This window comes from Actinoplanes aureus, assembly GCF_015704865.1.
Classification (GTDB): domain Bacteria; phylum Actinomycetota; class Actinomycetes; order Mycobacteriales; family Micromonosporaceae; genus Actinoplanes; species Actinoplanes aureus.
On record NZ_JADQTO010000008.1, the window covers coordinates 84764 to 141739 of the forward strand.

General features: G+C 71.1%; 55 protein-coding genes and 1 pseudogene (2 of these 56 only partly in view). 45 read left to right on the forward strand and 11 right to left on the reverse strand.

Features of this window, described 5'->3' with window-relative positions; translation table 11 throughout:
* The 23 genes from I4J89_RS18675 to I4J89_RS18785 all read left to right on the forward strand — a co-directional run.
* Nucleotides 1–496, forward strand: the final stretch of a protein-coding gene (locus tag I4J89_RS18675; protein ID WP_196415268.1) for a peptidoglycan D,D-transpeptidase FtsI family protein. 1763 nt of this gene lie to the left of the window's left edge; 496 of the gene's 2259 nt are visible here — the last part of the coding sequence; its start codon lies off the left edge, out of view; it ends in the stop codon at nt 494–496.
* 57 nt (nt 497–553) lie between these two features.
* Nucleotides 554–2059: a UDP-N-acetylmuramoyl-L-alanyl-D-glutamate--2,6-diaminopimelate ligase gene (locus I4J89_RS18680; protein ID WP_196415269.1), complete on the forward strand. Its 1506-nt coding sequence runs from the start codon at nt 554–556 to the stop codon at nt 2057–2059.
* Complete coding sequence (locus I4J89_RS18685; RefSeq protein ID WP_196415270.1) at nt 2056–3447, forward strand: UDP-N-acetylmuramoyl-tripeptide--D-alanyl-D-alanine ligase; 1392 nt, start codon at nt 2056–2058, stop codon at nt 3445–3447. Before I4J89_RS18680 ends, I4J89_RS18685 begins: the two co-directional genes overlap by 4 nt.
* Nucleotides 3444–4562, forward strand: coding sequence for a phospho-N-acetylmuramoyl-pentapeptide-transferase (mraY, locus tag I4J89_RS18690; protein WP_196415271.1), 1119 nt, complete (start codon nt 3444–3446; stop codon nt 4560–4562). Before I4J89_RS18685 ends, mraY begins: the two co-directional genes overlap by 4 nt.
* A 63-nt stretch (nt 4563–4625) precedes the next feature.
* Complete coding sequence (locus I4J89_RS18695) at nt 4626–6029, forward strand: FtsW/RodA/SpoVE family cell cycle protein (protein ID WP_196415272.1); 1404 nt, start codon at nt 4626–4628, stop codon at nt 6027–6029.
* Nucleotides 6029–7132 carry an undecaprenyldiphospho-muramoylpentapeptide beta-N-acetylglucosaminyltransferase gene (murG, locus tag I4J89_RS18700; RefSeq protein WP_196415273.1) on the forward strand — a complete coding sequence of 368 codons (1104 nt, stop codon included), beginning with the start codon at nt 6029–6031 and terminating at the stop codon, nt 7130–7132. The genes I4J89_RS18695 and murG overlap by 1 nt, the downstream gene beginning before the upstream one ends.
* Nucleotides 7133–7190: 58 nt before the next feature.
* On the forward strand, nt 7191–8594 hold the full coding sequence (murC, locus tag I4J89_RS18705; RefSeq protein ID WP_196415476.1) for a UDP-N-acetylmuramate--L-alanine ligase: 1404 nt from the start codon (nt 7191–7193) through the stop codon (nt 8592–8594).
* 5 nt (nt 8595–8599) lie between these two features.
* Nucleotides 8600–9367, forward strand: a complete 768-nt coding sequence (locus I4J89_RS18710) for a cell division protein FtsQ/DivIB (RefSeq protein WP_196415274.1) — start codon at nt 8600–8602, stop codon at nt 9365–9367.
* A gap of 299 nt (nt 9368–9666) precedes the next feature.
* Nucleotides 9667–10806 (forward strand): cell division protein FtsZ, encoded by a 1140-nt coding sequence (gene ftsZ / locus I4J89_RS18715; protein ID WP_196415275.1) that lies wholly within the window; start codon nt 9667–9669, stop codon nt 10804–10806.
* Nucleotides 10807–10815: 9 nt separating this feature from the next.
* Entirely contained in the window at nt 10816–11526 is a 711-nt protein-coding gene (locus I4J89_RS18720; protein WP_196415276.1) for a YggS family pyridoxal phosphate-dependent enzyme, read from the forward strand.
* Between the two features lie 230 nt (nt 11527–11756).
* Nucleotides 11757–12488, forward strand: a complete 732-nt coding sequence (locus I4J89_RS18725) for a cell division protein SepF (RefSeq protein WP_196415277.1) — start codon at nt 11757–11759, stop codon at nt 12486–12488.
* Nucleotides 12489–12530: 42 nt separating this feature from the next.
* Nucleotides 12531–12836 (forward strand): YggT family protein, encoded by a 306-nt coding sequence (locus I4J89_RS18730; RefSeq protein WP_196415278.1) that lies wholly within the window; start codon nt 12531–12533, stop codon nt 12834–12836.
* 48 nt (nt 12837–12884) lie between these two features.
* Complete coding sequence (locus I4J89_RS18735) at nt 12885–13700, forward strand: DivIVA domain-containing protein (RefSeq protein ID WP_196415279.1); 816 nt, start codon at nt 12885–12887, stop codon at nt 13698–13700.
* A 33-nt stretch (nt 13701–13733) separates the two neighbouring features.
* The gene (locus I4J89_RS18740) at nt 13734–14639 is read left to right on the forward strand and encodes a hypothetical protein (RefSeq protein ID WP_196415280.1); all 906 of its coding nucleotides are present in this window, start codon (nt 13734–13736) and stop codon (nt 14637–14639) included.
* 2 nt (nt 14640–14641) lie between these two features.
* Nucleotides 14642–14950 carry a DUF167 domain-containing protein gene (locus I4J89_RS18745; RefSeq protein ID WP_196415281.1) on the forward strand — a complete coding sequence of 103 codons (309 nt, stop codon included), beginning with the start codon at nt 14642–14644 and terminating at the stop codon, nt 14948–14950.
* A 320-nt stretch (nt 14951–15270) separates the two neighbouring features.
* On the forward strand, nt 15271–15693 hold the full coding sequence (locus tag I4J89_RS18750; RefSeq protein ID WP_196415282.1) for a TraR/DksA family transcriptional regulator: 423 nt from the start codon (nt 15271–15273) through the stop codon (nt 15691–15693).
* Nucleotides 15690–16280 carry a signal peptidase II gene (lspA, locus tag I4J89_RS18755; protein WP_373688144.1) on the forward strand — a complete coding sequence of 197 codons (591 nt, stop codon included), beginning with the start codon at nt 15690–15692 and terminating at the stop codon, nt 16278–16280. The genes I4J89_RS18750 and lspA overlap by 4 nt, the downstream gene beginning before the upstream one ends.
* Entirely contained in the window at nt 16277–17206 is a 930-nt protein-coding gene (locus I4J89_RS18760) for an RluA family pseudouridine synthase (RefSeq protein WP_196415284.1), read from the forward strand. Before lspA ends, I4J89_RS18760 begins: the two co-directional genes overlap by 4 nt.
* Before the next feature lie 88 nt (nt 17207–17294).
* A complete protein-coding gene (locus I4J89_RS18765; RefSeq protein WP_230859182.1) occupies nt 17295–18242 on the forward strand; it encodes a hypothetical protein in 948 nt (315 codons plus the stop codon).
* A gap of 197 nt (nt 18243–18439) precedes the next feature.
* A complete protein-coding gene (locus I4J89_RS18770; protein WP_196415286.1) occupies nt 18440–19903 on the forward strand; it encodes an AAA family ATPase in 1464 nt (487 codons plus the stop codon).
* 43 nt (nt 19904–19946) lie between these two features.
* Nucleotides 19947–23480: a DNA polymerase III subunit alpha gene (gene dnaE / locus I4J89_RS18775; protein ID WP_196415287.1), complete on the forward strand. Its 3534-nt coding sequence runs from the start codon at nt 19947–19949 to the stop codon at nt 23478–23480.
* A 30-nt stretch (nt 23481–23510) separates the two neighbouring features.
* On the forward strand, nt 23511–24398 hold the full coding sequence (locus I4J89_RS18780) for a hypothetical protein (RefSeq protein WP_196415288.1): 888 nt from the start codon (nt 23511–23513) through the stop codon (nt 24396–24398).
* Nucleotides 24399–24615: 217 nt separating this feature from the next.
* Entirely contained in the window at nt 24616–25173 is a 558-nt protein-coding gene (locus tag I4J89_RS18785) for a hypothetical protein (RefSeq protein WP_196415289.1), read from the forward strand.
* Nucleotides 25174–25290: 117 nt separating this feature from the next.
* On the opposite strand, the gene I4J89_RS18790 is transcribed toward I4J89_RS18785, so the two are convergent.
* Entirely contained in the window at nt 25291–25998 is a 708-nt protein-coding gene (locus I4J89_RS18790; RefSeq protein WP_196415290.1) for an LON peptidase substrate-binding domain-containing protein, read from the reverse strand.
* Nucleotides 25999–26104: 106 nt separating this feature from the next.
* Here I4J89_RS18790 and I4J89_RS18795 point away from each other — a divergent pair, with 106 nt between their 5' ends.
* The 8 genes from I4J89_RS18795 (at nt 26105) to priA (ending at nt 31844) form a co-directional block, all read left to right on the forward strand.
* Nucleotides 26105–26923 carry a hypothetical protein gene (locus tag I4J89_RS18795; protein WP_196415291.1) on the forward strand — a complete coding sequence of 273 codons (819 nt, stop codon included), beginning with the start codon at nt 26105–26107 and terminating at the stop codon, nt 26921–26923.
* Nucleotides 26924–26991: 68 nt separating this feature from the next.
* Nucleotides 26992–28302, forward strand: a complete 1311-nt coding sequence (gene hisD / locus I4J89_RS18800) for a histidinol dehydrogenase (protein WP_196415292.1) — start codon at nt 26992–26994, stop codon at nt 28300–28302.
* Nucleotides 28299–29375, forward strand: coding sequence for a histidinol-phosphate transaminase (locus I4J89_RS18805; protein WP_196415293.1), 1077 nt, complete (start codon nt 28299–28301; stop codon nt 29373–29375). The genes hisD and I4J89_RS18805 overlap by 4 nt, the downstream gene beginning before the upstream one ends.
* Complete coding sequence (gene hisB / locus I4J89_RS18810; protein ID WP_196415294.1) at nt 29372–29983, forward strand: imidazoleglycerol-phosphate dehydratase HisB; 612 nt, start codon at nt 29372–29374, stop codon at nt 29981–29983. Before I4J89_RS18805 ends, hisB begins: the two co-directional genes overlap by 4 nt.
* Nucleotides 29980–30141 (forward strand): CG2302 family histidine operon protein, encoded by a 162-nt coding sequence (locus I4J89_RS18815; RefSeq protein WP_196415295.1) that lies wholly within the window; start codon nt 29980–29982, stop codon nt 30139–30141. Before hisB ends, I4J89_RS18815 begins: the two co-directional genes overlap by 4 nt.
* Nucleotides 30141–30800, forward strand: a complete 660-nt coding sequence (hisH, locus tag I4J89_RS18820; RefSeq protein WP_196415296.1) for an imidazole glycerol phosphate synthase subunit HisH — start codon at nt 30141–30143, stop codon at nt 30798–30800. Before I4J89_RS18815 ends, hisH begins: the two co-directional genes overlap by 1 nt.
* Entirely contained in the window at nt 30797–31117 is a 321-nt protein-coding gene (locus I4J89_RS18825; protein WP_196415297.1) for a hypothetical protein, read from the forward strand. Before hisH ends, I4J89_RS18825 begins: the two co-directional genes overlap by 4 nt.
* A gap of 7 nt (nt 31118–31124) precedes the next feature.
* Nucleotides 31125–31844: a bifunctional 1-(5-phosphoribosyl)-5-((5-phosphoribosylamino)methylideneamino)imidazole-4-carboxamide isomerase/phosphoribosylanthranilate isomerase PriA gene (gene priA, locus I4J89_RS18830; protein WP_196415298.1), complete on the forward strand. Its 720-nt coding sequence runs from the start codon at nt 31125–31127 to the stop codon at nt 31842–31844.
* Here priA and I4J89_RS18835 read toward each other — a convergent pair.
* Nucleotides 31810–32718: a LysR family transcriptional regulator gene (locus I4J89_RS18835; RefSeq protein ID WP_230859183.1), complete on the reverse strand. Its 909-nt coding sequence runs from the start codon at nt 32716–32718 to the stop codon at nt 31810–31812. The genes priA and I4J89_RS18835 overlap by 35 nt on opposite strands.
* Before the next feature lie 72 nt (nt 32719–32790).
* On the opposite strand from I4J89_RS18835, the gene I4J89_RS18840 reads away from it, so the two are divergent.
* Together I4J89_RS18840 and hisF are read left to right on the forward strand one after the other, a co-directional pair.
* A complete protein-coding gene (locus I4J89_RS18840) occupies nt 32791–33675 on the forward strand; it encodes an EamA family transporter (protein ID WP_196415299.1) in 885 nt (294 codons plus the stop codon).
* On the forward strand, nt 33672–34433 hold the full coding sequence (gene hisF, locus I4J89_RS18845; protein WP_196415300.1) for an imidazole glycerol phosphate synthase subunit HisF: 762 nt from the start codon (nt 33672–33674) through the stop codon (nt 34431–34433). Before I4J89_RS18840 ends, hisF begins: the two co-directional genes overlap by 4 nt.
* On the opposite strand, the gene I4J89_RS18850 is transcribed toward hisF, so the two are convergent.
* Nucleotides 34430–34858 (reverse strand): hypothetical protein, encoded by a 429-nt coding sequence (locus I4J89_RS18850; protein WP_196415301.1) that lies wholly within the window; start codon nt 34856–34858, stop codon nt 34430–34432. The genes hisF and I4J89_RS18850 overlap by 4 nt on opposite strands.
* A gap of 56 nt (nt 34859–34914) precedes the next feature.
* Nucleotides 34915–35535: a membrane protein YczE gene (gene yczE, locus I4J89_RS18855; protein ID WP_196415302.1), complete on the reverse strand. Its 621-nt coding sequence runs from the start codon at nt 35533–35535 to the stop codon at nt 34915–34917.
* 58 nt (nt 35536–35593) lie between these two features.
* Between yczE and yczR the strand changes: the two genes are divergently transcribed.
* Nucleotides 35594–37048 carry a MocR-like transcription factor YczR gene (yczR, locus tag I4J89_RS18860; RefSeq protein ID WP_196415303.1) on the forward strand — a complete coding sequence of 485 codons (1455 nt, stop codon included), beginning with the start codon at nt 35594–35596 and terminating at the stop codon, nt 37046–37048.
* Here the strand turns inward: yczR and I4J89_RS18865 are convergent.
* Together I4J89_RS18865 and I4J89_RS18870 are read right to left on the reverse strand one after the other, a co-directional pair.
* Complete coding sequence (locus tag I4J89_RS18865; protein WP_230859184.1) at nt 37041–37388, reverse strand: VOC family protein; 348 nt, start codon at nt 37386–37388, stop codon at nt 37041–37043. The genes yczR and I4J89_RS18865 overlap by 8 nt on opposite strands.
* 112 nt (nt 37389–37500) lie before the next feature.
* Nucleotides 37501–39324: an AMP-dependent synthetase/ligase gene (locus I4J89_RS18870; RefSeq protein WP_196415305.1), complete on the reverse strand. Its 1824-nt coding sequence runs from the start codon at nt 39322–39324 to the stop codon at nt 37501–37503.
* A 166-nt stretch (nt 39325–39490) separates the two neighbouring features.
* On the opposite strand from I4J89_RS18870, the gene pdxR reads away from it, so the two are divergent.
* Nucleotides 39491–41032 carry a MocR-like pyridoxine biosynthesis transcription factor PdxR gene (pdxR, locus tag I4J89_RS18875; RefSeq protein ID WP_373688140.1) on the forward strand — a complete coding sequence of 514 codons (1542 nt, stop codon included), beginning with the start codon at nt 39491–39493 and terminating at the stop codon, nt 41030–41032.
* Here pdxR and I4J89_RS18880 read toward each other — a convergent pair.
* Together I4J89_RS18880 and I4J89_RS18885 are read right to left on the reverse strand one after the other, a co-directional pair.
* Nucleotides 41015–42088, reverse strand: a pseudogene (locus I4J89_RS18880) (APC family permease); the annotation flags it as partial. The gene pdxR and the pseudogene I4J89_RS18880 sit on opposite strands and share 18 nt — an antisense overlap.
* A 68-nt stretch (nt 42089–42156) precedes the next feature.
* Entirely contained in the window at nt 42157–42783 is a 627-nt protein-coding gene (locus I4J89_RS18885) for a TIGR03085 family metal-binding protein (protein ID WP_196415307.1), read from the reverse strand.
* 148 nt (nt 42784–42931) lie between these two features.
* Between I4J89_RS18885 and I4J89_RS18890 the strand changes: the two genes are divergently transcribed.
* Together I4J89_RS18890 and I4J89_RS18895 are read left to right on the forward strand one after the other, a co-directional pair.
* Nucleotides 42932–44671, forward strand: a complete 1740-nt coding sequence (locus I4J89_RS18890) for an ABC transporter ATP-binding protein (RefSeq protein WP_196415477.1) — start codon at nt 42932–42934, stop codon at nt 44669–44671.
* 35 nt (nt 44672–44706) lie between these two features.
* A complete protein-coding gene (locus I4J89_RS18895; protein WP_196415308.1) occupies nt 44707–46467 on the forward strand; it encodes an ABC transporter ATP-binding protein in 1761 nt (586 codons plus the stop codon).
* 29 nt (nt 46468–46496) lie between these two features.
* Here I4J89_RS18895 and rpsD read toward each other — a convergent pair whose 3' ends face one another.
* The gene (gene rpsD / locus I4J89_RS18900; RefSeq protein ID WP_196415309.1) at nt 46497–47105 is read right to left on the reverse strand and encodes a 30S ribosomal protein S4; all 609 of its coding nucleotides are present in this window, start codon (nt 47103–47105) and stop codon (nt 46497–46499) included.
* Between the two features lie 70 nt (nt 47106–47175).
* Between rpsD and I4J89_RS18905 the strand changes: the two genes are divergently transcribed.
* Nucleotides 47176–47919, forward strand: coding sequence for a DUF2470 domain-containing protein (locus tag I4J89_RS18905; protein ID WP_196415310.1), 744 nt, complete (start codon nt 47176–47178; stop codon nt 47917–47919).
* Between the two features lie 113 nt (nt 47920–48032).
* On the opposite strand, the gene I4J89_RS18910 is transcribed toward I4J89_RS18905, so the two are convergent.
* On the reverse strand, nt 48033–49931 hold the full coding sequence (locus I4J89_RS18910) for a hypothetical protein (RefSeq protein WP_196415311.1): 1899 nt from the start codon (nt 49929–49931) through the stop codon (nt 48033–48035).
* 203 nt (nt 49932–50134) lie between these two features.
* Here I4J89_RS18910 and hisI point away from each other — a divergent pair, with 203 nt between their 5' ends.
* The 3 genes from hisI to I4J89_RS18925 are packed head-to-tail and all read left to right on the forward strand — an operon-like array spanning nt 50135 to nt 52613.
* Nucleotides 50135–50503: a phosphoribosyl-AMP cyclohydrolase gene (gene hisI, locus I4J89_RS18915; RefSeq protein ID WP_373688145.1), complete on the forward strand. Its 369-nt coding sequence runs from the start codon at nt 50135–50137 to the stop codon at nt 50501–50503.
* A complete protein-coding gene (locus I4J89_RS18920) occupies nt 50500–52008 on the forward strand; it encodes an anthranilate synthase component I (RefSeq protein WP_196415313.1) in 1509 nt (502 codons plus the stop codon). Before hisI ends, I4J89_RS18920 begins: the two co-directional genes overlap by 4 nt.
* On the forward strand, nt 52005–52613 hold the full coding sequence (locus tag I4J89_RS18925) for a Trp biosynthesis-associated membrane protein (protein WP_196415314.1): 609 nt from the start codon (nt 52005–52007) through the stop codon (nt 52611–52613). The genes I4J89_RS18920 and I4J89_RS18925 overlap by 4 nt, the downstream gene beginning before the upstream one ends.
* Nucleotides 52614–52655: 42 nt before the next feature.
* Here the strand turns inward: I4J89_RS18925 and I4J89_RS18930 are convergent, their stop codons facing one another.
* Complete coding sequence (locus tag I4J89_RS18930) at nt 52656–52928, reverse strand: hypothetical protein (RefSeq protein WP_196415315.1); 273 nt, start codon at nt 52926–52928, stop codon at nt 52656–52658.
* Between the two features lie 321 nt (nt 52929–53249).
* Here I4J89_RS18930 and trpC point away from each other — a divergent pair, with 321 nt between their 5' ends.
* The 4 genes from trpC to lgt form a co-directional block, all read left to right on the forward strand.
* A complete protein-coding gene (gene trpC, locus I4J89_RS18935; RefSeq protein WP_196415316.1) occupies nt 53250–54119 on the forward strand; it encodes an indole-3-glycerol phosphate synthase TrpC in 870 nt (289 codons plus the stop codon).
* The gene (trpB, locus tag I4J89_RS18940) at nt 54116–55357 is read left to right on the forward strand and encodes a tryptophan synthase subunit beta (RefSeq protein WP_196415317.1); all 1242 of its coding nucleotides are present in this window, start codon (nt 54116–54118) and stop codon (nt 55355–55357) included. Before trpC ends, trpB begins: the two co-directional genes overlap by 4 nt.
* On the forward strand, nt 55354–56154 hold the full coding sequence (gene trpA / locus I4J89_RS18945; RefSeq protein ID WP_196415318.1) for a tryptophan synthase subunit alpha: 801 nt from the start codon (nt 55354–55356) through the stop codon (nt 56152–56154). Before trpB ends, trpA begins: the two co-directional genes overlap by 4 nt.
* 63 nt (nt 56155–56217) lie before the next feature.
* A protein-coding gene (lgt, locus tag I4J89_RS18950; protein ID WP_196415319.1) for a prolipoprotein diacylglyceryl transferase crosses the window boundary here: on the forward strand, nt 56218–56976 show its 5' portion. Its footprint extends 324 nt past the window's final position; 759 of the gene's 1083 nt are visible here — the first part of the coding sequence; its start codon is at nt 56218–56220; the stop codon falls past the right edge of the window.

A 56976-nucleotide genomic window follows, 5' to 3' on the forward strand; every position in this document is an offset into this window, starting at 1 on the left:
CTCGGCCACGCTGATGCAGATGGCGGCCGGCTACGGCGCGATCGCCAACAACGGCACCTGGATCCAGCCGCACCTGGTCAAGGCGACCATCTCCGGTGAGGACGGCAAGGTCTCCGCGGCCCCGCCGCCGCAGACTCGCAAGGTGCTCGACCCGGGGGTCGCCGCCGAACTGCGGACGATGATGGAGGCCGTGGTGGATGTGAAGGGCGGCACGGGTAAGGCGGCGGCGGTGACCGACTACCGGGTGGCGGGCAAGACCGGTACCGGCAACATGCTCATCGACGGGCAGTACACCAGCCACAACGCCAGCTCGTTCGTCGGCATGGCACCGGCCGACGACCCGCGGTACGTGATCGCGGTGTCGATGGACGTCTCCTCGGGCGGCGGCGGTGACGTGGCCGCGCCGGCGTTCAGCCAGATGATGTCCTACGCCTTGCTCCACTACCGTGTGCCACCGTCCGGGACCAAGCCACCCAAGTTCAAGATCCATCCATGAGGTCCGGCCGCATGGCGTTGACAGGAACCTGTGCGGCACGGGGTAGGGTCTGACGCCGTGTCCGGCATTCCACGACCCGAGACCGTCGCGCCGTACCGGTTGCAGCAGCTTGCCGAGCTGCTCCCGGCGGCGCTGGCGGGCGGTGACGCTGAGGTCACCGGGGTCACTCACAGTAGTGGATCGGTTCGTCCCGGCGATCTTTACGCCGCCCTGCCCGGTGCGAACCGGCACGGTGCGGAGTTCATCGCCGATGCCGCCCGGTCGGGCGCGGTGGCCGTGTTGACCAACCCGGCCGGCCGGGACGCCGCGCTCGCCGCCGGGCTGCCGGTGCTGGTCGCCGACGATCCGCGGGCGGTGCTCGGCGCCGCCGCCGCGGCGATCTACGGCGACCCGTCGCGGCGGCTCACGATGATCGGCGTGACCGGCACGGCCGGCAAGACGTCGACGTCGTACCTGGTGGAGGCCGGGTTGCGGGCCGCCGGCCTGGTGACCGGCCTGGTCGGCACGGTGGAGACCCGGATCGGCGACCTGGTGGTGAAGAGCGTCCGGACCACCCCGGAGGCCACCGACCTGCAGGCGATCCTGGCCGCCGGCCTGCAGCGCGGAGTGCGGGCCGTGGTCATGGAGGTCTCCAGCCACGCGCTGGTGATGGGGCGCGCCGACGGGATCCGCTTCGCGGCCGGCGGCTACACCAACTTCGGCCAGGACCACCTGGACTTCCACCCCACGTCGGAGGAGTACTTCGCCGCCAAGGCGCGGCTCTTCGACGGCCGGTCCGCGGTCGAGGTGCTCAACTACGACGATCCAGCGGTGATGCGCCTTTGCCGCGATAAAACGGTTACGTTCTCGGCGGCCGGTGATCCGTCGGCCACCTGGCGAGCCTCCGACATCTCGCCGTCCGCGTTCGGTCAGCGGTTCCTCGCACACGGCCCGGACGGTCTCGTGGTGGAGACCGGTGTGGCACTGCCCGGTCTGCACAACGTGGCGAACGCGCTGCTCGCGCTCGCGCTGCTGGTCGCGGTGGGCGTCGACCCGGCGGTCGCCGGCCGGGGCATCGCCGACTGCCGCGGCGTGCCCGGCCGGCTGGAGCAGGTGCTGGTCCCGGGTGACGTCCTCGGCGTGGTCGACTACGCCCACAAGCCCAACGCGATCGTGGCCGCGCTGGCCGCGCTCCGCGAGCTCGCGAACGCGCGCGGCGGGCGGCTGATCTGCGTCATCGGCGCCGGCGGCGACCGGGACAAGGGCAAGAGGCCGCTGATGGGCGCGGCCGCCGCGCAGGGCGCCGACTTGGTGATCATCACGGATGACAACCCCAGGACCGAAGACCCGGCGATCGTACGCGCTGCCGTGCGCTCCGGAGCGGAAGAGGCGGCCACGGCCTCCAAGATCGCGGAAGTGGCCGGGCGGCGGGCCGCGATCGACGAAGCGGTCCGGATGGCCGTGGCCGGCGACGTGATCGCGGTGCTGGGCAAGGGCAACGAACAGGGCCAGGAGGTGAACGGCGAGGTGCTGCCGTTCGACGACCGGATCGAGCTGGCCGCCGCGTTGGAGGGCCGACCGTGATTCCCATGACTTTGGCCGAGATCGCCGAGATCACCGGTGGCCGCCTGGTCAACGCCACCTCGTCGGTGACCGTGACCGGGACCGTCGAGTACGACTCCCGCAAGATCGGCCCGGGTGGGCTGTTCGTGGCCTTCGCCGGCGAGAAGGTGGACGGCCACGACTTCGCCGGCACCGCGATCGCGGCCGGCGCGGCGGGCATCCTCGGCTCCCGGGACACCGGCGTGCCCGGCGTGCTGGTCGACGACCCCCTCGCCGCGCTGGCCGCCCTGGCCCGGGTGGTGGTGTCCCGGCTCGACAAGCTGACCGTGGTCGGGCTGACCGGCTCCTCCGGCAAGACCACGACCAAGGACTACATCGGGCAGCTGCTCGCGCGGCTCGGGCCCACCGTGGCGCCGGCCGGGTCGCTCAACAACGAGCTGGGTTTTCCGTACACGGTGCTCCAGGCGACCACCGACACCCGGTTCCTGGTGCTGGAGATGGGTGCCCGGGGGATCGGGCACATCCGGTACCTGACCGAGATCGCCCGTCCGCGGATCGGCGTGGTGCTGAACGTCGGCGCGGCACACATCGGCGAGTTCGGCTCGGTCGAGGGGACCGCCCTCGCGAAGGGTGAGCTGGTCGAGGCACTGCCGTCGTCCGGTGTGGCGATCCTGAACGCGGACGATCCGCTGGTGTCGGCGATGGCTTCCCGCACCTCGGCCCAGGTCGTCCCGGTCGGTGAGGCCGCGTCAGCCGTGGTCCGTGCCGTCGACGTGACGGTGGACTCGGCGGGCCGCGCCGGCTACACGATCGTCTTCGACGGTGAGAGCGGCAAGGTTCAGCTCTCCGTCGCCGGGCGGCACCAGGTGGGGAACACCCTGGCCGCCGCGGCCGTCGCGATGGCCGCCGGCATGGACCTGGACGAGCTGGCCGCCGCGCTCGGCGAGGTCGGGATCGTGTCCGGCCGCCGGATGGACGTCTTCGACCGGCCGGACGGGGTGACGGTCATCGACGACTCGTACAACGCCAACCCGTCGTCCACCGCGGCCGCGTTGCGCGCGCTGGCCGCCATGGGTGAGGGACGGCGTACCACCGCCGTGCTCGGCTACATGGCCGAGCTCGGCGAGCACGAGATTTCCGGGCACGCCGAGGTGGGGCGGCTCGCCGCCGAGCTCGGTGTGGACCGGCTGATCGTGGTGGCCGGCAACGCCCGGCCGATCCTGGACGGTGCCGCCGGCCTCACGGGGTGGCCGGGTACGGCGTACTTCGCCACCGACCAGGCGGCCGCGATCGAGATCTTGCAGCAGGACCTGCGCGCCGACGACGTCGTGCTGGTGAAGGGTTCCCGGTACCGCACATGGGACGTCGCTGACTGGCTGCGGCGCTCCGAGGAGGTTCAGCCCACGTGAGGGCAGTAATCGTCGCGGCCGCGGTCGCCTTTCTCATCTCGCTGTTCGGCACCCCGCTCGCCATCCGGGTCTTCTCGGCCCTGAAGGCGGGACAGCCGATCCGCACCATCGGCCCGGCCACCCACATGGGCAAGAAGGGCACCCCGACGATGGGCGGCGTGGCGTTCATCATCGCCACCGTCTTCGCGTACGTCGCCGGTCACCTGGCGCTGACCACCCTGCCGGACCGGCAGATCGCCCAGGAGAAGCCGACCATGACCGCCCTGGTCCTGCTCGGCATCTTCGTCTTCTGCGGCGCGGTCGGCTTCCTCGACGACTTCCTGAAGGTCCGCAAGCGCAACTCGGACGGCCTCAGCGCCAAGGGCAAACTGCTCGGTCAGCTGATCATCGGCACCGGGTTCGGCATCGCCGCGCTCTACTTCCCGAGCACCAACGGCCAGACCGTGGCCAGCGAGCGGATCTCGTTCATCCGGGACGTGAGCTGGCTGGACGTCGGCAAGGTCGGCTCGGTCATGGTCTTCGTCTTCGTCATCATGGCGATGTCCAACGGCGTGAACCTCACCGACGGCCTGGACGGCCTCGCCACCGGCGCCTCGATCCTGGTGCTGGGGGCGTACTCGCTCATCGGCTTCTGGCAGTACCGGCACTGGTGTGGTGACGACGACTACGTGGGCGAGGCGGGCTCGCTCACGGCGCAGCACTGTTACGAGGTCCGAGATCCACTTGAGATCGCGATGATCGCGGCGGCAGCGGCCGCGGCCTGTGTCGGCTTCCTCTGGTGGAACACCAATCCGGCCCGGATCTTCATGGGTGACACCGGCGCGCTGGCACTGGGCGGTCTGATCGGCGGTCTGGCGGTGGCCACCCGGACCACCCTGCTCTCGGTCATCATCGGCGGCCTCTTCGTGATCATCACGATGTCCGTGGTCATCCAGATCATCTCGTTCAAGACCACCGGTAAACGGGTGTTCCGGATGTCCCCGCTCCAGCACCACTTCGAGCTGGCCGGCTGGAGTGAGGTCAACATCGTGGTCCGGTTCTGGATCATCGCGGGCATCTGCGCCGCCATCGGTCTGGGCCTGTTCTACAGCGAACACCTGGCGGTCATGGGATAGATCTCGCGCGACACGCCATCGGCGTGACGGCTCCCGATGTGGACACCGGACGATGATGAGGGAATGGCGGACGACCGTACCCAAATGGCCCGCCCGTCGCTGAGCCGGCAGCTGCTGCCCGCGGTGCACGGGCTGCTGGCGCGACCCCTGTCCTCGTACTACCTGCTGATCGCCTGCTCGGGACTGCTGCTGCTGATCGGGCTCACCATGGTGTTCTCGGCGACCAGCGTGATCGCGTACGCGGAGGACGGTGACGCCTTCTCGGCGCTCAGCAGCCAGGCCGTGTACGCCCTCCTCGGCCTCGTCGCCTTCTGGGTCTGCCAGCGGCTGCCCGCACTCACCCTGCGCACCCTCGGGAAGTTCATCCTGGGCGCGGCGATCGTCCTGCTCGTGATCCTGGCGGCGCTCAACGCCCTGGCCTCCGCGGGGATCGCCAAGAACGGGATCGGGCCCATCGAGGCGGATCTGAACTGGCTTCTGCTCGGGCCGATCAGCATGCAGCCGGGTGAGTTCGCCAAGGTCGGCATGGTGCTCTGGGGTGCCGACGTGATCGCCCGCAAGGGCCGTGCGCTGGGGCACTGGCGGGAACTGGCGATGCCGCTCTTCCCGGTGGTCGGGCTGCTCTTCGTCCTGGTCGGCTACAACGACCTGGGCACCATGCTGGTGCTGCTGGCCCTGATCGTCGGCCTGCTCTGGGCCGCCGGCGTACGGATGCGGTTCTTCGCGGCCCTCGGCGTGCTCGGCCTGGCCGGCATCAGCCTGCTGATCGCCGCGGCGTCGCGGGGCGCCGGTTCGGGTGTCCAGGGCGCCTCGAACTACCGCGTCGAGCGGCTCACCAGCTTCCTCACCCCGCTCGAGAAGTGCGACATCAACGGCATCTGCTACCAGATGGTCCAGGGCCGTTCGGCGATCTTCGAGGGCGGCTGGTTCGGGGTCGGGCTCGGCAAGGGCGCCCTCAAGTGGGGCTGGGTGCCCGAGGCCGACAACGACTTCATCTTCGCGATCGTCGCCGAGGAGCTCGGCGTGGTCGGCTGCACGGTGGTCCTGGCCCTGCTCTCGGTGCTGGCCTACACCGGTTTCCGGATCGCCCGCCGGTCCCGTGACCCGTTCCGCCGCCTGGCCGCCTCGGCGATCACCACGTGGCTGGTCGCCCAGGCCGTCATCAACATGGGCGGGGTGGTCGGCCTGCTGCCCATCACCGGCCTTCCGCTACCGTTCATCTCCGCCGGTGGCAGTGCCCTCGTCGTGACGCTGGCGGCGATCGGCATGCTCGCCTCGTTCGCCCGGGCGGAGCCCGACGCGGCGCGAGCCCTGAACGCCCGTCCGACTCCGAGATGGGTGCGACTAGTCTGGGCCCCGCTGCCGCCGGTCCCCCCACCGCGGCGGCCGGGGAAGCCGCGTACGCCCGCGCAGAAGCCGGGCAGTGACGCGACACCCGCAGGTTCGGGGACCGGGAGGAGACGGTGATGGGCTCGCTGCGGTCGGTCGTGCTCGCTGGAGGAGGCACGGGCGGTCACATCTACCCACTGCTCGCCTTCGCCGACGCCCTTCGGCGCCACTTCCCGGACATCCGGATCACCACGCTGGGCAGCCCCAAGGGCATGGAGAACGAGCTCATCCCGGCGGCCGGTTACGACCTGCGGGTCATCCCGGCGTTCCAGCTGCCCCGGACGCTGAACATGGACCTGCTGCGTACCCCGGACCGGATGTACCGGTCGGCGGCCGCGGCCGGCGAGATCATCGACGAGGTGCGGGCCGAGGTCGTGGTCGGCTTCGGTGGGTACGTCTCGGTGCCGGCCTACCTGGCGGCGTGGCGGCGCGAGCTGCCGATCGTGATCCACGAGGTGAACGTTCCGCCGGGCGTCGCGAACCGGATGGGCATGAAGTTCACCAAGCGGATCGCCGTCGGCTTCCCGCACCAGCTGGAGCAGGCCGAGTCGCTGCGCAACGCCCGGCTGGTCGGCGTGCCGCTGCGGACCGGGATCACCTATATGGACCGGCCCGCGCTGCGCCCGCAGGCGCTCTACCACTTCGGCCTGCGCCCCGACCTGCCGGTGCTCTTCGTCTCCGGCGGCTCGTCCGGCGCACGGACCATCAACCTGGCGGTCGCCTCGGCGGCCAAGCGGCTGGCCCACGCCGGCATCCAGGTGCTGCACGTCCAGGGCGGGCGCAACGACCCGTTCGAGGTGCCGAAGGACCTGCCGGTCCCCTACGTCGTCGTGCCCTACCTGTCGGACATGCAGCTCGGTTACGCTGCCGCCGACCTGATGCTGTGCCGGGGCGGTGCGATCACCGTCGCCGAGACCACCGCGCTCGGCATGCCGGCCGTCTACGTGCCGTACCCCTTCAGCAACCAGGAGCAGCGGCGCAACGCGCTGCCGGTGGTGGAGGCGGGTGGTGGCCTGCTGGTCGACAACAGCGAGCTGACCCCGGACTGGATCGAACGCAACATCATCCCGCTGGCACGGGACCGGCAGCGGCTGGCCGTGATGGGCCAGGCCGCCGCCGGGTACGGCCGCCGCGACGGTGACGAGCAGCTGCTGCGCTTCGTGCTCGAAGCGGTGAGCTGATGAGCTTGACTGAGGGAGTGGATCTGTGAACACGGCGGAGCTGACGCCGGCCGGTGAGATGACCGCCGAGGACCTGGGCAGCGTGCACCTGATCGGGATCGGTGGCGTCGGCATGGCCGGTCTCGCCCGGCTCCTGCTGACCCGGGGCGTCCCGGTCTCCGGCAGCGAGCTGCGCGAGTGGCCCGCGCTGGCGGCGCTGCGCGCGCTCGGTGGCACGGTGCACATGTCGCACGTGGCGTCGAACCTGGACGGCGTGGACACGGTGGTCTACTCGACGGCGATCCCGCAGGACCACATCGAGATGGTCGAGGCGCGCCGGCGCGGGCTGCGGGTGCTGCACCGGTCGGAGGCCCTGGCGGCGGCCATGACGAACCGGCGGAGCATCGCGATCGCCGGCACCCACGGCAAGACCACCACGACCTCGATCATGACGGTGATCCTGCAGCACGCCGGGCAGGACCCGTCCTTCGTGATCGGCGGCGAGATCTCCGAGGCCGGTGCGGCGGGGCACCACGGCACCGGGCCGTACTTCGTGGTCGAGGCCGACGAGAGCGACAAGTCGTTCCTGATCTACCGGCCGCACGTCGCGATCATCACGAACATCGAGGGCGATCACCTCAACAACTGGGGCGACCTGGACTCGCTGAAGGCGGGCTTCCAGAGGTTCGGTGAGCTGGCCGACGGGTTCGTGGTGACCTGCGCGGACGGTCCGGGGACCGAGGAGCTGATCGCCGGGCTGAAGGCGGCCGGGAAGACCGTCTACACGTACGGCGAGTCGGCGGACGCGGACCTGCGGATCAGCGACATCGTCTCCTCGGTGAGCGGCGTGCGCTACCGGGCCGAACTGGACGGCGAGTCGCTCGGCGAGCTGAAGCTGGCGCTACCCGGCAAGCACATGGGCCTGAACAGCGCGGCCGCCGTGCTCACCGCGTGCAAGCTGGGCCTGCCGCTGGCGAAAGTGGTCGAGGCACTGGGATCGTTCCCGGGAGTGCGGCGCCGGTTCGAGCGCAAGGGCATCGCCGCGGGCGTGCGGGTGTACGACGAGTACGCGTACCACCCGACCTCGGTGAAGGCGGCCCTGCGCACGCTGCGCGAGGTGGCCGGCGACGGGCGGCTGCTCGTGGTCTTCCAGCCGTACCGGGTGTACCGCACCCGCGACCTCCAGGCCGAGCTCGCCGACGGGCTGGCCGTCGCCGACGAGGTGATCTGCATGGAGGTGTTCGGGCCGGGCGAGACCCGCAGCCCGGGCGAGGGCGGCCGGGCGCTGACCGCGGCGATCGAGCTGCCCGCCGAGCGGAAGGTCTTCGTGCCGGACTGGGAGGACGTGCCGGACGAGGTGGTCCGGCGCAGCCGCCCGGGCGACGTGGTGGTGACCATGGGCGCGCCGCCGATCTCGCTGATGGGTGACGAGCTGCTGTCCGCGCTCGCCGAGGCGGACCACCAGCCGGACCTGGCCCGGTAGACCCGATGCCGGGCGGGGGCACGCGCAACTGGCGGCTGGTACGGGCGGACACGGACGCCGTACCCCCGTCGGCGCGCCGGTTCATGGCGCGCGCCCGGCAGCGGCGCCTGCGTGCCGCACTGCCCTGGCTGGTCGGTTCGGTCGTGCTGCTGGTCGCCGGAGCGCTGGTCTGGGTGGTGTACGGCACCTCGGTGCTCGGTGTGCGGCGGGTCCAGGTGGTCGGCGCCGAACTGCTCACCCAGGACCAGGTACGCGAGGCCGCCGCGGTCCCGGCGGAGCTGCCGCTGGCCCGGGTGGACGTGGACGCGGTCGGTGCCCGGGTACGCGGCCTGCCCGCGGTGGACCGGGTGGTGATCAACCGCAGCTGGCCGTCGACGCTGGTCGTCGAGGTGGTGGAGCGGACCGCGGTGGCGGCGGTGCCGGTGCGGGAGCAGTTCATCCTGATCGACGACGAGGGCGTGCCGTTCCGGGTGGTGGCGAAGCAGCCGCGCGGGTTGCCACTGGCCCGGCTGGGCACGCCGGGGCCGGCGGACGCGAACACCGGATCGGCCCTGACCGTGCTCGGCGCCCTCAGCGACGAGCTCCGGGAGCAGCTGGTGGCGGTGGCCGTGGTGTCCCCGGTGCAGATCCGGCTCGAGCTGCGCAAGGGCCGGGTCGTCATCTGGGGCGACGACACCAAGAGCGACGAGAAGAGCAAGGTCGCGACGGCGCTGCTACGCCAGAAGGGCGACGAGATCGACGTCAGCGCCCCGTCCGTGGTGACCATTCGGTAGCTGTCTGGCCAAACGGACAATAGTGACGAACGTAATATTAGGTTCGAGGTTACGGGTCAGTCGGATACTGGCCACGTAAGCGGACGCGACACGCCGCCCCGGGTCTTTGGCTGCGGCGGCATGTCCGCATACGTTGCGTCGAGAGGTTTGAGTGGTTGACATAACTCTAAACCTCTAGTAGAGGGTGAGGGGTTTCCTCGCCCTCCCTTGTACGGCAGCGGATATCGAAGTGCGGTTCCTGGGTTGGACCCGCAGGGGCCCTCGATATCCGCCAACCCCGGAAGGGAAGGCTGAGCCCGATGACACCTCCGCACAACTACCTTGCGGTCATCAAGGTCGTCGGCATCGGCGGCGGCGGCGTGAACGCTGTGAACCGCATGATCGAGGTTGGGCTCAAAGGCGTCGAGTTCATCGCGATCAACACCGATGCCCAAGCGCTGCTGATGAGCGATGCCGACGTCAAGCTGGACGTCGGCCGGGAACTGACCCGTGGCCTGGGCGCCGGCGCACAGCCCGAGGTCGGCAAGAACGCCGCCGAGGACCACCGGGACGAGATCGAGGAGGTGCTCAAGGGCGCCGACATGGTCTTCGTGACGTGTGGCGAGGGCGGTGGCACCGGCACCGGCGGCGCTCCGGTGGTCGCCAACATCGCCCGCAAGCTGGGCGCGCTCACCATCGGCGTGGTGACCCGGCCGTTCTCGTTCGAGGGCAAGCGCCGGCAGGTGCAGGCCGAGGCCGGCATCGACGAGCTGCGCAATCAGTGCGACACGCTGATCGTGATCCCGAACGACCGGCTGCTCGCCCTCGGCGACCGCGGGATCAGCATGATGGACGCGTTCCGTCAGGCCGACCAGGTGCTGCTCTCCGGCGTTCAGGGCATCACCGACCTGATCACCACGCCGGGTCTGATCAACCTGGACTTCGCCGACGTGAAGAGCGTCATGAGCGGCGCGGGCAGTGCGCTCATGGGCATCGGCAGCGCGCGCGGGGACAACCGCGCCGTCGAGGCGGCCGAGAAGGCGATCTCCAGCCCGCTGCTGGAGCAGAGCATGGACGGCGCGCGCGGCGTGCTGCTCTCCATCGCCGGCGGCTCGGACCTGGGCCTGTTCGAGATCAACGACGCGGCGCAGCTGGTCACCGACGCGGCACACCCGGACGCGAACATCATCTTCGGTGCGGTCATCGACGACGCGCTCGGTGACGAGGTGCGGGTCACGGTGATCGCGGCGGGCTTCGACGGGGGCGCGCCCTCGTACAAGCCGTCCGAGCCGGTCCGGAAGGTGGCGCCGCCCGTGCCCGCCACTACGCAGCAGACGTCGCAGCCGCCGGTCCCGGCGGGCGCCGGCAGCAACCAGTCGGCGGCGAGCACGCCGCCGGCCCCGCGCCGGATGCTCTTCGACGACGTGGACGTGCCGGACTTCCTCAAGAACGGCTCCTGATTTTCTTCGATGGAACGTGACGAGGGGCGGCGGGCCGAGCTCGCCGCCAATCTTCAGCTGGTGCGGGAGCGGATCGCGCGGGCCTGCGAGGCGGCCGGGCGGCCATCGGGATCGGTGACGCTGACCGCGGTGACCAAGACGTACCCGGCGAGCGACGTGTTACTGCTCGCCGGGCTCGGCGTCACCGACGTCGGGGAGAACCGGGACCAGGAGGCGGCCGCCAAGGCGGCCGAGGTTCGCGCCGCCGGCGCGAACCTTCGCTGGCATTTCGTCGGCCGGTTGCAGCGCAACAAGGTCCGCTCCGTCATCCGGTACGCCGACGTGGTGGAGTCGGTGGACTCGGAGCGCCTCGTCGCGGTACTGGCCCGGGCCGCCGCCGAGCGGCCGGTTCCGCTCGACGTGCTGATCCAGGTCAGCATCGACGGCGACGCCGAGCGTGGCGGCGTGGTTGAAGATGATCTTTGGCGGGTATCCGACTCAGTGGCCGGGTCGGACGGTCTCCGGCTCGGTGGCGTGATGGCGGTCGCGCCGCTCGGCTGGGACCCGGATCGGGCCTTCGCGAAACTGTCCGTCCTGGCTGGACGGATGGCCGAGCGATACCCCGGCGCTACGACGGTCTCCGCGGGCATGAGTGGCGACCTGGAGGCCGCCGTCCGGCACGGGGCGACACACGTACGGATCGGAACATCTTTACTCGGGATGCGAAACTCGCTGCGGTAGCCTTGCGGCGGGCAGCAAACTACACAGGTGTTGTTTTGCGCGACGTGCTTCTGGGCTTCGACAACCCACGGCGGCCGGCGCGTCCGACGACGCAGCGTCGCAGCGGGTCACGGGTCCGATTCGGACCTGTTGCATCGATCCGCACAAGGGGGGCGCGGCACGCCTAAGGGGGCGCGGGGCCGCACGGCTGACGGAGGTGGGGGCATGGACTCTCGGCAGGGAGGGGTCGCATGAGCAGCGCGTTTCGCAAGGCGGGCGTCTGGCTCGGCCTCGTCGAGGAGGACGACGACCGCGGGTACGACGACCGCAACTACCGGGAGAGCTCCTACCGCGGGCGGGAACGCGACCGCGACCGTGACCGTTACTCCAGCGACCACCGGTACGCGGACGAGTTCGCCGACGAGGACGAGGTCGAGGAGGAGCGCCCGGTCCCGCGGTCGCGGGCGGAGCGCTCCGGCCACAGCCGTCTCGGTGAGCGGGTCTCGACGGCCCGGGCCGACCTGGACCGGGAGGAGAGTGACCGTCTCGATCGGGCGAGCGTGCGCTCCATCACTCCCCGGTCCTCCCTGGCCCCGGAGCAGTCCGACTCGCTCACCTACTCGACCCGGGAGAACCTCGCGCTGAAGCCGCAGCCTACGGTTCACCAGCAGCCGGTTCACCAGCGCCCGGTCGAGGAGGAGCAGCGGTACCAGATCACCACGCTGCACCCCACCACCTACCGGGAGGCGCGGACCATCGGCGAGCACTTCCGGGACGGTGTGCCGGTGATCATCAACCTCACTGAGATGGATGAATCCGATGCGCGGCGACTGGTCGACTTCGCCGCCGGGCTGGCGTTCGGTCTGCGGGGTACGATCGAGCGCGTGACCAACCGGGTTTTCCTGCTCTCACCGGCGAATGTCCAGGTCACCGCGGAGGACAAGGCCAAGATCGCTGAGGGCGGCTTCTTCACCCAGAGTTGATTCACTCGAAGCTGATTGACCCGAACGAGGGATCCGCCTGACGTGCTGTCGATCGTGTTCCAGATTCTCTACGTGTTGCTGTACCTCTTCTTCATCGTGCTGCTAACCAGGTTCGTCCTGGGCGCGGTGCTCCAGTACGGACGGCGGTGGCAACCCAGCCGGGGCGCCTCGGCGGGACTGGAATCGGTGTGGAGCGTCACGGATCCACCCCTCAAGGCGTTGAGGCGTGTGATCCCACCGCTGCGCATTGGTAACGTGAGTTTGGACCTGGCTTCCATCGTGCTGCTGGTTATCCTGTTCGTGCTCATGAACTTCGTGCTGACCCCACTGATTCGTACCTACAGCTAGACAGCAGCCCCGCCCCAACCGCGGCCGCGACTGACCCGAGGAGTTTCGATGCCGCTGACCCCGGCCGACGTGCACAACGTCGCCTTCAAGAAGCCCCCGATCGGCAAGCGGGGGTATGACGAGGAGGAGGTCGACGCCTTCCTTGACGAGGTGGAGCGCGAGCTCGCCCGTCTGATCGAGGAGAACAACGAGCTGCGTGCCCAGGTGGAGCGTGGCGGTCGGGGTGGCGCACCAGCCGGCCCGGGTGCCGACCCCCGCATGGCCGCCGAGCTCAACGACCTGAAGGCCCAGCTCGACCGGGTGCAGCGGGACAAGACCGCGGCTGAGCAGGCCGCCCGTCAGATGCAGGCCGAGCTGGAGCAGGTGCGGGCCCAGGGCCCCGGCCCCGGCCCGGCAGCCGGTGGCGCCGACGGCGAGCAGCAGGCCCTGCGCGTGCTGATGATGGCCCAGCGCACCGCCGACGACCACGTGTCGGACGCCCGGCGCGAGGCCGACAAGCTTCTCTCCGACGCCCGCTCCAAGGCGGAGGAGGTCACCCGCGAGGCCCGGGCCAAGGCCGACGCCCTCGAGCGCGACGCCCGTCAGCGGCACCAGGAGGCCATGGGCGGCCTGGACGCCAAGCGGACCGCGCTGCAGAAGCACATCGAGGAGCTGAAGCAGTTCGAGCGGGAGTACCGCACGCGCCTCAAGGCGTACCTGGAAAGCCAGCTGCGCGACCTGGACGGCCGGGGTCAGGGCCTCGAGGCCGAGCTGTCGCGTGCCGACGCCAGCCGTTCCGTGGGTGGTTCCGGTGGTCTGGCCGCGGCCGGTCTCGCCGGTTCGTACGGCGGTGGCCGGGCCAACTCCATCGAATCGGGTCGCTGACCCCAGCACATCGCACCGCGACGAGGATGAGCCATGATCGTTGCTAGTTTCCTGCTCATCCCCGTCGCGGTGCTGTTTGTCGCGCTCGGGCTGATCAACGGTTCGAGCAGCCTTCTCATAGCCTCGATCGTGGTCAGCCTGTCGGCCGCGGTCACCCTGGTGATCGGCCTCCGGCAGGCCGCCGCCCGCCGCGTCGAGGTCCCGCTCGGGCCCGAGCCCGCCGTTCCGATGCCGGGGTCACCCACCCGAGGGGACCGGCCGGACGGCGACGACGAGACCGTGGTCGACGCCTCCGCCGACGATTCTGCCCCCGGCGCGGCGGCGTTCGCAGGTGATTCGGCGAGCTACCGCGACCCCGATCTCGCCGATCAGGTCGGCGCCGCACAGCCGGTCCCGCCGGTCGGCGAGGACACCACCGAGGACGAGGCGGACGAGGCTCGCGCGGCCGGTTCCCGGGACACGGCCGCCCATTTGAGTGGCGAGCGCGGTGCCGTTCCGTCCGCTGGCGCAGACTATGCCCAATCTGACTCCGCGCCCGAATCCGACCCGCGAGCGGCCGCCTCCGCCACCATCCACGCGGCCCGCACTCCCGAGCCGGAGGACCAGTCCTGGCGCCGTCCCGCCGAGTCGCCCGCGGCGGCCGCGGCCGAGCCGCCCGATCCGGCGGCTGACGAGTTCGGCGAGCCGGACGACGACGACCCCGACGACGAGCCGCTGCCCCAGTCCGTCCGCCCGGCCGACGCCGTGCTGATCGCCCGGCTGGACCTCGAGGTCCTCGTGGTGGACGGGCGGCCGCGCTATCACATGGCGGACTGTCCGCACCTGGTCGGCCGGTTGACCGAGCCGCTGCCGGTGAACGAGGCGGTCGAGCTCGGCTTCAGCCCGTGCGGGCTGTGCCGTCCGGTGGACCGGCTGGTCGCCGCCGTGGCGCACCGCTGACCGTGGCCGTTCACCGTCCGGCGGCCGGGGACTCGGTTCCGGTACGCGTACGGCCGGGCGCCGGGCGTACCCGGGTGGGTGGTCGTTATGACGGTCCACACGGTCCGGCGCTGATCGTCGCCGTCGGCGCGCCGGCGGTCGACGGCAAAGCGACCGAGGCGGTCCGCCGGGCGCTCGCCGACGCCCTCGGGGTCCGCCCCGCCGAAGTGGCTCTGCGCCTCGGAGCGACCAGCCGGGACAAGGTCTTCACGGTGTCGGCGCCGGCGGCCCGGTGGGCGGGCCGGTTCGCCACACTCCGGGACGGAGCCTGATGACTCCACGTGAAGGTTGCGTCACCTGAGGTGTATCGTCGGTTATCCGACGGGCTGGTGACCCCTTCATGCCGGTTTGTCGGAACCGAGAAGGATGGCGGGTTGTCGAGGTATCTCACCTTCCGTATCCTTGCCAGCCTCACCGAGTGCGCGGCCGTTTCCCGCCGCGCCATTTGTGCAGGTGGGGCAAGATCTACGGCGGTGCACCGCTGAGGACGACGGGGAATGACAGGGGAGAGGCGGCATAGGCCACCAGCCCGCCGCCCGCGATCCCGTAGACCGCTGATCGCCGCGCGACTGGCGCGGCCGAGGGAGCGACGATGGCCAAGGCAACCGAAATCCGGGCCGGTTCGACCGGTGGGTCCGCCGCTGAGCGCAGCCGCACCGCCGAAGAGACCGAACAGATCCGGCAGGCTCTGGTCGCGCGGCTGGGCGACCTGCAGGCCGAGTACGATCAGGCGCTCAGCGAGATCTCCGAGTTGCAGCGCGAGCGGCTCGCCGACTCGGCCGGGGACGACCAGGCCGACACCGGCACCAAGACGTTCGAGCGGGAACAGGAGATCACGCTGGCCAACAACCTGCTCGAGCGGATCACACAGGTGGAACGCGCCCTCGATCGGCTCAGTGCGGGCAACTACGGTTGGTGTGAGCGGTGCGGCAACCAGATTCCGGTCGAGCGACTGGCCGCGTTCCCGTCCGCCACGCTCTGTGTCTCTTGTAAGCAGTTGGAGGAACGACGCTGAACGCCGACGAGCCAGCGGCTGTGGACCCACGTCCACGGTTCGCGCCCCGAGCCGTGGCCGTCCTGGCCGCCACCGCGGTCATCGCCGTGGCGGTCGACCAGTGGACCAAGCACCTGTCCACCGAGAACCTGGAGCCGGGTGAGCCGGTCCGGATCCTCGGTGGGCTGATCCACCTGTCGCTGCTGCGCAACAGCGGGGCGGCGTTCAGCTTCGGTAGCTCGTACACCTGGGTCTTCCCGCTGATCACGCTGGTGGTGGTCGGCTGGATCGGGTGGATGGCCAGCCGGCTGCGCTCGGTGCCGTGGGCGATCGCGCTGGGCCTGGTGCTCGGCGGCGCGCTCGGCAACCTGACCGACCGGCTGTTCCGGGCGCCCGGCTTCCTGCACGGCCACGTGGTCGACATGATCAGCGTCTTCGGGCCGTACGGGGAGTACTTCGCGGTCTTCAACTTCGCCGACAGCTGCCTGAGCGTCGGTGTGGTGCTCGCCGTGCTGCTCGAGCTGACCGGACGGCAGCGCGACGGCAGCCGCCTGCAGAGCAAGAAGAACAACCCGCAGCCGGCTACCGGAGCGGAGGAGCGGGCATGAGCGGGCAGCGTTCCCTGCCGGTTCCGGACGGTCTGGACGGCATGCGGCTCGACCAGGCCGTGTCCCGGCTCTTCGGGCTCTCCCGGACCGCCGCCGCGACCCTGGTCGAGGCCGGTGACGCCCTGGTGGACGGCGTGCCGCGGGCCAAGTCGGAGAAGGTCGCGGCCGGCTCCTGGCTGGAGGTGACCCTGCCCGCCCCGGTGTCGGCTCCGGTGATCGTGGCCGAGCCGGTGCACGGCCTCGGCATCATCTACAGCGACGACGACATCGTGGTGGTGGACAAGCCGGTCGGCGTCGCCGCGCACCCGAGCCCCGGCTGGACCGGTCCGACCGTGGTCGGCGGCCTGGCCGCGATGGGGCAGAACGTGGCCACCAGCGGTGCCGCCGAGCGGCAGGGCGTCGTGCACCGGCTCGACGTGGGCACCACCGGCCTGATGGTGGTGGCCAAGAGCGAGACGGCGTACAGCGTGCTGAAGCGGGCGTTCAAGGAGCGCGAGGTGGAGAAGCGGTACCACGCCGTGGTCCAGGGCCACCTCGACCCGCTGCGCGGCACCATCGACGCCCCGATCGACCGGCACCCCACCGCCGACTACAAGTTCGCGGTGATGTCCGGCGGCAAGCCCAGCGTGACGCACTACGACACGCTCGAGGCGTTCCGCTCGGCCAGCCTGGTCGACGTGCGGCTGGAGACCGGGCGGACCCACCAGATCCGGGTGCACTTCTCGGCGATGCGTCACCCCTGCGCCGGTGACCTGACGTACGGTGCCGACCCCACGCTGGCCTCCCGCCTCAAGCTGGAACGTCAGTGGCTGCACGCCCGTGAGCTGGCGTTCCTGCACCCGCGGACACTCGAGGAGGTTCGGTTCGTCAGCGATTACCCTGACGACCTGAAATTCGCGCTGGACGTCCTGGAGGACGCCGGCTGACCGTCGGGGGGAGTGGGTTTCCCTTTTGTTCTCCGCTGCGGACAAGCACAGGATCCGGTTCGGGGGCGGCTCGCTCCGGTTGCAGATCATGACCGGAGTGGCGCTGGCGGCTACCGTCGTGCTGGTTCTGGTCGTCTTCTGGGTGGATCGCGACCTGCCGTCGGGCGAGGACCCGGGCGACGTGGTCCGGGTCGGTGTGGTCGAGGGCCAGTCGGTCTCCGGCTACCTGCGGGCGTCGCAGGAGGAGCTGGCGAAGCTCACCGACCCGTCGGCGCCGGTGGCCGGTGACACCTGGGCGCTGGTGAGCCTCGGGGCGTACGCGTTGCCGGCCCGGGTCGCCGATCTGCTGGCCGGTGCCGCGGTGGCGCAGGTGTACGCGCGGGTGCCGCTGCCGGACAGCCGGACCCAGGTCACCCGGATCCCGGTGTACCGGATGCCCGACGACGTGACCGCCGGAATGCTGAACGCGGCCCTGGCCCGGGACCAGGAGCAGGCCGAGTACCTGCGGCTGGGCCGGGCACTGGAGGGCTCCGGGCGCACCGAGACCCGGCTGCGGTCGACGTACGAGTCGGCGGCCCGCACCGCCGCCGAGGAGGCGGCCGCGTACCGGGCGGGGTGCGGGTGCGTCTTCGCCGCGGTGGTCCGGGCCACCCCGGCGGTGCTCAGCGACCTGGCCGGCCGTGCCGGGGTGCGATCGGTGGACCCGGCGCCGGAGGTGCACCGCCTGGACCGTACCGAGTTCCGGCCGCCGCTGCCGGAGGAGTCCGGGACGGTCGATCCGGAGCCGGAACGCTCCGGGGTGCGGGTGCCGGGCACCGCTGTCGTGCCATCGGATAAATCGCCCATTGCCTCCGTACGGCCCACGCCGATACCGTCGTCGATCGGGACTCATGTGACATCCGCCTCACCCGAGGATTCGGGCGAGGAGTCGCTTCCGGCCGTATTGCCTTCCGAGCGAGGCGTTGCCGTACCCTCTGCACCGGACGCGAGTCCTGTTCGGGAAGGGGCCGGTCCGTCCGCGGCAGCATCGCGGTGAGGGATCCGGCCGTTAAGTTTCCGTCTGCGAAAACGGCCGGGTGGATGCACGTGCACGACCAGCGTGCCGCTATGTGATCAAGAACGACCGGAGGATGGGCAGTCGGTCGGTGGCCCGAATAGGGTTCTCGTCCGTAGCCTGTCAGGGGCGAGAACGTCGCTGAGGACCAAATCGGGTAGGCGCAGAGAGGACGAGCCGTGGACGGGACCGAGACCGGCTGGGGCCGGCCTGCGGAACCAGCCCCGCGCTGGCGGGCGCTGCTCGACCGTGCCCGGCATGGGAACCGCAGCGAGGAGCCGGAACAGGTTCAGCCGGAAACCCAGGAACAACAGCAGCAGCAGCAGTGGGGCCAGCAGCCGCCGGCGAGCCGTGGCGCGGCCGGGGTGGAGCGTCGCCCGTTCAACCCACTGGACCCGCGGGCGGCCGAGCGCCGTGCCGCGGAGCCGCCGCCGCCACCGGCCGAGCCTCGCCCGATGCCGCAGCGGCCGATCAACCCGCTGGATCCGCGCTGGCAGTCGCGGCGTGAGGCCGAGCAGCCGAGCACCTACTTCGACCCGGCGCCGCGTTCCGCGCAGCCTCCGACGCCGCCGCCCGCCCGGGAGTACGGCGCGGGCACCGGCTACGCCGCCCCGGCCCGCGAGTATCCGCCGAACGGGTACGCCCCAGGCAACGGTTACCCGCCGCAGCCCAACGGCTACGCGCCACCCGCTTTCCCGGCCCAGGCGGCGGCCGCCCCGGCGCCCGCGTACCCGGCGCCGCCGGTCGTGCCCCGCACCCCCGCCGTGCAGCCCTCGCCCACGTCGCCCGCCCCGGCGGCGGCCCGGATCGAGTGGCGGCAGAGCCGCACCGACGACGGGACGGACCGGGCTGTCGCGGTGATGCGCCGCAAGCTCGGCAAGCCGCGCGTGCTGGCCTTCGCCAACCCCAAGGGCGGCGTGCACAAGACCACCGCCACCGTGCTCGCCGCGGCGACCATCGGCAGCGTCCGCGGCCGTGGCGTGCTGGCCTGGGACGACAACGAGCTGCGCGGCACCCTGGGCCTGCGGGCCGGCAGCGCCCGGCACGCCCGGACCATAAAGCATCTCCTCGCCGACCTGATGCGGATCGAGAACCTGCACGGTGACGCGCTGCTCCAGGAGCTCGACGCCTACCTGCGGCACGCCTCGGACGGCTCCTACGACGTGCTGGCCGGTGAGGAGAACCCGCGGTTCGCCCAGCGGCTCGACCAGGGCACGGTGCGGCGGGTGATGGACCTGCTGCGGCGTACCCACGACGTGATCTGCGTGGACACCGGCAACAACGTGGAGAGCGTGAACTGGCAGACGGTCATGCGGACGGCCGACCAGCTGGTGATCACCACGGTGCCCCGGGAGGACGCCGCCTTCACCGCCGACTGGATGCTCGACGTGCTCGAGGAGAGCGGGATGGGCGACATGGTGGCCAACGCCGTGACGCTGATCTCCTGCCCGTCGCCGGGTCACCTGCCGCTGCTCGGGGACTTCCAGAAGCACTTCGCCACGCGTACCCGTGCGGTCGCCGTGGTGCCCTACGACCCGGCGCTCGAGGTCGGCTCCTCGATCGAGTACGCGGATCTTCAGAACGAGACGAGGCAGGCGTGGCTTCGTGCCGCGTCCGTCATGCTGGAGCCTTTTGCCGAGTAATTTCGGCTAGGATTCCGGGGCCGTCGACTTGAGGGGGGTCTAGGTGTCCGACTCGTTCGTGCATCTCCATGTACACACTGAGTACTCGATGCTCGACGGCGCGGCCCGGATCAAGGAACTCCTCGGTGAGGCGAAACGGCTCGGCATGCCGGCCGCCGCGATCACCGACCACGGCAACATGCACGGCGCGTACGAGATGTACAGGCAGGCGAAAGACGCCGGCATCATCCCGGTGATCGGCGTCGAGGCCTATCTCGCGCCCGACTCGCGGCTGACCAAGAGCCGGGTCAAGTGGGGCCGTCCGGAGCAGAAGTCGGACGACGTCTCCGGTAACGGTGCGTACACGCACATGACCATGTGGGCACGCAACGCCGTCGGCCTGAAGAACCTGTTCCGGCTCAACTCGCGGGCGTCCATGGAGGGCCAGCTCGGCAAGTACCCGCGGATGGACTTCGACATCATCGCGGAGCACGCCGAGGGCATCATGGGCACCACCGGCTGCCCGTCCGGCGCGGTGCAGACCCGGCTGCGGCTCGGGCAGTTCGACGAGGCGCTCAAGTCCGCGGCGATGTACCAGGAGGCGCTCGGGAAGGACAACTACTTCCTCGAGATCATGGACCACGGGCTGTCCATCGAGAAGCGGGTCCGGGACGGCCTGCTGGAGATCGGGCAGAAGCTCGGCATCAAGCCGCTGGTCACCAACGACTCGCACTACACGTACGAGGCTCAGGCCGAGGCGCACGACGTGCTGCTCTGCGTGCAGACCGGCAGCAACGTCGCCGACCCGAACAGATTCCGCTTCGACGGCAACGGTTACTTCGTGAAGTCGGCCGACCAGATGCGCGCCGTGGACTCCTCCGAGGCGTGGCAGCAGGGCTGCCGGAACACCCTGCTGGTGGCGGAGAAAGTGGACATCGACGGGATGTTCACCTTCAAGAACCTGATGCCCCGGTTCCCCATCCCGGACGGCTACACCGAGGAGGAGTACTTCCGGCACGTGGCCTTCGAGGGCCTGCGCCGGCGCTTCCCGGACGGCATCCCGGAGACGCACGTCAAGCAGGCGGAGTACGAGCTGGACGTCATCATCAAGATGGGCTTCCCGGCGTACTTCCTGGTGGTCGCGGACTTCATCCAGTGGGCGAAGAACAACGGCATCGCGGTCGGCCCGGGCCGTGGCTCCGCGGCCGGCTCCCTGATCGCGTACGCGATGGGCATCACCGACCTGGACCCGCTGCCGCACGGCCTGATCTTCGAGCGGTTCCTCAACCCCGAGCGTGTCTCGATGCCCGATGTCGACATCGACTTCGACGAGCGCCGGCGCGGCGAGGTCATCCGGTACGTGACCGAGAAGTGGGGCGACGACCGGGTCGCCCAGATCGCGACGTTCGGCACGATCAAGGCGAAGGCCGCGATCAAGGACTCGGCCCGGGTGCTCGGCTACCCGTTCGCGGTGGGCGACAAGATCACCAAGGCGATGCCGCCGGACGTCATGGGCAAGGGCATCACGCTCGGTGGCATCTTCAACAAGGAAGACAAGCGGTACAACGAGGCCGGTGAGATCCGTTCGCTCTACGAGACGGACCCGGACGTCAAGAAGGTCATCGACACCGCGCGCGGCATCGAGGGCCTGATCCGGCAGACCGGTGTGCACGCGGCCGGCGTGATCATGTCCGCCGAGCCGATCATCGACCACATCCCGCTCATGCGCCGGGCCTCCGACGGCGTGATCATCACGCAGTTCGACTACCCGACCTGCGAGACGCTCGGCCTGCTGAAGATGGACTTCCTGGGCCTGCGGAACCTGACGATCATCGACGACGCGAACAAGAACATCGAGCTTAACCACGGCAAGGCGCTGGACCTGCTGGCCCTGCCGCTGGACGATCAGGCGGCGTACGACCTGCTGGCCCGCGGTGACACGCTCGGCGTGTTCCAGCTGGACGGCGGGCCGATGCGCTCGCTGCTGCGGTTGATGAAGCCGGACAACTTCGAGGACATCTCCGCCGTCCTGGCGCTCTACCGTCCCGGCCCGATGGGCGTCGACTCGCACACCAACTACGCGCTCCGCAAGAACAAGCTCCAGGAGATCACCCCGATCCACCCGGAGCTGGAGGAGCCGCTGCGGGAGATCCTGGAGCCGACCTACGGCCTGATCGTCTACCAGGAGCAGGTGCAGCGCGCCGCGCAGATCCTCGCCGGCTACAGCCTCGGCCAGGCCGACCTGCTCCGCCGCGCCATGGGTAAGAAGAAGAAGGAGATCCTGGACAAGGAGTTCATCCCGTTCCGCGACGGCTGCCGCGAGCACGGCTACTCCGACCAGGCGATCCAGGCGGTGTGGGACGTGCTTGTCCCGTTCGCCGGCTACGCCTTCAACAAGGCGCACTCCGCGGCGTACGGGCTGGTGTCCTACTGGACGGCGTACCTGAAGGCGCACTACCCGGCCGAGTACATGGCCGGTCTGCTCACCAGCGTCGGCGACGACAAGGACAAGATGGCCGTCTACCTGGCCGAGTGCCGGCGCATGGGCATCCAGGTGCTGCCGCCGGACGTGAACCAGTCGGCCGGCCCGTTCACCCCGGTCGGCAAGGACATCCGGTTCGGCCTGGGCGCGGTCCGCAACGTGGGCGGCAACGTCGTCGAGGCGGTCGTCCGGTGCCGGAAGGAGAAGTCGGAGTACAACGACTTCTACGACTTCCTGTCCAAAGTCGATGCCGTGGCCTGCAACAAGCGGACCATCGAATCGCTGATCAAGGCGGGCGCGTTCGACTCGATGGGGCACAGCCGCAAGGGGTTGCTCGCCGTGCACGCCGAGGCGATCGACGCGTACGCGGACGTCAAGCGCAACGAGGCGGCCGGCCAGTTCGACCTGTTCGGAGCGTTCGGCGACACCCCCGGCGGGTCGTCGGCCACGGTGGCCATGCCGACCATCGGCGACACCGAGTGGGACAAGCGCGACAAGCTCGCCTTCGAGCGGGAGATGCTCGGCCTCTACGTCTCCGACCACCCGCTGGCCGGCCTGGAGGTGCTGCTGCAGAACTCGGCGGACACCAGCATCGCCGCGCTCAACGAGGACGGTTCGGTCCCGGACGGCCAGGTGGTCACCCTCGCCGGCATCCTCACCGGGGTGCAGCGCCGGATCACCAAGCAGGGTCGCGCGTGGGCCTCGGCCACCCTGGAGGACCTGGCCGGTGGGGTCGAGGCGCTCTTCTTCCCGAACACGTACGAGCTGGTCGGGCAGTACATCGCCGAGGACGCGATCGTGGTCGTCAAGGGCCGGGTCGACCGGCGCGACGACACCCCGCGGATCATGGCGATGGACATGTCCATACCGGACATCACTCACAACCCGGACAGCAAGCCGGTCACCCTCACGATGCCGATCACGCGCTGCACCCCGCCGCTCGTGGACGAGCTCAAGGAGATCCTGGTGAGCCATCCCGGCGACACGGAGGTGCACGTCCATCTCCAGAACGGCAGCCGTACCACGGTCATGCGCCTGGGCGGCGTACGCGTCGCGCCGACGCCGGCGCTGCGGGCGGACCTGAAAATGATCCTCGGTCCCTCGGCCGTGGCCTGACGGTCGTGGCCGATCTGGAAGGATCGTAGGGTGCACCCGAGTGAGGAGCCGTCCGGGCCTTCCTGCGTCCCCGAGCCGCCGTACGACCCAGGCCGGCCCGGGCGGTGGTCGGTGCGCAGCTGGGGCATCCAGCACGGCAGCCACCGTCCGTGGCGCCGAACCCTGACCGTCGCGGCCCTCACCACGGCCGTGATCAGCGCCCTAGGCGTGCCGCTCGGCCTGCTCTGGGCCTGGCTGGCGCCAGGCGTGCCGGTCATCGACATCGGCGACAGCGGCGTCGTGGTCAACGACCCCTCGCCGGAGCAGTACGTCGCCGCCGACGGCTGGTTCACCCTGCTCGGTCTAGCCTTCGGCATCCTCGTCGCGGTCGCCGCCTGGCTCATCCTGCGCCGAGACCGGGGTCCGTTCCTGCTGGCCGGCGTAGTGCTGGGAGCGTCGCTCGCCGGCCACTACGTGGCCCCCTTCATCGGCGAGCTGATCGGTCGCGGCGACTACGACCAGTGGCGGGCCACCGCCGCACGGGGCGCCACCTACCTGGCACCCCCCGAGGTCCATTCACTAGGCCCCACCCTGGTGCCCGCCTTCGCCGCGGCGATCGTGCTCACCCTGCTGGCCGGCTGGTCGAACGACCCGGACCTGGACCACCCAGGCGCCCAGCCCGGCTACGGCCCCAACCACCCCGGCCTGCCGGGCTACCCCACATACGATTCCTACGACGCCTCCGGCAACCTCGGAGCGCCGGCTTCCTACGACCTGGCCTCCTACGACCCGGCCCACGGCAGGCCCGCCGCTGGCGATCCGGCAGATCCCGCGACCGGCCACTCCCCTTACCCGAATGAGGCGGTCCAGGCGCCCGCTCCGAACGGCAACGGCTTCAGCTCCGAGCCCGCACCCCAAGACCCGAACCGGCCGGCCTAGCAGCCACGCTTCCTCTCTTCCGGGGTACGCGCACGCACCGTCCCGCCGAATCCCGGCCGTCCCGCCGAGCCGCGCGACCACCCACGGCGAGACGCCCCAACGCGCCCGCCGGGCCCATGGAGACGGCATTCACCGCTGATGTTGTGCGGCCGAGCGCCGCCGAAGGGGCGCTGTTCGGCTGAACCGGAGGCTCCCAAGATCACGTATCTTGCTCGCCGTGGCAGTGAGATCATCAAAGGCCCGGGTCGCCCTGGCAGCGCTGTTCCTTCCGATGGTCACGGCCTGCGGCGCGGAGAGCGAGCGCGGCGCCGTCCAGGCTCCGGCGAGCAGCGCACCACCAGCGGTCTGCGCCGACCCGATCAACGACCCCGGTCATTGCGCGTTCGAATTGAAGGACAGCGCCCGGCGAACAAGCGTGCCCGCCATCGGTGAGAGCGAGTCGCTGGACGAGGCCGCCGTCGCCGTGTTCAACACCGCACGCGGCGGCGGATGCCTGGAGGAGCTCGACAGCAGCGGGACCTGCGCCGGGGAGGCCGTGCTGGAGGCGACCGAAGAGTACGTGACCCGGGTCCAGCGGGCGCTGATCATGGCCGGGTACACCGACGCGGTCGTACGGCTCGGCCGGGCCGAGGATCCGACCGTGCCCGGCGCGCTGCTCTGGGCGGTACGGGTCGGTGACGTCTGCGTGTTCGGTGACATCGTTCCGGGGCCGGACCGGCGGTGGCACGAGTGGTACGCGGGCCTGCTTCCGGACGGCCGCTGCCTGATCGCGTGACCGGCGCCTGCATGGGCCCGGCGGGCGCGTTGGGGCGTCTCGCCGTGGGTGGCCGCGTGGCTCGGCGGGACGGCCGGGATTCGGCGGGACGGCGCGTGCGCGTACCCCGAAATGTTTTTAGTTGGGGCTTGCCGGGCGGGCCAGGTCGGAGAGCGGCACCGGCACGGCCCGGACCCGCGCCAGCAGGCCGGCCTCGCGGTTGAGCAGGCGCAACTCGGCGCGTAGCCGGCTCGCCGTGTCGGGCATGGCGAGCAGCAGCTGGCGTTCCTCGACGGTCAGCTGGGCGGTGGCGGCGACCAGGTGGGACAGCACGGTCGGGTCGTCGGGCACCTGGTCCAGCACTTCGCTGTTGGGCCGCAGCAGCTCCAGGTAGGCCTGGAAGGCGGTCAGCACGCGCGGCGCCAGCAGGTGGGCGGTCTCGTCGGCCTCGGTCTCCTCGGGGAGCCAGCGCACCTGCGCGGTGAGGTACGGCGTGGTGCCCTGCTCGACGCTCAGCACGGTGAACCGGCGCCGGCCGACGGTCATGATGTCGAAGCGGCCGTCCGGCAGCTCGGTGACGTGGCGCAGCTCGGCGGTGCAGCCCACCTCGTAGAGATCGGCGGCGCTCACCGACGGGGTGTCGGCGGCCGGGCCGTCGCCGGTGTCGGGCGCCACCTCGCTGCCGTGCCGGAGGGTGACCACACCGAACTCGTGCGGTGTGTCCGCGGACTGTGCCACCAGCTCCCGAACGAGCGTGCGGTAACGCTCCTCGAAGATGTGCAGGGGCAGCACCAGACCGGGAAAGAGCACCGTGCTCAGCGGGAACACCGGCAACCGATCGCTCACGCGTTCAGCCTAGTCGCCGACCGACCTTGGTCAACCCGGCGCGGCGGCCCGGCCACACCCGGGTATCCGGGTCGCGTGACCCTACCAAGATCGATACCGTGCGCCGATGGCATCGAACTTCGACTGTCTGGGACTGGGTTCACTGGACCCGGCCGGACTGAACACGCTTCTCCAGCAAATCGTGCCGGCTGCCGAGGTGATCGGTACGGCCGACGACATCGTCGTCCGGCGGTGGACCGACCCGTCGGGTGTGCGGCTGGCACTGGTCCTGCGGGAGGGGCAGCCGCTGGAGCTGCTGCCGTCGTACGCCGGTGTGCCGGGCGCCCGTCTGCGCGGCGTGCGCCGGGTCAACGACGAGATGGTGGTCGCCGACGTGGTGGACGACGACGGCGAACAGACCACGATGCTGGCCGCCGCGGCCGAGCAGCTGAGCCTGCTGAGCCCGGGCGCCGATCCGGTGGACGGCCGGGCCGCGGTCATCGCGCTGGGTGTGGACGTCTCGGTGCACGCGGATGAGGCGGCCTTCACCGCGTCCGATGCGAGCCTGTTGAGCAGCGATCAGGACGATTCCGAACCGCCGGCGCACTTCGTCGAGAACGGCTGGTCGTGGCCGCCGCGGATGGGCGCCGAGTCGTTCATCTCGTACGGGACGTTCGATCAGGCGGACGGCGAGCCCTACGCGCGGCTCAACGGCGTGGTGCTGAGCGCGGAACGGCGTACCGTGGCGGCCACCGGCGGTGAGTTCTCGGTGGCCCGGGTGCGGACCGTGGGTTTCCAGGCGGACCTCTGCCTGCCTCCCGAACTGCCCACCCCGGAGGCCGGGAACGTGGTCGCGGGCACCGTGTACCTGGTCGCCGATCTGCCGTTCGTGTCCGCGCCGCGGACCGTGCCGGCGAAGGGCAAGCGATCATGGTGGCGCAGATGACATCCCAACGCCTGGGCCTGGCCGGTCGCGGGCGATAACCCGGTTCCGCGGCCGCCTAGACTGGGCGTGTGCTGAATCGGATCGACCTGCGCGGCTCCCGCCGGGACCCGCGCGGACTGCTGCCCCGTGCCCAGCTCGACGTCTCCGTGGCGGTCGAGCGGATCCGTCCGGTCGTCGAGGCGGTGCATCAGCATGGGTTCAGCGCGATCCGGGAGGCGACCGAGAAGTTCGACGGCGTCCGGCTGGAGCGCCTGCGGGTGCCGGCCGAGGCGATCGCCGCCGCTGCCGAGACGCTCGACCCCGAGGTCCGCGCCGCGTTGCTCGAGGCCATCAAGCGAGCCCGCAAGGTGCACGCCGACCAGCGCCGCACCGACACGACCACGCAGGTGGTCGAGGGTGGCACGGTCACCGAGCGCTGGGTGCCGGTCCGCCGCGTCGGGCTGTACGTGCCGGGTGGTCTCGCCGTCTACCCCTCCACCGTGGTGATGAACGTGGTGCCCGCGCAGGAGGCCGGCGTCGAGGGCCTGGTCGTGGCGTCGCCGCCGCAGGTGTCGAACAACGGCCTGCCGGACTCCCGGGTGCTGGCCGCCTGTGCGCTGCTCGGCGTCGACGAGGTCTACGCGGTCGGTGGCGCCCAGGCGATCGCGATGCTGGGCTACGGGTCGGACGGTGCCGACGCGGGCGACCGCTGTGAGCCGGTCGACGTCATCACCGGGCCGGGCAACATCTGGGTCACCGCGGCCAAGCGGATGCTGCGCGGCACGGTCGGGATCGACGCCGAGGCCGGGCCGACCGAGATCGCCATCCTGGCCGACGAGACCGCCGACCCGCGGCACGTCGCGGCCGACCTGATCAGCCAGGCGGAGCACGACCCGCTCGCCGCGAGTGTCCTGGTCACCGACTCGGAGGCGCTTGCCGAAGCGGTCGAGGCCGAGCTCGGTAAGCAGGTCGCGGCCACCAAGCACGACGAGCGGGTGCGGACGGCGCTGACCGGTGAGCAGTCCGGTGTGGTGCTGGTCGACGATCTCGAGCAGGGTCTCGCGGTCGTCGACGCGTACGCGGCGGAGCACCTGGAGATCCAGACGCGCGACGCGCGGCAGTTGGCCATGCGGGTGCGCAACGCCGGCGCGATCTTCGTCGGTGCCTGGGCGCCGGTGTCGCTCGGCGACTATGCGGCCGGGTCCAACCACGTGCTGCCGACCGGTGGTTGCGCCCGGCACTCGTCGGGGCTGTCGGTGCAGTCGTTCCTGCGCGGCATCCACGTCGTGGAGTACACGGAGGACGCTCTGCGCGATGTTGCGGGGCACGTGGTGGCGCTGGCCAACGCCGAGGACCTCCCGGCGCACGGTGATGCGGTGAAGGCGAGGTTCGCGCGGTGACCACGATCGACGATCTGCCGATCCGGGACGACCTGCGCGGCAAGTCACCGTACGGCGCGCCGCAGCTCGACGTCGCGGTCCGGCTGAACACCAACGAGAACTCGTACTCGGTGCCGGACGACGTGGTCGAGGCGATCGGCAAGGCCGTGCAGGCCGAGTTGCGCGACCTCAACCGCTACCCGGACCGTGACGCGATCGCGCTGCGTACCGAGCTGGCCGGTTACCTCGGGCACGGCCTGACCACGGCGAACGTGTGGGCCGCGAACGGGTCGAACGAGGTGCAGCAGCAGCTGCTCCAGGCGTTCGGCGGTCCGGGGCGTTCGGCGCTCGGCTTCGGCCCGTCCTACTCGATGCACCCGCTGCTGGCGCAGGGCACCGGCACCCGCTGGATCGGCGCGCTACGCGATCCGGACTTCGGCCTGAGCCCGGAAGCCGCGGTCGCGGAGATCGAGAAGCACGACCCGGACCTGGTCTTCGTCTGCTCGCCGAACAACCCGACCGGCACCGCACTCGACCCGTCGGTGATCGACGCGATCCTGGCGACGGCGCGCGGCATGGTGATCGTGGACGAGGCGTACACCGAGTTCGCGCGTCCCGGCACACCGAGCGCCCTGACGCTGCTGCCGGGACACCCCCGCCTGGTGGTGAGCCGCACGATGAGCAAGGCGTTCGGCTTCGCCGGTGGCCGGCTGGGCTATCTGGCCGCCGATCCGGCGGTGGTGGACGCCGTGCAGCTGGTGCGGCTGCCCTACCACCTCTCGGCGATCAGCCAGGCGGCCGCCCGCGCGGCCGTGGTGCAGCGTGACTCGCTGCTCGCCACCGTCGAGGCGATCAAGGTGCAGCGCGACCGGATCGTCGCCACGCTGCGTGAGCGTGGCACCAGGGTGGCCGACAGCGACGCCAACTTCGTGCTGTTCGAGACCGGCGGGGACCAGAAGGTCGCGTGGCAGGCGTTCCTCGACCGGGGCGTGCTGATCCGTGACGTGGGCCTGGCCGGCTGGCTGCGCGTCACCGCCGGCACCGAATCCGAGACCACCGCATTCCTGACCGCCGCCGAGGAGATCCTGTCGTGAGTCGGACCGCGCGTATCGAGCGCGTCACCAACGAGACCAAAGTGCTGATCGAGATTGACCTCGACGGCACCGGCAAGGGCGACCTGAGCACCGGGGTCGGCTTCTACGACCACATGCTCAACCAGCTCGCCAAGCACGGCGGGTTCGACCTGACCGTGCGCTGCGAGGGCGACCTGGAGATCGACTCGCACCACACCATGGAGGACACCGCGATCGCGCTGGGCGAGGCCTTCGCGACGGCGCTCGGCGACAAGCGGGGCATCCGGCGGTACGGGTCGGCCACCATCCCGATGGACGAGGTGCTGGTCCGGGCCGCCGTGGACCTGTCCGGCCGGCCCTACGTGGTGCACGACGAGCCGCTGCTCACGCCGTACATCGGGCCGGTCTACGCGACGAGCATGACCCGGCACATCTTCGAGGCGTTCGGCCACGCGGCCAAGGTGACCCTGCACGTGGACGTGCTGCGCGCCTGCCGGCCGGGCGGCCACCCGGACGCGCACCACGTGGTGGAGGCCCAGTTCAAGGCGTTCTCCCGGGCGCTGCGCGAGGCCGTCGAGATCGATCCGCGGAACGCCGGGTCGCTGCCGTCGACCAAGGGAGTGCTGTGATCTCCCTGGTCCTGTTCGCGCTCGCCGGGATTCTGATCGGCGGGGTGATCCAGCTGGTCAAGTCGGACGCCACCAAGTTCAGCATCGGCCTCACCGCTGTGCTCGCCCTGCTGGCCACCGCGGGCGGGTTCGCCTGGTGGCCGTCCGGGGAGGCGTGATGGCTGAGCTCTCCCGCGGCGGAAAACAGAAGGAAACCCCGAAGGTGGTCATCCTCGACTACGGCTCGGGCAATCTGCGCTCGGCGGAGCGGGCGGTCGCTCGTACCGGGGTGGACGTGACCGTGACCAGCGATCTGGAGGCAGCGGCTGCGGCCGACGGCCTGGTCGTCCCCGGTGTCGGGGCGTACGCCGCCTGCATGGCCGGGATCGAGCAGCTCGGCGCCGGTCCGGTGATCGCGGAACGGGTGGCGGCCGGCAAGCCGGTTCTGGGCATCTGCGTCGGCATGCAGATCCTCTTCGACTCCGGTGTCGAGCACGGCGTGGAGACCAAGGGGCTGGGCCTGCTGCCCGGCTCGGTCACCAAGCTCGCCGCCGAGCGGATCCCGCACATGGGCTGGAACACCGTGGAGGTTCCGGACGGCTCCCGGTTGCTGGGTGGACTCGCCGCGGACACCCGGTTCTACTTCGTCCACTCGTACGCCGCTCAAGATCTTGATGTGCTGGCGCAAGCCGGCGCCAAGGTGACCACCGCGAGCCATGACCTGCCGTTCGCGGCCGTGGTGGAGACCGGCGCGCTCAGCGCCGCGCAGTTCCACCCGGAGAAGTCGGCGGACGCCGGATACACGCTGCTCAGCAACTGGGTCGCGACACTGCGATGAGCAAGGAACGCGCTCGACGGCGGGCCGAGCGGCTCGCCGTCCTGGAGAAGGACAAGGCCGCCCGCGCCCGGAGGGTGGCCCGGCGTGGCCGTCGTCAGGCCCTCGTGCGGCGCCTGAAACCGAGGTTCGGCCGGGACGGCCGGCTGTATTACCGCAGCCGGCGGCAGCGGATCGGCATCGTGGTCGTCACGCTGCTCGCCATCGCCGCGGTCTGGACGCTCATCCCGGAACTCGCACTACGCATCATCCTCACCGCACTACTCGTTCTCGCCGTGCCCGCCCTCGTCGTCGTGGTGCTCGGTCGCCGTTCTTCATAGGAGAGACGTGACACTCCAACTTCTTCCCGCCGTCGACGTCGCCGACGGCCAGGCCGTCCGCCTGGTGCAGGGCGCCGCCGGCTCGGAGACCGCCTACGGTGACCCGCTCGAGGCCGCGCTGGCCTGGCAGAACGACGGGGCCGAGTGGATCCACCTGGTCGACCTGGACGCCGCTTTCGGCCGCGGCTCGAACGCCGAGCTGCTCGCCGACGTGGTGCGCCGGCTCGACGTGAAGGTGGAGCTGTCCGGTGGCATCCGCGACGACGAGTCGCTGACCCGGGCCCTGTCCACCGGCGCGCAGCGGGTCAACATCGGCACCGCGGCGCTGGAGGACCCGGAGTGGTGCGACCGGATCTGCGGCGAGTACGGCGACCGGGTCGCGATCGGGCTGGACGTGCGGGGGCGGACGCTCTCCGCGCGCGGCTGGACCCGGGACGGCGGCGACCTGTTCGAGGTTCTCGCCCGGCTCGACAAGGCGGGCGCGTCCCGTTACGTCGTCACCGACATCACCAAGGACGGCACCATGCGCGGGCCGAACCTGGACCTGCTGCGTGAGGTGGCCGCCGCGACCGACAAGCCGCTCATCGCCAGCGGCGGCGTCTCCACGCTGGACGACCTGCGCGCGCTCGCCACGCTCGAGCCGATCGGCGTCGAGGGTGTGATCGCGGGCAAGGCCCTTTATGCGGGTGCTTTCACCGTGCGTGAGGCGCTTGCGGCTCTGGCTTGAGTTTCCACGCCTCTCGGATCGTCTCCTCGGCGGCCCGGATCGCGGGCCGGGCCGCCGCCGAGTCGCGCCAGGCGATCACGACGTGGCGCGTAGGTGTCGGATTTATCTTTACGATGCGGACATTTTGCGGTAGCGGCGGGCGGGCCAGCCGGGGGATCAGCCCGACTCCGAGCCCGGCGGCGATCAAGGTCAACTGCGTCTCGAACTCACCGACCTGGAAGTCCGGGACCACTCCGGGCAGCTTGCGGATCAGGTACTCGTAGCAGACGTCACCGGCGCGTACGGCGATCCAGCGTTCGTGGCGCGCGTCCTCGAGGGTGGCGGCTCCGCGCAGCCGGTGGTCGCTCGGCACGATCAGGTCGGCGTGGTCGGCGCCGATCTCGACCTTGGTGACGCAGTCCGGATAGCGCAGGCCCACCTCGGGCCAGTCGTCGAGCACCGCCAGGTCGACGTGGCCGCGGCGCAGCAACTCCAGGCCCTCGTGCGGATTGACCTCGATCAGGCCGGTGGTGAGCTGCGGGTGATCCGTCGCCAGACGCTGCAACGCGTGCGGGAGCAGCGCCCGGCAGGCGGTGGCGAAAGCGGCCACGGTGAGCCTGCCGGTGACCGTGTCGCGGTGTGCGGCGAGCGCGGCCTCGGCCTCGTCCATGCTGGTCAGCACCCGCTCGGCGTGGTCGGCCAGGACCCGGCCGGCCTCGGTGAGCCGGAGCCGGCGGCCGTCCTTCTCGACCAGCGTGGCGCCGGTCTCGCGCTCCAGCTTCGAGATCTGCTGGGAGATGGCGGAGGGCGTACAGTGCAGGGCCTGGCCCGCCGCCAGGACCGTGCCGTAGCTGGCCACCGCGTGCAGCGCACGCAGCCTGCCCAGATCGATCATTTAGCGATGCTACATCGTGGGTGTAGGTTATTTTGCTGGTGCTTAACGGTCTTTGAAACCAGGCTGATCGCCATGAGACCGCGTGACCTCGCCCTCGCCGTCGCTGTGGCGGCCGTCTGGGGTGTCAACTTCGTCGTCATCGACGCCGGGCTGAACCACTTCCCGCCACTGCTCTTCTCCGCGCTGCGGTTCGGCCTGGCCGCCTTCCCCGCAGTGCTGCTGGTGGGACGTCCGCAGGTGCCGTGGCGATGGGTGGTGATCGTCGCCCTGGTCCTCGGCGTCACCAAGTTCTCGCTGCTCTTCGCCGGGATGGCCGCGGGCATGCCGGCCGGGCTCAGCTCGCTGGTGCTGCAGAGCCAGGCGGTCTTCACGATGATTTTCGCGGTTCTCTTCCTGCGTGAGCGGCCGCGCCCGGTGCAGATCGCCGGGCTTGCCGTGGCGGTGGCCGGCGTCCTCGTGGTGGCCACCCGGATGGGTGCGAACCTGCCCGCGTTCCTCCTGGTCATCGGCGCAGCGGTGACCTGGGGTGTGTCGAACGTGGCCACCCGCAAGGCCTCCCCGCCGGACGCCCTGCGCTTCATGGTCTGGGTCAGCGCGCTGGCGACCGGTCCGCTCATCGTCCTGACGCTGCTGGTCGACGGCCCGGCCGCCGACCTCGCCGCGCTGCGCGCGATCGACACCGAGGCGGTTCTGGCGGTGCTGTACATCGCGCTGATCTCTACGCTGGCCGGCTTCGCCGGCTGGGGATTCCTGATGCAGAGGTACGGCGCAGCCACCGTCGCACCGTTCTCCATGCTCGTCCCGTTCTTCGGCATCGCCTCGGCCGCCGTCTTCCTCGGCGAACGGGTGTACCTCGTCGACGTCATCGGCGGTGTGCTGGTCGTCGGCGGCGTGCTTTTGGGACTGGTCAGGTCCCGGCCGGTGGTGCGCGACGACCTGGTTAGGGTTGGGGCATGACGGTCGCGGTACGTGTGATCCCCTGCCTGGACGTGGACGCCGGGCGGGTGGTGAAGGGTGTCAACTTCGTCGACCTGCGCGACGCCGGGGACCCCGTGGAGCTGGCGTCGGCGTACGACGCGGCCGGTGCCGACGAGCTGACCTTCCTCGACGTTACCGCCTCCTCCGACGACCGCGGCACCATGCTGGACGTGGTCCGGCGTACAGCGGAGACCGTCTTCATCCCGCTGACCGTCGGCGGCGGTGTGCGCTCGGTGGAGAACGTGGACGTGCTGCTGCGCGCCGGCGCCGACAAGGTGGGCGTGAACACCGCGGCGATCGCCCGGCCCGCACTCATCCGGGAGATCGCCGAACGGTTCGGCAACCAGGTGCTGGTGCTGTCCCTGGACGTGCGACGCTCGGCGGACCAGCCGAGCGGGTGGGAGGTCACCACACACGGCGGCCGCCGCAGCGCCGGGCTGGACGCGATCGAGTGGGCCGCGCGGGTGGCCGAGCTGGGCGCCGGCGAGATCCTGCTGAACTCGATGGACGCCGACGGCACCAAGGCCGGCTTCGACCTCGCGCTCATCCGGGCGGTCCGCGCGGTCGTCGACATCCCGGTGATCGCCAGCGGCGGCGCGGGCGCGGTGGAACACTTCCCGCCGGCGGTGGAGGCGGGCGCCGACGCCGTGCTGGCGGCCAGCGTGTTCCATTTCGGAGACCTCAGCATCGGCGAGGTCAAGGACAGCCTGCGGGCCTCCGGAAACCCGGTCCGCTAGCGGCCGTCGGCCAGCCTCATGCTGTACTCGCGGACGGCGGCGAGGTATGTCTGCTCGTCCAGCGACCAGTCGGTGTAACCGGGCTCGGCGGCCCGGTTGAGCTGGGCCTGGAGCGTCATCACCGCAGAGGACAGGCCGCTGAACGGGCGGGTCCGCCAGAGCTGCTCGCCGGCCGGCGCGACCTCGATCATGTCGTCGTCCACGGTGATCAGCCCGGCACCGGCCAGGCGGCGGACCGCCTCCTCCAGCTCCTCGCGGCTGGGCACGCTGTGGTGCAGGAAATCCGCCGCGGCCAGCAGGTCGGCCAGGGTCGCCCCGGTCACCGGCAGGGCGGCGTGCAGCGCCCGGTCACGTTCCAGTCGCTCGGCGATGACCGCGGAGACGAAGATCCAAGCGTCGTTCCAGTGCCAGCCTCCGACCCCCATGCCGCAATGATGCCGTGCCGTCGGCGTACCCGGAAGCGATTGTGTCCGGATGATCACTAGGCGGGAGCGGGTGCCGGGAGGTCGGCTGGGGTTGCTTGCCGCACGGTGAGCATCGGCAGGAACAGTTGCACCAGGGGACCGATCGCCAGCGCGTACGCGATCGTGCCGATGCCCACCGTGCCGCCGAGCAGGAAGCCGACGCCCAGCACGAACAGCTCGATGCTGGTGCGGATCATCCGGATCGACAGCCGCGGGAACCGGCCGGCCAGCCCGGTCATCAGCCCGTCCCGCGGGCCCGGACCCATCCGGCTGCCGATGTAGAGCCCGGTCGCGAAGCCGTTGAGCAGGATCCCGCCGACCACGTAGCCGACCCGGACCGGGATCGACTCGGCGGTCGGCAGCATGGCCAGCGTGGCGTCCGCCGAGAAGCCGACCACGACCAGATTGGCTATCGTGCCGACGCCGGGGCGCTGGCGCAACGGAATCCAGAGCAGCAACACCGGTATGCCGGTCAGCAGCACCACCCATCCGAAGCTGATCCCGCTCACCTTGGAGACGCCCTGGTGGAAGACGTCCCAGGAGTTGCCGCCCAGGCTCGACTCGACCATCAGCGCCATGCTGACGCCATAGAGGAACAGGCCGAGGAAGAGCTGGGGTACGCGACGGAACAGGATCATGCTGCCACTCTCCATGCCAATCGGCCGGTGCTAAAGTGCCAATTCTTGGGAGGTGGCTATGACAACGTCGGTTCGCGGGGACCAATTGGCTCGCCTGCTCGGTCGGTGGCACTCACTTCCGGGCCGCCGGCGCAGCCCTGACTACGCCGCGCTCGCCGCCGCGGTCCGCGGGCTGCTCGCTGACGGGCGGCTGGCACTGGGCGTACGGCTGCCGGCGGAACGGGAGCTCGCCGAGGCGCTCGGCATCAGCCGGACCACCGTGTCGGCCGCGTACCGTGCCCTGCGCGAGACCGGCCACCTGAACAGCCGGCGCGGAGCCGGCAGCTGGACCACCCTGCCGCACGGCCACCGGGTGGCCACCTCCGGCCTGTGGACCCCCGACGACGACCTGGACATGATCGACCTGGGCTGCGCCGCGTCGGCTGCCCCGGTCGAGCTGGTGCCGGCCGCCCGGGCCGCCGCCGACGACCTGCCTCGGTACCTGGGCAGCGCCGGTTACCACCCGACCGGCCTACCGGAGCTGCGGGCCGCCGTGGCCGAGGCGTACACGGCTCGTGGCGTGCCCACCTCGGCCGAGCAGATCATGATCACCAGTGGCACCCAGCAGGCCCTCGACCTGGTGCTCCGGCTCTCGGTGCCGGTCGGGGCGCCGGTCCTGGTGGAGACGCCCACCTATCCGAACGCCCTGGCCGCGCTGGCCGCCCGCCGCGCCCGGATCAGCACGCACGGCATGGACATCGCGACCGGCTGGGACGGCGAGATGCTGCTCGGCGCGCTGCGCCAGACGCGGCCCCGGCTGACCTACGTGATCCCCGAATTCCACAACCCCACCGGCCACCTGATGCCCGCCGACCTGCGCGAACGTCTCGTGGCCGCGGCGCACTCGGCGGGCACCGAGCTGATCGCCGACGAGTCCTTCGTCGACCTGCCGCTGGACGACCCGCAGATGCCGCCGCCGGTGGCCGTCTTCGACCGGCACTCCCGGGTGACGTCGATCGGCGGGATGAGCAAGGCGTACTGGGGTGGCCTGCGGATCGGGTGGGTACGCGCTTCCGCGCCCCTGGTGCAGCGGCTCGCCGCCATCCGGGTCGGTGTGGACATGGGCAGTCCGGTGCTGGAACAGCTGGTCGCCGTCCACCTGCTCCGGCTGGCACCGGAGATCGTGGCGGCCCGCCGGGCCCAGCTCCGCTTCCGCCGTGACACGCTGGTGAGCGCCCTGCGCGAGATGCTGCCGGAGTGGCGGTTCTTCGTGCCGGGCGGCGGGGTGACCCTGTGGGCCGAACTCGACGGGCCGATCTCCAGCGCGCTGTCCCGGGCGGCCGAGGACGTCGGGGTGCGGCTCGCTCCCGGGCCGCGGTTCGGCCTCGACGGCACCCTGGAGCGGTTCCTGCGGATGCCGTTCACGCTGGCCGCCGACGACCTCACCGAGGCGGTCCGGCGCATCGCCTCAGTTCGTCACGACCTCGACCACACGGCGCGGCCGGCTTGGCGTACCCCGGCGGTCATCACCTGAGATCGATCGCGCCCTGGAAGAGGCCGATCAGATGGCCGTCGGCGTCGCGCACCGTGGCGATCAGATCGCCGTCCCCGACGTCATGCGGTGAACGCTCGGGCGTCGCACCCGCCGCGACCAGCGCTGCGAGGGCCGCCTCCAGATCTTCCGTGTGCCAGTAGGTGATCGGTCCGGCCGCGACGTCGCCGTGCGGATCGAGGCCGACCTCCGGCGAGCCTTCCGGCCGGAAGCCGACGTAATACGGCATGTCGATATACGGCTCGACGCCGAGCAGCGTCTGGTAGAGCGCCCGCGCGGCGTCGAGATCCTTGACCGGAACGGTAATCGTCCGAATGGCCATGGGCACCTCCTGCGTGCCGTCAACGCTATGCCCAGCTCAACGCCGCAGCGGCCCAATCGCGGGAACAGGCGAGGCCGGCACCGTGCGGGGTGCCGGCCTCGGAGAGTACGGGTCAGATCTGAGCGAGCGAGCCCGCGTACATCTCCTCGATCTGGGCGGAGAAGTTGGTCTCGACGCTGCGCCGCTTGATCTTCATGGACGGGGTGATCTCGCCGTCCTCGATGCTGAGGTCGCGGGGGAGGAGGGCGAACTTCTTGACCGTCTCCCAGCGGTTCAGCTTGGCGTTGAGCTCGGCGATGTAGCCCTCGACCAGCGCGTACGTCTCCTTCGCCGCGACGATCTCGGCGTAGCTCTTGCCGGCCAGCGGGCCGCCGGCCGCCCAGGTCTTGATGGCCTCCTCGTCGAGGGCGATGAGCATGGTGACGAAGTTGCGGTTCTGGCCGACGACGACGGCCTGCGAGGTGTACGGGCAGACGGCCTTGAACGCGCCCTCGATCGCCGACGGGGCGATGAACTTACCGCCGGACGTCTTGACCAGGTCCTTCTTCCGGTCAGTGATCTTCAGGTAGCCGTCCGAGTCGAGCTCGCCGATGTCGCCGGTACGCAGGAAGCCGTCCTCGGTGAACGCCTCCGCCGTGGCGTCGGGCAGGTTGTGGTAGCCGCGCATGACGGGTGCGCCGCGCAGCAGCACCTCACCGTCACCGTCGATGCGAACCTCGAGGTCGCCGAGGGCCTGCCCGACCGTACCGATCTTGAGCTTGCCGCGCCGGTTCACGAAGTTGGCCGCGCTGGCCTCGGTCATGCCGTAACCCTCGAGGATCGGCAGGTTCGCCGCGGCGAAGAACTCCGAGATGTCCCGGCTGAGCGCGGCCGAGCCGCTGACCAGCACCTGGATGTTGCCGCCGAGCTTCTGCTGGAGCTTGGAGAAGACCAGCTTCTCGGCGATCGAGTACTGGATCGACAGGCCCAGCGGTACCGGCTTGCCGGCCTGCTGGAAGGCGACCCGCTTCTTGCCGGTGGCGACCGCCCAGCTGAAGATCTTCGGCTTCAGGCCGCTGCCGGACAGGCCGCTGGTGACGGTCTTGTTGTAGACCTTCTCGTAGATCCGCGGCGGGGCGCACATCAGCGTCGGCTTGATCACCGCGAGCAGGTCGATCAGCCGGTCGACGCGGCCGTCGACGTAGGTCGGCACACCGACGTGCAGGATGCCGCAGAGCAGCGTCTTGCCGAACGCGTGCGACATCGGCAGCCAGAGGTAGTGCAGGTCCTGCGGCGAGAACAGCCCCAGGCTCTCCTGCGCGACGCCCTCCCAGGTCCAGCCCTTGTGCAGCAGCTCGACGCCCTTGGGCCGGCCGGTGGTGCCGGAGGTGTAGATCAGCGTGGCGAGCGTGTCCGGGCCGAGCTGGGCCACCACGTCGTCGATCAGCGTGGGGTTCCTGGCGAGCGCGTCGGCGCCGAGCTGCTCCAGGTCGGCCAGGGTGATCTGCGGCGGCGTGGCGCCGGCGTCGGCCGGGCCATCGATCAGCACCACCTTGGTCACCGAGGTCTCCGCGCCGGCGAGCTTCAGCGCCTGCTTCGCGTTCTCCGCGATCAGCACCTTGGACCCGGAGTCGGACACGATGAACGTGGTGTCCTCGGGCTCGGTGGTCGGGTAGACCGTGGTGGCCGCGGCACCGGCGACGTTGATGCCGAGGTCGGCCAGGATCCACTCGAGCCGGGTGTTGGAGAGGATCGCGACCCGGTCCTCCAGGCCGACACCCAGCTCACGCAGGCCGGCGCCGATCGCCTTGACCCGCTCACCGACCTGGCGCCAGGTCAGCCATTCCGGGCCGGTGTCCGTGGCGTTGGGCGCGGCGAGCGCCCGGGCATCCGGCGTCTTCGCCACGCGCTGGAACAGCATGTCCGGGATCGACCGGTAGGGAACCTCGAGAGCCATCGGGCGCCGCCTTAAACCTGAACGGGGAGTAAGTAACCTCAGTGTTACCGGAGGGTAATGCGCATAGGGCACCAGGGCTAGAGCGTTGATCAATAGAACCGGGCCGTCTTCATCCTAGTCAGCCCCGATCCGGGGTCGATTCCACCGCTCGGCCGAGAATGGGCGGGTGGATCTGGTCATCGAGATCGAACCCGGGGCGGGCGGGACGACCGCAGCCGTCTACCGGGCGTTACGCTCGGCGATCGTGGACGGCCGGGTGCCGGCCGGTCACCGGCTGCCCGCCACCCGGGCACTCGCCGCTGACCTGGGCGTCTCTCGGGGAAGCGTGGCCGGTGCCTACGAGCGGCTGATGGCGGAGGGCTACCTGACGGCCCGGGTCGGTGCCGGTACCTACGTCGCCGAGACACCCACCCGCCGCCGGGCGCCGCGCCCGGCGGCGGACCCGCTGCGCCCGCGTTCCGGCTGGACCCTAACCCCGCTGCCGACCAGCGGCGAGGAGCCCGCACCACGGTACGACTTCCGCACCGGCATCCCGGACGCGCGACTGTTCCCGTTCGACACGTGGCGGCGGCTGATCGCCGCGGAGTTGCGGCTGGGCGCGAACAACCCGGGGACGTACGCGCCGCCGGAAGGTCACCCCGGGCTGCGCGCCGCGATCGCACGCTATCTCGGGTACGCCCGATCGGTGCACACCACCGCCGCCGAGGTCGTCGTCACGAACGGCACCCAGCACGCCCTCGACCTGATCGGCCGGGTCCTGCTGCGCCCCGGCGACGTGGTGGCTGTGGAGGAACCCGGCTACCCGCCGGCCCGCCGCCTCTTCTCCTCGCTCGGTGCCCGGGTGGTGAGCGTGCCGATGGACGAGGAGGGCGTGATCGTGGCGGCGCTGCCGGCGCAGAGCCGGCTGGTGTACGTGACCCCGTCGCACCAGTTCCCGCTGGGCCGGGTGATGAGCCTGGCCCGCCGTCAGGAACTGCTGGACTGGGCCGGCCGGCGGCAGGTGGCGATCGTCGAGGACGACTACGACAGCGAGTTCCGCTTCTCGGCCCGGCCCCTGGAACCGCTGTGCACGCTGGATCGCAACGGCCGGGTGCTCTACGTGGGCACCTTCTCGAAGAGCATGGTGCCCGCGGTGCGTACCGGGTTCGTGCTGGTCCCGCCCGGTCTGCGGCCCGCGGTCGTGGCGGCCCGGCAGCTCAGCGACGGCTACGGGCAGATGGCCGTCCAGGCGGCGCTGGCCCGGTTCATCGACGACGGCGAGCTGGCCCGGCACGTGCGCAAGGCCGGCCGGGCGTACGCCGACCGGCACGCCCGGATCGTCGCCGCGCTGGCCCGCCACCCGTCGCTGGAGGTCGTCCCCTCGGCGGCCGGACTGCACGTCACCGCCCTGCTGCGGGCCGGCTCACCGGATCCAGCCCGGATCGTGGCCGATGCCCGCCGCTCCGGACTCGCCATCGAGGACCTGGCCGGCTACGCAGTAGACGGGCTGCCCGGGCTGGTGTTCGGGTTCGGTGCCGTCGACCCCGATCTGATCGAGGAGGGGCTGGCGCTGCTGAGACCGGGACCGCCACCCTTGGTAGAGCACCGCGGCCGCGGCGATGGCGAGGCTGAGCAGCGCCGGCGCACCGTTGAGCCAGAGCAGCCCGATTACCGCCACGAACGCGAACCCGGCGATCACCCGGGACCGGCCGGCCGGCAGCAGGCGTAGCGCGGCCGCCGTGCCGAGCACGTACACCAGGGTGAAGCAGCCGGTGACCAGCAGGGTGGCGGTGTGCAGCCCGAGCGGCAGCAGGGCGGCTCCGATGCTGCCGGCGAAGATGAAGGTCAGTGACCGGCGCTGGGTGCCGAACACCCGGGACGGCAGGGCCCCCTCGGCGGCCAGGGCGGCGCCGAGCCGGCTGGCTCCCGCGTAGTACGCGTTCACCGCCCCGAGCGTCAGCAGCACCGCCACGATCGCGGTGATCAGGCGTACCGGGCCGTCGAGGCCGATCGCGAGCAGGTCGGAGAGCGGGGCCCGGCTGCCGGCCAGGGCGGGACCGAGCGCCAGCACGCTGACCGCCGCCACGGCGAGGTAGAGCACGCCGACCACGACGACCGCGACCAGCGTGGCCCGGGGGACGTCCCGGCGCGGGTGGCGGTACTCGGCGGAGAGCGAGGAGAGCGCCTCCCAGCCGGCGAAGCCCCAGACCAGGATGGCCGCGGCGGCGCCGATCCCGGACCAGCCGTGCGGGGCGAACGGCGTGAGGTTGTCCCACCGGGCGTGCGGCAGGGCGGCGACCACGGTCGTCACGAGCAGCACCACGAGGGTGACCGAGAGGACCAGCTGCACCCGGCCGGAGATCCGCAGGCCGTACCAGTTCATTCCGTACGCGATGCCGATCAGCGTCAGGAAGGTGGCGAATTCGACGGCCCGGCCGCCACCGAGAACGTCGGCGACGTACCCGCCGGTGAACGCGGCGGCCACCGGCGCGCCGAGCGGCACCGCGAAGTAGAAGCACCAGCCGACCGCGGCCGCGACGCGCGGCCCGAACGCCATCCGGGCGTAGGTGGAGACGCCGCCACTGTCCGGGTAACGCGCGCCGAGCGCGGCGAAGGTCCACGCCAGCGGCGCGGAGAGCACGATCAGGAGCAGCCAGGCGAGCAGGGAGGCCGGCCCGGCCGCTTCGGCGGCGAGCGCGGGCAGGGAGATCAGCCCGGTGCCCAGGACGGCGCCGACGGAGAGCGCGGCACCCTGGGCGACGGAGAGGCCGGTGCGAGTGTTCATGGCTACGAACCTAGGCGCGGATTGGCGCGCTGTTTGAGCCAATTATGGTCGGATCGGATGGGCCAATCTTAGATTCCGAGGCGAGCCTTCCGCAGCCGCTCCACCAGCGCGGACTCGCCCTCGACGGCGACCTGGGCGGCGCGCTGCCGCCCGGAGAAGAACAGGGCCAGCTCGCCCGCGTCCCCGGAGATCCGGACCTGCGGATCGCCGGCGGTCCGCAGCGGTGCGAACCCGGTCGCGGTGACCTCGGCGGAGATCTTCAGCCGGCGCAGCGCCGCACGGCAGGTGAGCTTGACCGTGCGCCAGAGCGCGGCCTGCTCGGCCTGCTCCAGTGGGCGGGGCGTCCACTCCGGGGCGGCCCGGCGGACGTCCTCGTGGTGGATGAAGAACTCGAGCGTGTTCACCACCGGGTCGGCGAGCGGGTTGCTCACCGGGCTCCACACCGGTGGCCGGCGCATCTGGCCGATCAGCTCCTGGTACGGCAGCGCGGCCCGGGCCAGGCGGATCCGCTCCCCGTACGCCGCCAGCGGTTTGACCAGGATCCCGGCGGCCGAGTCGGGCCGCCGCTCGCGGACCACGATGTGCGCGGCCAGGTCACGCGTGGTCCACCCGGAGCAGAGCGTCGGCGCGTCCGGACCCGTGCTGAGCAGCAGGTCGGCGAGGAGCTCCCGCTCCCGGCGGGCGTAGTTGGTCATGGGTCGATATTAAGGGGTGTAATTGTGGCCACAATGTAAACAGTAGGGCCGCGGGCGGCATGTTCGGCAGGATGGGACGGTAAGGCCGGCAGCGCCGGCGAACACTTACCAGTCGGGTAGGAAATTGAGCGGCAGAACCGGCAACGACGTGCTGGTACGGGGTCTGCGGGTGCTCGGCCACGCGATCCGGACGGAACCACGACTCTTCACCATCAGCGTGCTCGGCAGCAGCCTCTTCGGGCTCCTGATCATCGCGAACTCGTACGTCGTGGGGTCCATCATCGGCGATGTGGTGGTGCCGGCCTTCGCGGCAGGCAGCATCACCACCGGCGAGCTCGCGTTGATCGTCGCCGTGCTGCTGGGGATCAGCGGCCTGCGGGTGGCCAGCATCTTCGGCCGCCGGCTCGGCGCCGGGTTCATGCAGTTCCGCCTCCAGGCCCGCTACCGCAGCGCGGTGACCCGGCGCTATCTCGCGCTGCCGCCCGCCTGGCACCAGCGGCACGCCACCGGCACCCTGCTCTCCAACGCCAGCTCCGACGTCGAGGCGGCGTTCGGGGTGATCGCCCCGCTGCCGTTCGCGGTCGGCACGATCGTGATGATCTTCGCCGCGGTGCTCTCGCTCTTCGTCACCGACTGGGTGCTCGCCCTGGTCGGCGTGACGCTGTTCCCCGCGCTCTTCGCGCTGAACTTCGCCTACTCGCGCCGGATGTCGCCCCGGCAGATCCAGGCCCAGCGGATGCGCGCCAAGGTCAGCGCGGTGGCGCACGAGAGTTTCGACGGCGCGCTGGTGGTCAAGACGATGGGCCGGGAGGCGGACGAGTCCCGCCGGTTCGGCGTCTTCGTCACCGAGCTGCGTGACTCGCTGATCTCGGTGGGCCGGCTGCGCGGCATCTTCGACCCGCTGATGGACAGTCTGCCGAGCGTCGGCACGCTCGCCGTGCTGCTGCTCGGCACCTGGCGCCTGCAGACCGGCGCGATAAGCGTCGCCGAGCTGGTCAGCGTCGCGTTCCTGTTCACCGTGCTGGCGTTCCCGGTGCGCGCGATCGGCTGGGTGGTCGGCGAGCTGCCGCGCAGCGTGGCCGGCTGGGAGCGGGTGCAGGCGGTGCTGTCCGCCGACGGCGATCTGGCGTACGGCGACGGCACGCTCGCCGGCGACGGGCCGGCCGAGCTGCGCTTCGAGCGGGTCGACTTCCGGTACGCGGACGGCCCGCCCGTGCTGCGCGACGTGACCTTCACCGTGCCCGCCGGCCGTACCGTGGCACTGGTCGGCGCGACCGGTTCGGGCAAGTCCACGATCGCCTCGCTGGCGGTCCGGCTGGTGGACCCGGAAGCCGGCCACGTCGCGATCGACGGGGTGAAGCTGCCCGACCTCTCCGGTGCGGCGCTCGCCGGCGCGACCGCGCTGGTTCCGCAGGTGCCGTTCGTCTTCGACGACTCGGTCCGCGGCAACATCGCCCTGGACCGCCCGGAGATCGGCGACGACTCGGTGTGGAAGGCGCTGCGGCTGGCCCAGGCCGACAAGTTCGTCGGCGGGCTGCCGGAGAAGCTGGACACCGAGGTCGGTGAGCGGGGCACCTCGCTCTCCGGCGGCCAGCGGCAGCGACTCACGCTGGCCCGGGCACTCGCCGGGAAGCCCCGCCTGCTGGTGCTCGACGACGCGACAAGCGCGGTGGACCCGCGGGTGGAGGCGGCGATCCTGGGCGCACTGCGGCACGCGGGGACGTCGATCCTGGTGGTGGCGTACCGGCGGGCCACCATCGCGCTCGCCGACGAGGTGGTCTACCTGCATCAGGGGCGGGTCGTGGCGACCGGGACGCACACCGAGCTGATGGCCACTCAGCCGGGTTATCTGAACCTGGTCACGGCGTACGAGAAGGCAGACCGATGAGCGACGGAACTCTGCTTACCCGCAGCGGAAAACCCATGCAAACCGGGACTACCGCCACGATCAAACGTGGGTTCGCGCTCTCCCCGGAACTGCGCACCGGGATGGCCGGCACGATCGGGCTGGCGATCCTGCAGATGTCCGGCCGGGTCGCCGTGCCGATCGCCATCCAGCAGGGCATCGACCGCGGCATCCGGGCGCCCGGCGGTCCGGACGTCCGGGTGGTCATGGTGATCGTGGCGCTCACCCTGGTCGCCCTCGCCATCTCGACGCTCTGCGGCTACCTGATGACCCGGCGGCTCTTCACGGTCAGCGAGACCGCCCTCGGCGGCCTGCGGTCGCGCACCTTCCGGCACATCCACGACCTGTCGATGCTGCACCAGCAGTCCGAGCGGCGTGGCTCGATGGTGTCCCGGGTGACCGGCGACGTCGACCAGATCTCCCAGTTCCTCCAGACCGGCGGGGTGCAGCTGCTGCTCGCCACCGGCCAGCTGATCGTCTCCACCGTGGTGATGTTCGTCTACTCGTGGCAGCTCAGCATCGTGGTGCTGCTCGCCTTCGGGCCGGCGGTGCTGGTGATCCGGCTGTTCCAGAAGCGGCTCGCCGCCGTCTACCGGGCGGTGCGCGAGCGTACCGGGGTGATGCTGGGCGTGATCGCGGAGAGCGTCGTGGGCGCCACGGTGATCCGTTCGTACGGGGTCGCCGGGCGTACCGAGGCCCGGCTGGACAACGCCATCGGCGACCTGCGGTCGGCACAGCAGCGGGCCATGCGGACCAGCGTGACCAGCTTCTCCAGCGGCGAGATCGGGGCCGGCCTGGCGCTGGCCGGTGTGGTCGTGGTGGGCACCCTGCTCGGCATCGACGGCGAGCTCACCGTGGGCCGGCTGACCGCGTTCCTGTTCCTGGTCACGCTCTTCATCCAACCGGTGCAGATCGCCACCGACATGCTCAACGAGGCGCAGAACGCGGTGGCCGGCTGGCGTCGCATCCTCGACGTGCTGGACGTGGACCCGGACGTGGCCGACCCGGACGACCGGGGCGTGGAGCTGCCGGCCGGGCCGCTGTCGGTGCGCTTCCGTGACGTGTCGTTCAACTATCCGGGCGGCCCGACCGTGCTGTCCGGAGTGGATCTGGAGATCCCGGCGCGGACCAAGGTGGCCGTGGTGGGTGAGACCGGCAGCGGCAAGACCACGTTCGCCAAGCTGCTCACCCGCCTCATGGACCCGGCGATCGGCTGCGTCGAGCTCGGCGGGGTGCCGCTGACCGAGGTGCGGTTCACCTCGCTGCGCTCGCGGGTGGTGATGGTGCCGCAGGACGGCTTCCTCTTCGACGCCACGGTCGCCGAGAACATTCGCTTCGCGGAACCCGATCTGACCGACGAGGCCCTGCGGGCGGCCTTCGAGGAACTCGGGCTGGCGGACTGGCTGGCCGGCCTGCCGGAAGGGCTCGAGACGCCGGTGGGGGAGCGCGGGGAGGCGCTCAGCGTGGGCGAGCGGCAGCTGGTGGCGCTGGTCCGGGCGTACGTCGCCGACCCGGATCTGCTGGTGCTGGACGAGGCGACAAGCGCGGTGGACCCGGCTACCGAGGTGCGCCTGCAGCACGCCTTGGATCTCGTGACCCGGGGGCGGACCACGGTGACGATCGCGCACCGGCTGTCCACGGCCGAGGCCGCGGACGAGGTGATCGTCGTGGATGCGGGCCGCGTCGTGCAACGCGGCCCGCACGCCCTCCTCGTCGCCGAGGAGGACTCGATCTACGCCAAGCTCTACGCCAGCTGGCTGGAACAAACGCGGAGCTAGCTGCCTCCTCACCGGCGGCGATCTTCGGGCTATCGGGCGTAGTACTCGACCACGAGCTGCTCGTCGCAGAGCACCGGCACCTCGGAACGCTGCGGCGCCCGGATCACCGTGGTGCGCAGCTCCTCGAGAACGGTCGACAGGTACGGCGCGGTCGGGCCGTCGATGTGCGTACCCGTCGCCGCGATCTGGAACGGCGGCTTCTGGCGGCTGGTCTCCTTGACCTCGATGACCTGACCCGGCTTCAGCTTGTAGCCGGGACGGTCCACCTTCTTGCCGTCCACGGTGAAGTGACCGTGCACGACGAGCTGGCGGGCCTGGTAGATGGTCCGGGTGAAACCGGCCCGGAACACCGTGGCGTCCAGGCGGCGCTCGAGCAGCGTGACCATGGTCTCGCCGGTCTTGCCCTCCGCCTTGTGCGCGGCGTCGTACGCGGCGCGCATCTGGACTTCGCTGATGTTGTACTGGTGCCGCAGCCGCTGCTTCTCCAGCAGCCGGACCTGGTAGTCCGAGCTCTTGCGGCGTCCCCGGCCGTGCACACCGGGCGGGAACGGCCGCCGCTCGAAGTACTTGACGCACTTACGCGTCAGAGGGATTCCGAGAGCTCGGGAAAGCTTCGCCTTGGGTCGAGAGTTGTTCAACTGCGATCTCCTGTTACGGTTAGCCTTGCCTAACTTAGGTAAGCCTAACCGGTGCCCGGAGGTGCTCGTCATGCAACCCAGTCCCGCCGAGATCGCGCGCACGCTCGCCGCCGGTCACCTGCCCGCCGTGGCCCACATCGCCTGCCGTCCCGGACCTGTTCCGGTCCGGCACGTCACCGACAACCAGGGACGCGTGCTGCTTCTCGTGCCGGCCGAGGGTACCGTCGCGACCGCACTGCGGCCACAGGACGGCAACGACGACACAGCGCTGGTCCTCGATATCCGGGACGTGCCTCCGATGGCTTCCTCGCCGTCGCTGGGCCGGGTCTGGATCTCCGGCTGGGCAGCCCAGCTGACCGGCGACGATGCCCGCGCCGCGGCGCTGGACTACGCCGATACGGACGCCTGCGGTGACCTGCTCGACATCGGTGAGAGCCAGGCGCTCTACCGGATGGACGTGGCCGAGGTCCGCTACGAACGTAATGAGAATCTCGTCGAGATCGATCCGGACGACTACGCCGAGGCCGCCCCGGACCCGCTGCGGAACATCGAGTTCGACCTGATCGCCGACCTCGCCGACCACCACATGAGCGAGATGAGCGATTACGTGCGCCGCCAGCTCGGCAAGGCCGCGCGCCCCGGCGACGAGCCCAAGGTGGTCCGCCTGGACCGGTACGGCTTCCTGGTCCGGATGGGTGGCCGCAGCGCCCGGCTGGCCTTCCCCCGCCCGGTCACCGACCGGCACGACCTGGCGCACCTGCTGCACCCGATCCTCTGCCGCCGCTGTACGGCGCACGAGGAGACCGCCGCCTAGAGCGGCTCATGAACGAGGCGGGATCCCAGCGGCCACCTTCTGCCGCCGTCTGGCCGCGGGATCCGCTTCTTGTGCTCTGCCGACCGGTGCCGCGGTCGGCAGAGCACAACCTTTTACAGCGAAAGGATCCGGTCCAGGTACTCGCGGTAGCCGCGCATCGCCATCCGCATGCTCTCGGTGTCCGGAGTGTCCGTGCCACGCAGCGGGTCCAGCTCGTCCCGCTCGGCCAGCAGCACCTCGGTCAGCTCGTTCACCGCGTCGGTGAGCAGGTCGTGCGCCCGGGTCAACGCGGTGACCGGGTCGTCGACGAACTCGGCCTTCACCTCGTGCCACGCCGCCCGGAAGTGCCGTGCGGCGTCCTCGTCCCAGATCGTGCGCCCGATGGCCGGTGACTGCTCGGTGGCGAGCTCGGCGATCGGGGCCGGCTCCTCGGCACGGGAGGCACGGCGGCCCGCCCGCCGGACCGGCTCGACGTCCTCCAGGCTGGCCGAGCGCCGGGGTGCCGGTTGCGGCTCCTCCGCGTCGTCCAGTGCCCGGCGGTTCGCGCCGCCCACCGCGTGCCCGGTGACCATGCCCTCACTGCCGGCCGGCGGGAAGGCCTGGAACTCCGGTGGCGGTGGAACCGGCGAACCGGACTGCGGCGCGGTGGGCGTGACCGAGGCGACCCCGAAGGCCTCCCCGGACCGGCCCAGGCTGTAACCGGCCGGGCTGAACCCGAACGCGCCGTCCGGCGACGGCGGCAGACCCGCGTAGCCACCGTTGTCCGGCGACTCGGCGGACCGGTCGACAGCCAGGTCCGGCGGCGTCCGGGTGGCCGGGATCTGCACCGCCGACAACGTGGCCGAGGGCGGCTGCACGCTGGGCACCTGGGCCGGCGAGACCGGCGCGGTGGCGGCCGGGTCGGCCGGCTCCTCGGTCTCCGGCGCTCCGGAGACCGGCTCCGAGGCGCTGGACGGATGGTCCGGCGTGAAGTCGGTCAGCCCGTACGCCCCCGGGGCGAACCCGGGCGACACCGGCGCACCGGACACCGGACCGGCCGGGGTCGGCACCACCGGATGGGTGGCGCCGGGCACCGCGGCCCAGCCGGCGGCCGGCCGAGGCGGGTCCACCGAGATGGCGGGCGACTCCGCGCCGGGGTCGGCGAGCAGACCGGGTGGCGTCGAGACGGGCTTGCCGTCCGGGCCCGACGCCTCGCCGGTCTGCGCGTAACCGGGCGCCCCTGCCCGTCCGTTCATGTCCTCACGTCCGTTCTCGTCGCTCTCGCCCGCCACTTCGGCGGCGTCCTGGTCGCCCTCCGGCGGTGTCCGGTCCGCTGGATCCTCAGCCGGTGTCGCACCGGCCGGCTCCTCGCCGGTCTCCGCCGCCACGGACTCCGGTTCATCCGGGTCGTCCGCGTCGGAACGCTGGTCGTCGTCCTCGGACTCGGCGGCGTTGCGACCGCCGAACAGGAACCGTCCGGTGCCGCCCCGGCGCCCGCCGAGAACGAAGCCGCCGAACGTGCCCTCGCGACCCGCGGGCGTGTCGCCGGCCTCCGGCTCATCGGACTTTACGTCCTCAGCGCGGTCCGGCTGGTCCTCCGTTGGGCCTGAGTGATCAGAATCGCCGTGCCGCGTTCGCGCTGGTGAGCCGGAGAACGGGCGGCCCGCGCCGGAGCTGCGGGGCGCTCCGGGAACGACCCGTCCGGCGGCTCGATTCAGACCGAACGGGTCAGCCGAGGGCCGGTCCCCGTTCGATCCGTGGCCGGGGACACCGGGATTGCGGGCGGCGGCGGCGACCGGCACCAGCGGCGAGAGCGGGTGTGCCCCGAAGGTCCCGGCCAGCGGTGAGCCGGCGAGCAGGTCCGCGGGAGTCTCCAGCGCGTCGGCCGTACGCCGTGAGCCCAGTGCCACCATCTCCGTCTCGGCCTCGGCGCCCGGCTGACCGGCCGGGACGTCCGTATCGGGACGGACCTGCCAGAACCGGGCGAGGCCGGGTGAAGGCCGGCTGTAGTCGGGGCTGGACTTGGGCTCCATCTCGGTTTCACCACTTCCGTCGCGAGGCGCGACCGCCGGTCCTGCCTGGAGCTGCGCGAACACACCGGCCGGCGGGCGATTGGGCAGTCGGGCACGTACCGCGCTTCGGCGACGGTACCGCTCCGGACTGTCCGGCACATCCCCGGTTACCGGATCGTGGGCCCCCTGCGGGTCGTTACGGGGCCCGGAAGCGATGGGGGAGAATCCAGACCGTGCCCGTACCCGAAGTAGAGACCTCCCTGGATCCAGCGATCGCCGACCGGCTCAAACGGACCGCCGACGGCCTCGTCGCGGCGATCGTGCAGGAGCACGGCACCGGTGACGTCCTGATGCTCGCCTGGATGGACGACGAGGCGCTGCACCGCACGCTCACCACCGGCCGGGCCACCTACTGGTCCCGCAGCCGCGGGGAGTACTGGGTGAAGGGCGCCACGTCCGGCCACGTCCAGCACGTCAAGAAGGTGTCGCTGGACTGCGACGGCGACGCCTTGCTGGTCACCGTCGAGCAGATCGGCGCGGCCTGCCACACCGGAACGCACACCTGCTTCACGGATGATCTGGAGATGCGATGACCAGCGGCGTGACATTTCCCGACGAAGCGGAATTCATCAAGGGGCAGAGCCGCGTCATCCCGGTCACCCGCAAACTGCTCGCCGACGGCGAGACCCCGGTCGGCGTCTACACGAAGCTGGCCGGCGGCCCGGGCACGTTCCTGCTCGAGTCGGCGGAGCAGGGCCTGGCCTGGTCGCGTTACTCCTTCATCGGGGTCCGCAGCGCCGCCACGCTGATCGAGAAGGACGGGCAGGCCGCCTGGCTGGGTACGCCTCCGGAGGGCGTACCCCTCGGTGGTGATCCGGTCGCGGCCCTGCGCGAGACGGTGGCCGCGCTGACCGGCGGAGCGCAACCCAGTGATGATCTTCCCCCGCTGACCGGCGGCATGGTCGGCTACCTCAGCTACGACCTGGTCCGCCGGTTCGAGCGGCTGCCGGCCACCACGGCCGACGACGTGCCCCTGCCCGAGCTGGGCATGATGCTCGCCACCGACCTGGTGGTGCTCGACCACCACGAGGGCTCGGCGCTGCTGGTCGCCAACGCGGTGCTGGCCGAGGACGCCGACGACGCGGCCCGGCGTGCGGCGTACCACCAGGCGGTCGGCCGACTGGACGCGATGACCACCGCGCTGTCGCGGCCCACCCCGCCGATGGTCTCCACGGTGGATCGCACGCCGGCCGCCGAGCCGGTCAGCCGGACCGAGCCGGGTGAGTACCAGAAGGCGGTGGAGGCCGCCAAGGAGGCGATCCGCGCCGGCGAGTGCTTCCAGATCGTGGTGGCGCAGCGGTTCGAGAGGCCCACCGACGCCAACGCGCTCGACGTCTACCGGGTGCTCCGGGCGACCAACCCGAGCCCGTACATGTACCTGCTGCGCTTCGACGACTTCGACATCGTCGGCTCGTCGCCGGAGGCGCACCTCAAGGTGAGTGCCAACCGGACCGCCATGCTGCACCCGATCGCCGGCACCCGCTGGCGGGGCGCGACGCCCGAGCAGGACGCCGCGCTCGCCGCCGAGCTGCTCGCCGACCCGAAGGAGCGCTCCGAGCACGTGATGCTGGTCGATCTGGGCCGCAACGACCTCGGCCGGGTCTGTGAGCCGGGAAGCGTCGAAGTGCCGGAATTCGCACGGATCGAGCGCTACAGCCACGTCATGCACATCGTGTCGACCGTGGTCGGTCATCTGCGCGCCGATCGCTCCGCGTTCGACGCGCTCGCCGCCACCTTCCCGGCCGGCACGCTCTCCGGCGCACCAAAGGTGCGGGCCATGGAGATCATCGAGGAGCTGGAGCCGACCCGGCGCGGCCTCTACGGCGGCACGGTGGGCTACTTCGGCTTCGCCGGCGACATGGACATGGCGATCGCCATCCGCACTGCGTTGATCAAGGAAGGCGTCGCCTACGTCGGCGCGGGCGCCGGCATCGTCGCCGACTCCGACCCGGCCGCCGAGGAGCAGGAGACCCGCAACAAGGCCGCCGCCGTCCTCGCCGCCATCGCCTCAGCCGAGACGCTGCGCGCGGCCCGATGACCCGGCGCGGTCAGCTCGTCGCGATCGTCGCCTGCCTGGCCGGCGCCGCGCTCACCCTCTACGCGGTGACCCGGACCTGGTCGGTGCGGGTGGAACAGCGCACCGGCCTGTCCGATCTGCGCACCGAGCAGACCGGTGCCGACGTGCAACCGTGGCTGGTCGGCCTGGCCGTGGTCGCCCTCGCCGGTACCGGTGCGCTGCTGGCCACCCGCGGCGCCGTCCGCCGCGCGCTCGGCGTGCTGCTGATCATGGCGGGCGCCGGCATCGCGGTGGGCGCGGTGCTGGCGCGCGCCGCGCTCGACGCCGGCGAGGCCGGAGCCGCTGCCGCGATCTGGCCGGTGGCCTGCGTGCTGGGCGGCGCGGCGGTGGCGGTCGGCGGCGTGCTTGCCGCGCGGCACGGCCATCTCTGGCCGGCCATGTCTTCCCGGTACGAGCGAAGCACAGTCCCCGGACATCCCGCTCCGGCATCTGCCGGGCCGGAGCCCCAGTCTGCCGCCGGGCTTGAGCACGGGGAGACGAACACCGACCCACCGGGGCCGGTGAAGCCCACCGACAACCGGGCTTTCTGGGATGCGCTGGATCGGGGAGAGGACCCGACCCGCTGATGCGGGTCCTGCTCTAATCCGGGCTCGGCGTGCTCGGCGTGCTCAGTGGCGGGAGCCGGCCAGCGAGGCCGTCCGGCGGGATCGGGCCGGCCCGGTGGCGATCATGGCGGCGACGGCGCGGCTGGTCTCCACCCGGGCCCGGGCACGCGCCCGGTCGGCCTGAATCGCGTCCCAGGCGTTGTCCCGGGCGGTACGGACGTTCGCCGGGCCCACCACCACCCGCTGCACGCCGGTGGCCACGTCTGCCGCGAGGGAGACGAGCGTCCGGGAGAGGGTGGCGAACCCGATCGGCTGGGTAGGTGAGGCAGTGGCCATCGTTCTACTCCGCAATCATCGTCCGGCTGGCAACGCCCAGAGGCGCCGGGACAAGTCTGCCCGAGTCACATCTTGGTGGAGTCCTATTTCCGCACGGTGACGGACACGTCAACGCGGGGGTGTATCGGCCGAATAGGGGAGGTCCCCCAGCGCAGCGCGTTGCGACTGGCAATAAGCTGTGAGGGACGTGACAAGCCTTGCCAGGCGGCCTGGCATTATGCCCCAGCCCATTTCGTGAGGCGCGCCATACCCCCGGGACGCCGTCACCGGCTGTCACCTCCTAGCATCGGGCCGAAGACACCCGGAGAGGGGAGTCATTACGTGACATCCGATCAGGCGGAAGCGGGCAATGGCGGACCCGCGCGGCGCGATGCGGCTCCGCAGAACGTTCTCGAGGAGATCCTCGCCGGGGTACGGGAGGACGTAGCAGCACGCCAGGCGGCTACGCCGCTGGAAAAGGTGCGCGAACTCGCGGCGGCGGCCCCGCCCGCGATCGACGCGTACGCGGCGCTGCGAAAGCCCGGCGTGGCGGTGATCGCCGAGGTGAAGCGGGCGTCGCCGTCGAAGGGCGCGCTCGCCGACATCCCCGACCCGGCCGAACTCGCCGGTGAGTACGCGGCAGGCGGCGCACGCTGCATCAGCGTGCTCACCGAGGGCCGCTGGTTCGGCGGCTCGCTGGAGGACCTGACAGCGGTCCGCAACTCGGTGCAGATCCCGGTGTTGCGCAAGGACTTCGTCGTCTCCAGCTATCAGGTGCACGAGGCCCGGGCACACGGCGCCGATCTGGTCCTGCTGATCGTCGCCGCGCTGGAACAGAACGCGCTTGTCGGCCTCCTGGAGCGGATCGAGTCGCTGGGCATGACGGCCCTCGTCGAGGTGCACAACGAGGAGGAGGCCGACCGGGCACTGGAGGCCAACGCGAAGGTCATCGGCGTGAACGCCCGGGACCTGCGCACCCTCGAGGTGGACCGGTCGGTCTTCGAGCGCATCGCGCCGGGGCTGCCGAACAACGTCGTGAAGATCGCCGAGTCCGGCGTACGCGGTCCGCACGACCTGATCCGGTACGCGTCCGCGGGCGCCGACGCGGTGCTGGTCGGCGAGGGCCTGGTGACCCAGAAGTCGCCGCGCGACGCGGTCGCCGAGCTGGTCAACGCGGGCAACCACCCCGCGACGCCCAGGCCGGTGCGATGACCGCGCAGACCCTGCCGGACCTCGCCGGGCACTTCGGGCGGTACGGCGGCCGGTTCGTCCCGGAGGCGCTGATCAAGGCGCTGGACGAGCTGGACGCCGCGTACCGGTCGGCCAAGAACGACCCGGAGTTCCAGGCCCGCTTCCAGGACCTGCTGCTCAACTACGCGGGCGTACCGTCGCTGCTCTACCGGGCGACCCGGCTGTCCGAGGCGCTCGGTGCGGAGATCCTGCTCAAGCGGGAGGATCTGAACCACACCGGCGCCCACAAGGTGCGCAACGTGCTCGGCCAGGCCCTGCTCGCCAAGCGGATGGGCAAGCCCCGGGTGATCGCCGAGACCGGGGCCGGCCAGCACGGTGTCGCCAGTGCCACCGCGGCCGCGCTGCTCGACCTCGAGTGCACGGTTTACATGGGCGAGATGGACACCGAGCGGCAGGCGCTCAACGTGGCCCGGATGCGGATGCTCGGCGCCACGGTCGTCCCGGTGACCAACGGCTCGCGGACCCTCAAGGACGCGCTCAACGAGGCGCTGCGGGACTGGGTCACCACCGTCGACACCACCCACTACCTGCTCGGCACGGCCGCCGGGCCGCACCCGTTCCCGGAGCTGGTCCGCGACTTCGTCGGCGGCATCGGCGTCGAGGCCCGGGCGCAGTGCCTGGAGCTGATCGGCAAGCTGCCGGACGCCGTGGCGGCGTGTGTCGGCGGCGGGTCGAACGCGATCGGCATCTTCCACGCCTTCGTCCCGGATTCCTCGGTGCGCCTGTACGGCTTCGAGGCGGGCGGCGACGGCGTGGAGACCGGCCGGCACGCGGCGTCGATCACCGGCGGATCGGTCGGGGTGCTGCACGGCAACCGCACCTACCTGCTCCAGGACGACGACGGTCAGACCATCGAGTCGCATTCGATCTCGGCGGGACTGGACTACCCGGGCGTCGGACCGGAGCACGCCTGGCTGAACGACACCGGCCGGGCGTCCTACGAGCCGGTGACCGATGCCGAGGCGATGGCGGCGTTCCAGCTGCTCTGCCGTACCGAGGGGATCATCCCGGCGATCGAGAGCGCGCACGCGCTCGCCGGCGCCGCCAAGATCGCGCCGCGGTTGCGCGAGGAGCTCGGGCGGACGCCGACGATCGTGGTGAACCTGTCCGGGCGCGGTGACAAGGACGTGCACACCGCCGGCGCCTACTTCGGCATCCTCGACCCGGTCGAGACGGTGGTCCCGGGGGAGAACACGTGAGCATCGCCGAAACGTTCGCCAAGGCGAAGTCGGAGAACCGTTCGGTGCTGGTCGGCTGCATGCCGGCCGGCTTCCCGACGGTCGACCACAGCATCGAGCAGATGATCGCGATGCACGAGGCCGGTTGCGACGTCATCGAGGTCGAGCTGCCGTACTCGGACCCGGTCATGGACGGCCCGGTGATCCAGAAGGCGAGCGACATCGCGCTCGCCAACGGCGTACGCACCCGGGACACCCTCAAGATCATCGACGCGGTCTCGAACGCGGGCGCCACGGTCGTGCTGATGACCTACTGGAACCCGATCGAGAAGTACGGCGTCGACGCGTTCGCCCGTGACCTGGCCGCGGCCGGTGCCACCGGGCTGATCACGCCGGACCTGATCCCGGACGAGGCGCAGGAGTGGATCGCCGCCTCGGACAAGCATCAGATCGACCGGACCTTCCTGGTCGCGCCCAGCTCCACCGACGAGCGGCTCGCGATGACCGTGGCGAACTGCCGGGGCTTCGTCTACGCCACCGCTCTGATGGGCGTCACCGGCGCCCGTACCTCGGTGTCCTCGCAGGCGCCGGAGCTGGTGGCCCGGGTCCGCAAGGCCGATCCGGCCATGCCGGTCGGTGTCGGCCTGGGTGTCGGCACCGGTAAGCAGGCCGCCGAGGTGGCCGCCTTCGCGGACGGGGTGATCGTCGGCAGCGCGCTGATCCGCTGCGTGCTCGAAGCCCCGGACCGGGCGACCGGTCTGGACCGCCTGCGTGCCCTGAGCGCCGAGCTGGCCGAGGGCGTTCGCTCCCGCGTCTGATCCGAAAAATTGCCCGCCGCCCGGGCGTCACCACAGAGCCCGGCGGCGGTAGCGTGTGCACCCGTGAACATCGCCGCCATCCCCAGCCCCACCACGTCGGTGTGGCATCTCGGCCCGCTGCCGATCCGGGCGTACGCGCTCTGCATCATCCTCGGCATGGTCGCCGCCACGCTCCTCATGGAGCAGCGGTTGCGCCACCGCGGGGTGGCGAAATGGACCTCGCTCGACATGGTGGTGTGGGCGGTGCCGTTCGGCATCATCGGCGCCCGCGTCTACCACGTGATCACCTCGCCGCAGGACTACTTCGGTTCCGGCGGTGACCCGATCCGCGCCTTCTACATCTGGGAGGGCGGCCTCGGGATCTGGGGCGCGGTGGCCGGCGGCGCGCTGGGCGCCTGGATCGCGGCCCGGCAGATCGGCCTGCCGCTGAGCGTCTTCGCCGACGCGCTCGCACCGGCGCTGCCGGTGGCCCAGGCGATCGGCCGCCTCGGCAACTGGTTCAACAACGAGCTGTACGGCAAGGTAACCACCCTGCCGTGGGGTCTCGAGGTGCACGAGATGGACCCGGCCAACCCCGGCCACGCCACGGTGATCGACGGCGAGCCGGTGACCAAACCGGAGCTCTACCACCCCGCCTTCCTCTACGAGGCGATCTGGAACCTCGGTGTCGCCGGGTTGGTCTGGCTGCTGGACCGCAAGTTCAAGTTCGGCCGGGGCCGGGCGTTCGCGCTCTACGTGATGGCGTACACGGCGGGCCGGGCCTGGATCGAGATTCTCCGGGTGGACGAGGCCAACACCCTGTTCGGCGTACGGCTCAACGTC

Bases quoted from the DNA above. Each gene is read 5' to 3' on its own strand.
- hisH (WP_196415296.1), top strand. From the start codon at position 30,141: ATGGCTGAGCTCTCCCGCGGCGGAAAACAGAAGGAAACCCCGAAGGTG.
- I4J89_RS18905 (WP_196415310.1), top strand. From the start codon at position 47,176: ATGCAACCCAGTCCCGCCGAGATCGCGCGCACGCTCGCCGCCGGTCAC.
- I4J89_RS18865 (WP_230859184.1), bottom strand. From the start codon at position 37,388: ATGGCCATTCGGACGATTACCGTTCCGGTCAAGGATCTCGACGCCGCG.
- I4J89_RS18885 (WP_196415307.1), bottom strand. From the start codon at position 42,783: ATGACCAACTACGCCCGCCGGGAGCGGGAGCTCCTCGCCGACCTGCTG.
- I4J89_RS18695 (WP_196415272.1), top strand. From the start codon at position 4,626: ATGGCGGACGACCGTACCCAAATGGCCCGCCCGTCGCTGAGCCGGCAG.
- I4J89_RS18710 (WP_196415274.1), top strand. From the start codon at position 8,600: ATGCCGGGCGGGGGCACGCGCAACTGGCGGCTGGTACGGGCGGACACG.
- murG (WP_196415273.1), top strand. From the start codon at position 6,029: ATGGGCTCGCTGCGGTCGGTCGTGCTCGCTGGAGGAGGCACGGGCGGT.
- I4J89_RS18725 (WP_196415277.1), top strand. From the start codon at position 11,757: ATGAGCAGCGCGTTTCGCAAGGCGGGCGTCTGGCTCGGCCTCGTCGAG.
- I4J89_RS18850 (WP_196415301.1), bottom strand. From the start codon at position 34,858: ATGGGGGTCGGAGGCTGGCACTGGAACGACGCTTGGATCTTCGTCTCC.
- I4J89_RS18835 (WP_230859183.1), bottom strand. From the start codon at position 32,718: ATGATCGATCTGGGCAGGCTGCGTGCGCTGCACGCGGTGGCCAGCTAC.
- I4J89_RS18735 (WP_196415279.1), top strand. From the start codon at position 12,885: ATGCCGCTGACCCCGGCCGACGTGCACAACGTCGCCTTCAAGAAGCCC.
- I4J89_RS18925 (WP_196415314.1), top strand. From the start codon at position 52,005: ATGACCCGGCGCGGTCAGCTCGTCGCGATCGTCGCCTGCCTGGCCGGC.
- I4J89_RS18920 (WP_196415313.1), top strand. From the start codon at position 50,500: ATGACCAGCGGCGTGACATTTCCCGACGAAGCGGAATTCATCAAGGGG.
- ftsZ (WP_196415275.1), top strand. From the start codon at position 9,667: ATGACACCTCCGCACAACTACCTTGCGGTCATCAAGGTCGTCGGCATC.
- I4J89_RS18870 (WP_196415305.1), bottom strand. From the start codon at position 39,324: ATGGCTCTCGAGGTTCCCTACCGGTCGATCCCGGACATGCTGTTCCAG.
- I4J89_RS18840 (WP_196415299.1), top strand. From the start codon at position 32,791: ATGAGACCGCGTGACCTCGCCCTCGCCGTCGCTGTGGCGGCCGTCTGG.
- murC (WP_196415476.1), top strand. From the start codon at position 7,191: ATGACCGCCGAGGACCTGGGCAGCGTGCACCTGATCGGGATCGGTGGC.
- trpB (WP_196415317.1), top strand. From the start codon at position 54,116: ATGACCGCGCAGACCCTGCCGGACCTCGCCGGGCACTTCGGGCGGTAC.
- yczE (WP_196415302.1), bottom strand. From the start codon at position 35,535: ATGATCCTGTTCCGTCGCGTACCCCAGCTCTTCCTCGGCCTGTTCCTC.
- I4J89_RS18825 (WP_196415297.1), top strand. From the start codon at position 30,797: ATGAGCAAGGAACGCGCTCGACGGCGGGCCGAGCGGCTCGCCGTCCTG.
- I4J89_RS18740 (WP_196415280.1), top strand. From the start codon at position 13,734: ATGATCGTTGCTAGTTTCCTGCTCATCCCCGTCGCGGTGCTGTTTGTC.
- I4J89_RS18760 (WP_196415284.1), top strand. From the start codon at position 16,277: ATGAGCGGGCAGCGTTCCCTGCCGGTTCCGGACGGTCTGGACGGCATG.
- I4J89_RS18895 (WP_196415308.1), top strand. From the start codon at position 44,707: ATGCAAACCGGGACTACCGCCACGATCAAACGTGGGTTCGCGCTCTCC.
- I4J89_RS18750 (WP_196415282.1), top strand. From the start codon at position 15,271: ATGGCCAAGGCAACCGAAATCCGGGCCGGTTCGACCGGTGGGTCCGCC.
- I4J89_RS18720 (WP_196415276.1), top strand. From the start codon at position 10,816: ATGGAACGTGACGAGGGGCGGCGGGCCGAGCTCGCCGCCAATCTTCAG.
- I4J89_RS18930 (WP_196415315.1), bottom strand. From the start codon at position 52,928: ATGGCCACTGCCTCACCTACCCAGCCGATCGGGTTCGCCACCCTCTCC.
- I4J89_RS18910 (WP_196415311.1), bottom strand. From the start codon at position 49,931: ATGGAGCCCAAGTCCAGCCCCGACTACAGCCGGCCTTCACCCGGCCTC.
- I4J89_RS18795 (WP_196415291.1), top strand. From the start codon at position 26,105: ATGGCATCGAACTTCGACTGTCTGGGACTGGGTTCACTGGACCCGGCC.
- I4J89_RS18765 (WP_230859182.1), top strand. From the start codon at position 17,295: ATGACCGGAGTGGCGCTGGCGGCTACCGTCGTGCTGGTTCTGGTCGTC.
- yczR (WP_196415303.1), top strand. From the start codon at position 35,594: ATGACAACGTCGGTTCGCGGGGACCAATTGGCTCGCCTGCTCGGTCGG.
- hisF (WP_196415300.1), top strand. From the start codon at position 33,672: ATGACGGTCGCGGTACGTGTGATCCCCTGCCTGGACGTGGACGCCGGG.